This is a genomic window from Hydrogenophaga sp. PAMC20947 (genome assembly GCF_004795855.1).
Classification (GTDB): Bacteria; Pseudomonadota; Gammaproteobacteria; order Burkholderiales; family Burkholderiaceae_C; genus Hydrogenophaga.
Window position 1 is genome coordinate 3552756 of record NZ_CP039252.1, and the last position, 56963, is coordinate 3609718.

Annotated in this window: 49 protein-coding genes and 1 pseudogene (2 of these 50 cut by a window edge); 24 read left to right on the top strand and 26 right to left on the bottom strand. The window is 64.1% G+C overall.

What is annotated here, in order from left to right; translation table 11 throughout:
* Positions 1-8280 carry the 5' portion of a glycoside hydrolase family 94 protein gene (locus E5678_RS16280; protein WP_247596804.1) on the bottom strand. 657 nt of this gene lie to the left of the window's left edge, so the window shows 8280 of its 8937 coding nt (coding positions 1-8280); it begins with the start codon at positions 8278-8280; its stop codon lies beyond the left edge, outside the window.
* A 381-nt stretch (positions 8281-8661) separates the two neighbouring features.
* The gene (locus E5678_RS16285) at positions 8662-9465 is read right to left on the bottom strand and encodes an exodeoxyribonuclease III (protein WP_210731931.1); all 804 of its coding nucleotides are present in this window, start codon (positions 9463-9465) and stop codon (positions 8662-8664) included.
* Between E5678_RS16285 and pyrE the strand changes: the two genes are divergently transcribed.
* Both pyrE and E5678_RS16295 read left to right on the top strand, forming a co-directional pair.
* Complete coding sequence (gene pyrE / locus E5678_RS16290) at positions 9464-10180, top strand: orotate phosphoribosyltransferase (RefSeq protein ID WP_136179494.1); 717 nt, start codon at positions 9464-9466, stop codon at positions 10178-10180. The two genes, E5678_RS16285 and pyrE, sit on opposite strands and share 2 nt — an antisense overlap.
* Before the next feature lie 11 nt (positions 10181-10191).
* Positions 10192-10848, top strand: a complete 657-nt coding sequence (locus E5678_RS16295) for a DUF4124 domain-containing protein (protein ID WP_247596805.1) — start codon at positions 10192-10194, stop codon at positions 10846-10848.
* 80 nt (positions 10849-10928) lie between these two features.
* Here the strand turns inward: E5678_RS16295 and gatB are convergent, their stop codons facing one another.
* Genes gatB through gatC form a run of 3 tightly spaced genes read right to left on the bottom strand, consistent with a single transcriptional unit; the run spans position 10929 to position 14178 of the window.
* Entirely contained in the window at positions 10929-12383 is a 1455-nt protein-coding gene (gene gatB, locus E5678_RS16300; protein WP_136179495.1) for an Asp-tRNA(Asn)/Glu-tRNA(Gln) amidotransferase subunit GatB, read from the bottom strand.
* A gap of 2 nt (positions 12384-12385) precedes the next feature.
* Positions 12386-13882 carry an Asp-tRNA(Asn)/Glu-tRNA(Gln) amidotransferase subunit GatA gene (gene gatA, locus E5678_RS16305; RefSeq protein ID WP_136179496.1) on the bottom strand — a complete coding sequence of 499 codons (1497 nt, stop codon included), beginning with the start codon at positions 13880-13882 and terminating at the stop codon, positions 12386-12388.
* A complete protein-coding gene (gene gatC, locus E5678_RS16310) occupies positions 13879-14178 on the bottom strand; it encodes an Asp-tRNA(Asn)/Glu-tRNA(Gln) amidotransferase subunit GatC (RefSeq protein ID WP_136179497.1) in 300 nt (99 codons plus the stop codon). Before gatC ends, gatA begins: the two co-directional genes overlap by 4 nt.
* A gap of 272 nt (positions 14179-14450) precedes the next feature.
* Between gatC and E5678_RS16315 the strand changes: the two genes are divergently transcribed.
* From E5678_RS16315 to E5678_RS16345, 7 genes and pseudogenes are all read left to right on the top strand, one after another.
* Positions 14451-15494 carry a rod shape-determining protein gene (locus tag E5678_RS16315; RefSeq protein ID WP_136179498.1) on the top strand — a complete coding sequence of 348 codons (1044 nt, stop codon included), beginning with the start codon at positions 14451-14453 and terminating at the stop codon, positions 15492-15494.
* Positions 15495-15546: 52 nt separating this feature from the next.
* The gene (gene mreC / locus E5678_RS16320; RefSeq protein ID WP_136179499.1) at positions 15547-16482 is read left to right on the top strand and encodes a rod shape-determining protein MreC; all 936 of its coding nucleotides are present in this window, start codon (positions 15547-15549) and stop codon (positions 16480-16482) included.
* Positions 16479-17008, top strand: a pseudogene (gene mreD, locus E5678_RS16325) (rod shape-determining protein MreD). The gene mreC and the pseudogene mreD overlap by 4 nt, the downstream one beginning before the upstream one ends.
* Before the next feature lie 333 nt (positions 17009-17341).
* A complete protein-coding gene (gene mrdA, locus E5678_RS16330; RefSeq protein ID WP_136179500.1) occupies positions 17342-19330 on the top strand; it encodes a penicillin-binding protein 2 in 1989 nt (662 codons plus the stop codon).
* 591 nt (positions 19331-19921) lie between these two features.
* Positions 19922-20281, top strand: coding sequence for a hypothetical protein (locus E5678_RS16335; RefSeq protein WP_136179501.1), 360 nt, complete (start codon positions 19922-19924; stop codon positions 20279-20281).
* 1 nt (position 20282) lies between these two features.
* On the top strand, positions 20283-20963 hold the full coding sequence (locus E5678_RS16340) for a hypothetical protein (RefSeq protein ID WP_136179502.1): 681 nt from the start codon (positions 20283-20285) through the stop codon (positions 20961-20963).
* Between the two features lie 122 nt (positions 20964-21085).
* Positions 21086-22702 carry a type IV secretion system protein gene (locus tag E5678_RS16345; protein WP_136179503.1) on the top strand — a complete coding sequence of 539 codons (1617 nt, stop codon included), beginning with the start codon at positions 21086-21088 and terminating at the stop codon, positions 22700-22702.
* 209 nt (positions 22703-22911) lie between these two features.
* On the opposite strand, the gene E5678_RS16350 is transcribed toward E5678_RS16345, so the two are convergent.
* From E5678_RS16350 to E5678_RS16365, 5 genes are all read right to left on the bottom strand, one after another.
* Entirely contained in the window at positions 22912-24375 is a 1464-nt protein-coding gene (locus tag E5678_RS16350) for a hypothetical protein (RefSeq protein WP_136179504.1), read from the bottom strand.
* A 2-nt stretch (positions 24376-24377) separates the two neighbouring features.
* Positions 24378-24995 carry a hypothetical protein gene (locus E5678_RS16355; protein ID WP_136179505.1) on the bottom strand — a complete coding sequence of 206 codons (618 nt, stop codon included), beginning with the start codon at positions 24993-24995 and terminating at the stop codon, positions 24378-24380.
* Positions 24996-25252: 257 nt separating this feature from the next.
* Positions 25253-26011, bottom strand: a complete 759-nt coding sequence (locus tag E5678_RS16360; RefSeq protein WP_136179506.1) for a TSUP family transporter — start codon at positions 26009-26011, stop codon at positions 25253-25255.
* Positions 26012-26323: 312 nt separating this feature from the next.
* The gene (locus E5678_RS22350) at positions 26324-26476 is read right to left on the bottom strand and encodes a hypothetical protein (protein WP_168708587.1); all 153 of its coding nucleotides are present in this window, start codon (positions 26474-26476) and stop codon (positions 26324-26326) included.
* Between the two features lie 18 nt (positions 26477-26494).
* A complete protein-coding gene (locus E5678_RS16365; RefSeq protein ID WP_136179507.1) occupies positions 26495-27265 on the bottom strand; it encodes a class II aldolase/adducin family protein in 771 nt (256 codons plus the stop codon).
* A gap of 109 nt (positions 27266-27374) precedes the next feature.
* Here E5678_RS16365 and E5678_RS16370 point away from each other — a divergent pair, with 109 nt between their 5' ends.
* From E5678_RS16370 to E5678_RS16380, 3 genes are all read left to right on the top strand, one after another.
* Entirely contained in the window at positions 27375-28100 is a 726-nt protein-coding gene (locus E5678_RS16370) for a Crp/Fnr family transcriptional regulator (protein ID WP_136179508.1), read from the top strand.
* 227 nt (positions 28101-28327) lie between these two features.
* A complete protein-coding gene (locus E5678_RS16375) occupies positions 28328-29683 on the top strand; it encodes an ammonium transporter (RefSeq protein WP_136179509.1) in 1356 nt (451 codons plus the stop codon).
* A 28-nt stretch (positions 29684-29711) separates the two neighbouring features.
* A complete protein-coding gene (locus tag E5678_RS16380; protein WP_136179510.1) occupies positions 29712-30107 on the top strand; it encodes a hypothetical protein in 396 nt (131 codons plus the stop codon).
* 20 nt (positions 30108-30127) lie between these two features.
* Here the strand turns inward: E5678_RS16380 and E5678_RS16385 are convergent, their stop codons facing one another.
* Positions 30128-31801, bottom strand: a complete 1674-nt coding sequence (locus E5678_RS16385) for a GMC family oxidoreductase N-terminal domain-containing protein (RefSeq protein WP_136179511.1) — start codon at positions 31799-31801, stop codon at positions 30128-30130.
* Positions 31798-32121, bottom strand: coding sequence for a DUF2007 domain-containing protein (locus tag E5678_RS16390; RefSeq protein WP_136179512.1), 324 nt, complete (start codon positions 32119-32121; stop codon positions 31798-31800). Before E5678_RS16390 ends, E5678_RS16385 begins: the two co-directional genes overlap by 4 nt.
* Positions 32122-32307: 186 nt before the next feature.
* Here E5678_RS16390 and E5678_RS16395 point away from each other — a divergent pair, with 186 nt between their 5' ends.
* On the top strand, positions 32308-32895 hold the full coding sequence (locus E5678_RS16395; RefSeq protein ID WP_136179513.1) for a phospholipid scramblase-related protein: 588 nt from the start codon (positions 32308-32310) through the stop codon (positions 32893-32895).
* 144 nt (positions 32896-33039) lie between these two features.
* On the opposite strand, the gene E5678_RS16400 is transcribed toward E5678_RS16395, so the two are convergent.
* Entirely contained in the window at positions 33040-33903 is an 864-nt protein-coding gene (locus tag E5678_RS16400; protein WP_136179514.1) for a hypothetical protein, read from the bottom strand.
* A 475-nt stretch (positions 33904-34378) separates the two neighbouring features.
* On the opposite strand from E5678_RS16400, the gene E5678_RS16405 reads away from it, so the two are divergent.
* On the top strand, positions 34379-34903 hold the full coding sequence (locus E5678_RS16405) for a low molecular weight protein-tyrosine-phosphatase (RefSeq protein ID WP_136179515.1): 525 nt from the start codon (positions 34379-34381) through the stop codon (positions 34901-34903).
* A gap of 215 nt (positions 34904-35118) precedes the next feature.
* Positions 35119-35619, top strand: coding sequence for a heme-binding protein (locus E5678_RS16410; RefSeq protein WP_136179516.1), 501 nt, complete (start codon positions 35119-35121; stop codon positions 35617-35619).
* A gap of 72 nt (positions 35620-35691) precedes the next feature.
* On the opposite strand, the gene E5678_RS16415 is transcribed toward E5678_RS16410, so the two are convergent.
* Entirely contained in the window at positions 35692-36636 is a 945-nt protein-coding gene (locus tag E5678_RS16415; RefSeq protein ID WP_136179517.1) for a DMT family transporter, read from the bottom strand.
* A 120-nt stretch (positions 36637-36756) separates the two neighbouring features.
* Between E5678_RS16415 and E5678_RS16420 the strand changes: the two genes are divergently transcribed.
* A complete protein-coding gene (locus tag E5678_RS16420; RefSeq protein WP_136179518.1) occupies positions 36757-37617 on the top strand; it encodes a helix-turn-helix transcriptional regulator in 861 nt (286 codons plus the stop codon).
* On the opposite strand, the gene E5678_RS16425 is transcribed toward E5678_RS16420, so the two are convergent.
* The gene (locus tag E5678_RS16425) at positions 37562-38494 is read right to left on the bottom strand and encodes a LysR family transcriptional regulator (RefSeq protein WP_136179519.1); all 933 of its coding nucleotides are present in this window, start codon (positions 38492-38494) and stop codon (positions 37562-37564) included. The two genes, E5678_RS16420 and E5678_RS16425, sit on opposite strands and share 56 nt — an antisense overlap.
* A gap of 197 nt (positions 38495-38691) precedes the next feature.
* Here E5678_RS16425 and E5678_RS22355 point away from each other — a divergent pair, with 197 nt between their 5' ends.
* From E5678_RS22355 to E5678_RS16440, 4 genes are all read left to right on the top strand, one after another.
* A complete protein-coding gene (locus E5678_RS22355; RefSeq protein ID WP_168708588.1) occupies positions 38692-38844 on the top strand; it encodes a hypothetical protein in 153 nt (50 codons plus the stop codon).
* A 198-nt stretch (positions 38845-39042) separates the two neighbouring features.
* Positions 39043-39723 (top strand): cupin domain-containing protein, encoded by a 681-nt coding sequence (locus E5678_RS16430; RefSeq protein WP_136179520.1) that lies wholly within the window; start codon positions 39043-39045, stop codon positions 39721-39723.
* On the top strand, positions 39720-40304 hold the full coding sequence (locus E5678_RS16435; RefSeq protein ID WP_136179521.1) for a TetR/AcrR family transcriptional regulator: 585 nt from the start codon (positions 39720-39722) through the stop codon (positions 40302-40304). The genes E5678_RS16430 and E5678_RS16435 overlap by 4 nt, the downstream gene beginning before the upstream one ends.
* Before the next feature lie 85 nt (positions 40305-40389).
* On the top strand, positions 40390-41166 hold the full coding sequence (locus tag E5678_RS16440; protein WP_136179522.1) for an SDR family oxidoreductase: 777 nt from the start codon (positions 40390-40392) through the stop codon (positions 41164-41166).
* Between the two features lie 43 nt (positions 41167-41209).
* Here the strand turns inward: E5678_RS16440 and E5678_RS16445 are convergent, their stop codons facing one another.
* Positions 41210-42100, bottom strand: coding sequence for a LysR family transcriptional regulator (locus tag E5678_RS16445; protein ID WP_136179523.1), 891 nt, complete (start codon positions 42098-42100; stop codon positions 41210-41212).
* Positions 42101-42264: 164 nt separating this feature from the next.
* Positions 42265-42810, bottom strand: coding sequence for a phasin family protein (locus E5678_RS16450; protein WP_136179524.1), 546 nt, complete (start codon positions 42808-42810; stop codon positions 42265-42267).
* A gap of 382 nt (positions 42811-43192) precedes the next feature.
* On the opposite strand from E5678_RS16450, the gene E5678_RS16455 reads away from it, so the two are divergent.
* The 3 genes from E5678_RS16455 (at position 43193) to E5678_RS16465 (ending at position 44806) form a co-directional block, all read left to right on the top strand.
* On the top strand, positions 43193-43570 hold the full coding sequence (locus tag E5678_RS16455) for an HPF/RaiA family ribosome-associated protein (RefSeq protein WP_210731932.1): 378 nt from the start codon (positions 43193-43195) through the stop codon (positions 43568-43570).
* Positions 43571-43637: 67 nt separating this feature from the next.
* Positions 43638-44345, top strand: a complete 708-nt coding sequence (locus tag E5678_RS16460) for a Bax inhibitor-1/YccA family protein (RefSeq protein ID WP_136179525.1) — start codon at positions 43638-43640, stop codon at positions 44343-44345.
* Between the two features lie 38 nt (positions 44346-44383).
* Complete coding sequence (locus E5678_RS16465; protein WP_136179526.1) at positions 44384-44806, top strand: TerB family tellurite resistance protein; 423 nt, start codon at positions 44384-44386, stop codon at positions 44804-44806.
* Positions 44807-44889: 83 nt separating this feature from the next.
* Here E5678_RS16465 and E5678_RS16470 read toward each other — a convergent pair whose 3' ends face one another.
* The 8 genes from E5678_RS16470 to alr form a co-directional block, all read right to left on the bottom strand.
* The gene (locus E5678_RS16470; protein ID WP_210731933.1) at positions 44890-45657 is read right to left on the bottom strand and encodes a sulfite exporter TauE/SafE family protein; all 768 of its coding nucleotides are present in this window, start codon (positions 45655-45657) and stop codon (positions 44890-44892) included.
* 92 nt (positions 45658-45749) lie between these two features.
* Complete coding sequence (locus E5678_RS16475) at positions 45750-46052, bottom strand: metal-sensing transcriptional repressor (protein ID WP_136179527.1); 303 nt, start codon at positions 46050-46052, stop codon at positions 45750-45752.
* 13 nt (positions 46053-46065) lie between these two features.
* Positions 46066-47079, bottom strand: coding sequence for an SLAC1 anion channel family protein (locus E5678_RS16480; RefSeq protein WP_136179528.1), 1014 nt, complete (start codon positions 47077-47079; stop codon positions 46066-46068).
* A 55-nt stretch (positions 47080-47134) separates the two neighbouring features.
* Positions 47135-47359 (bottom strand): DUF2892 domain-containing protein, encoded by a 225-nt coding sequence (locus E5678_RS16485; protein WP_136179529.1) that lies wholly within the window; start codon positions 47357-47359, stop codon positions 47135-47137.
* An 81-nt stretch (positions 47360-47440) separates the two neighbouring features.
* On the bottom strand, positions 47441-50734 hold the full coding sequence (locus E5678_RS16490) for an efflux RND transporter permease subunit (protein WP_136179530.1): 3294 nt from the start codon (positions 50732-50734) through the stop codon (positions 47441-47443).
* An 8-nt stretch (positions 50735-50742) separates the two neighbouring features.
* Positions 50743-51873, bottom strand: a complete 1131-nt coding sequence (locus tag E5678_RS16495; protein WP_136179531.1) for an efflux RND transporter periplasmic adaptor subunit — start codon at positions 51871-51873, stop codon at positions 50743-50745.
* 121 nt (positions 51874-51994) lie between these two features.
* On the bottom strand, positions 51995-53350 hold the full coding sequence (locus E5678_RS16500) for an MFS transporter (protein ID WP_168708589.1): 1356 nt from the start codon (positions 53348-53350) through the stop codon (positions 51995-51997).
* Positions 53351-53511: 161 nt separating this feature from the next.
* A complete protein-coding gene (gene alr / locus E5678_RS16505) occupies positions 53512-54633 on the bottom strand; it encodes an alanine racemase (RefSeq protein ID WP_136179533.1) in 1122 nt (373 codons plus the stop codon).
* Positions 54634-54899: 266 nt separating this feature from the next.
* Here alr and lplT point away from each other — a divergent pair, with 266 nt between their 5' ends.
* On the top strand, positions 54900-56183 hold the full coding sequence (gene lplT / locus E5678_RS16510; RefSeq protein WP_136179534.1) for a lysophospholipid transporter LplT: 1284 nt from the start codon (positions 54900-54902) through the stop codon (positions 56181-56183).
* A gap of 219 nt (positions 56184-56402) precedes the next feature.
* Here lplT and E5678_RS16515 read toward each other — a convergent pair whose 3' ends face one another.
* Positions 56403-56963, bottom strand: partial view of a response regulator gene (locus E5678_RS16515; RefSeq protein WP_136179535.1) — the 3' end only. The gene runs 561 nt beyond the window's last position; only the last 561 of its 1122 coding nucleotides appear in the window; its start codon lies beyond the right edge, outside the window — the gene reads right to left on this strand; its stop codon occupies positions 56403-56405.

A 56963-nucleotide genomic window follows, 5' to 3' on the forward strand; every position in this document is an offset into this window, starting at 1 on the left:
CGCCTGGTGAGCCCGTTCGGGGGCGGCGATGCCCGACAACACCGACCAGCTCTGGGCGATCGAATCGATCTGGCACTCTTCATTGCCCGCCGAGCCCAACGGCGCTCCGTCGTCGAAATAGGCACGGCGGTACCAGGCACCGTCCCAGCCGTGTGTTTCGAGCTGCATCTGCAACCGTGCCCGCTCGATCTCGCAGCGCGCCGCGCTCTCGTCGTCCGACTGGCGGCGCGCCAGTTCACCGAAGCGCGACAGCGCCTCGCACAGGAAGAACCCAAGCCAGACGCTTTCGCCGCGGCCGCCGTGACCGACGAGGTTCATGCCATCGTTCCAGTCGCCGCTGCCCATCAGCGGCAGGCCATGCTCGCCAAAGCGCAGGCCGTGCCACAGCGCACGCAGCGCATGCTGGTACAGGCTGGCCGAATCCGGGGAAGGCGACGGCATGTCGTACCAGGAGTCGTCCTGCGGATTGACCGGGCGACCTTCGAGGAAAGGCACGTTCTGCTCGAGCACGCCGGTGTCACCGGTGGCTTCGACATACCGCGCCAAGGCCAGCGGCAGCCACAGGTAATCGTCCGAGATGCGCGTGCGAACGCCACGGCCTTGCGGCGGGTGCCACCAGTGCTGCACATCGCCTTCGACGAACTGCCGGCTCGCGCACAGCAGCAACTGGGCGCGCAGCATCTGCGGCTCGCTGTGGACGAGCGCCAGGGCGTCCTGCAGCTGATCTCGAAATCCAAAGGCCCCGCCCGACTGGTAGTAGCCGCTGCGCGCCCACATCCGGCAGGCGATGGTCTGGTACAGCAACCAGCCGTTGGCCAACACATTCAGCGCAGGGTCGGGCGTGTGCACCTGCACGGCGCCGAGCGCGCGCCGCCAATGGCTTTGCACGGCTTCGAGCGCCAGCTCTGCGGCCTGCGCGCCGCGAAAGCGCTCGATGAGCTGGCCGGCCTCGTCAGGGCTTCGGCCCATGCCGAGGCGGAACACGACTTCGCCGGTCTCGCCATCCTGCAAATCCATCGGCACCTGAATGGCGGCGCAGGGATCCAGTGCAGCACCATAGCGGCCCGAAAGCCGCAGACGCGCCAACGCAGCGGGTTCCCGCATCGAGCCGTTGCGCCCAACGAATTCAGCGCGATCGCAGGTGAAGCTGCCGGCACGGCGCTGCGCGTCGTCGACATCAAAGAACCCGATCCAGTCGCCGTAGTCGTTGCTGTAGGGGTTGCGCGCGTAGATTGCGCCGCTGTCCCGCGCCACATCGGTCTGCACATGGGGCGCGGTCTTGGCGCGCAAGTCGCCCAGGACCCACTCGACATAGCCCGTGGCGCTCAACTTGCGCGGGCGGCCCGACCAGTTGGTCAGGCGCAGCTTTGAGAACTTGACGGCGGCATCAAGCGCCACGAAGACCTGCAACTCGGCCTCAATACCGTGGGCCATGTGCGCAAACACGCTGTAGCCGAAGCCGTGGCGCGTGATGAAGGGCCCAGCTGAACCGGCGGGTGCGCAGGGCAACGAGGTCGGTGACCAGACCTCGCCACTGTCTTCGTCACGAATGTAGACCGCCTCGCCGCTGGCGTCGCCGACCGGGTCGTTGTGCCACGGCGTCAGGCGCAGCTCATGGGCGTTTTCGCACCAGGTGTACGCACTGCCGGCTTCCGAAATTACGCTGCCGAAGCGCGGGTTCGCGAGCACATTGACCCAGGGTGCCGGTGGCCGGGCGCCAGTGGATGGCGCGACCACGTACTCGCGTCCATCGGTAGAGAAGCCACCAATGCCGTTGTGCAATCCCAGTTCGGGTCTCGCGGCATCCAGGCGTGCCTGGGAGGGCACAGGATCAGCACCGAGCTCCGCGCCGGAGGAGGGGACAAAGGGCCCGATACGACGCGCACGAGGCGGGCGTCGGTTCATCTGCTCGGCCAGGCTGCCGCGGTCGTCACTGAACACCACACGTGCCACGGACTGCAACAGGATACGGTCATCTTGCGCAATCTGTTCGACGTGGCGCACGAAGATGCCACCGGGCCGATCGATCACATGCGCTTCCACGCCGGCAGCGATCATGCCCATGATCTGCTCCTGCAGGCGCTGACGGTAGATGTCGTGTTCCTCGTTCCAGATCACGAGATCGACCGCCAGGCCCTTGAGGCGCCACCAGGCGTGCGCCTGCACCAGCTGGCGCACCAACTCGGTGTTGCCGGCACTGCCAATCTGCAGCAACACGATCGGCAGGTCGCCCGAGATCGCATAACCCCAAAGACCCGACTGGCCACGGCGGTTTCGCAGCAGCACGCTGGCATCGGCGCGCAAAGTCGACTGGGCGTAGATCACCATCCCGGCCAGCCGCGCGTAGAGCTGTGCGTCGGCCTCGCTGGCGTTGAGCTGGCGCAACACCACTTGAGCATGGGCCCAGGCCAACTCGAACACCCGGTCGGCCAGGCGCCGGTCCTGGTACTTCTCAGCCAGGGAAAGACACCCGCTGCGGCTGTCGCCGGCACCGATCACGAGGTCGACAATGACGCTCTGGCCCGGTGCCAGGGTGATGACGCAACGGCTGGCCACGATGGGATCCAGCACCGAGCCGACGCTGTTGGACAACGGTCCGGCCGTGCGCAGGGCCTGTGGCGTCTGCAAATCGTTGCCCCGACCGACGAAGCGCGCGCGATCGGTCTCGTGCGAGATCGCGCCCACGAGGGCCGGGCCACCCGTCGACTCGCGCAGGCCGTGCACGGCCATCAACTGGAACATCCACGGGGTCGCGTCATCGGGCGAGCGCGGGCGGCGGGTGCACAGCACCACGGCCGGGCGTTCGACGATTTCGGTTTGCACGAACAGCTTGCTAAAAGCCGGATGCAGCACGTCGGCCGCCGCCGGCGCCAGAACCACCTCGGTGCAGCTGGTGATCTCGATCGTGCGGCGCACGGGGCTGTTGTTGGTGATGTGCAGTCGCCGCAGTTCGATATCGTCTTCTGGCGAAACGGCAATCTCTGTGTGGGTATCCATGCCTTCGTCGTGGCGGCGAAACTCGGCCCGGCCATCCGTGAAGATGGCCTCGTATTTTTCGCCGCTTTGGCGCGTTGGCTGGTATGTCGTGGACCAGCAATCACCGCTGGCCACATCCCTCAAGTAGCAAAAGCTGCCCCAGGCATCGCGAGTCGCGTCTTCGCGCCATCGCGATACGTCGAGATCCTTCCAGCGGCTGTAGCCGCCACCGGCATTGGTCACCATCACGTGGTAGCGCCCATTGGACAGCAGCTGCACTTCCGGCGCATCCGTGTCCGCCGTGTTGATGATGCGGATCGGCGTCTGATTGGCCGGCACGGTATCGTGCAGGCCGACGCGGGCGTCAATGTCGGGCGAAAGAAGGGCGCCGCGCGGTGCGCGCTCCTGCAGCAGCGGCAAGGTTGCCTTCAGACGCTGGTCGGCCTCAAAGTGGCGTTGCATCGGGCGCTCCAGCAGCAGGTGGGCGAGCGCCAGCAGGCCCATGCCCTGGTGGTGGGCCATGAACGAACGCACCACGGCGCACGCTTGTCCGCGCGGCAACCGTGTGGCGGTGTAGTCGATCGCCTCGTACAGACCATGGCGACCCGCCGCGCCTGCGGCGGCGAGCCGCTGCAGGTTGTCGCAAGCCGCTCCCGGTGCGACCATCAGTGACATCACCGAAGCATAGGGCGCCACGACCAGGTCGTCGGCCAGGCCGCGCTTCAGGCCAAGACCGGGTACACCGAAAGCACGGTACTGGTAATTCAACTCGGCATCGGTGGCGTTGTAGCCCGATTCCGAAATGCCCCAGGGCACACCGCGCTGCGCACCGTATTCGATTTGCCGCTGCACGGCGCCGTGGCAGGTCTGATCGAGCAAGGTGTTCTCGTAGCTCGGCATCACCAGCATCGGCATCAGGTACTCGAACATCGAGCCACTCCACGACAGCAGCACCGGCGCGCCGGCGGCCCGGGTCAACAAGCGGCCGAGTGCGAACCAGCTTTCCTGCTTGATCTGCCCCTGCGCAATGGCCACGAAGATGCCCAGGCGCGCCTCGGACGCCAGCAAGTCGTAGTAGCCCGAGTCGAGACGCCGCTCGTCGACGTTGTAGCCGATCGCCATCAGGTGCCGGGCGTCGTCGTAGAGGAAATCCTGCTCCATCTCGGCCAAAGCGCCTGCGCGTGCGGCGAGATCTTCGATGGCGTACAAGAGTTCTTGCGCCAAGCCCGCGCTGGTCCAACCTGCCCGCGCGCTGCCTGTGTCGCCCTCCGGGACTGGGTGCACTGCGATCTGGCGCAGGGTTGGCGTTCCATCGCCTGCCTCATCATTGCGTGTGCCCAGCGGAACGAGCGCACGCCAGTCGTCGCGAGCTTGGCGACACTGGCGGAACAACAGGCGAGCCCAATAGCGGCCGTCGTCACCCTCGATGTCGATGTCGCTCGGGTCAGCAGTTTCGGCCACGCTATCGGCCCGGCAGTCGGGGGATGGAGCGGCAGTGTCGATGAGGCCGAGAATGGCCACGGCGCCGCGGTCAAACCCGTCCAGCATCGTGTGCCATTCGCGCAGCGCAAGCGGCGGGGTGTTGCGATGCTGTTGCAGCAGCGCTTCGAACTGCGCCAGGGCTGCAGGCAACGCTGCATTTCGGGTGGCCAGGCTGTCGGCGAGCGACTCGGTCAACACGCCAAAGCTGTCTTCCACCCCCTCGCGCCAGCCGCGTGCCAGAACCGGCTCGTCGGCCAGCGCAAGCAAGCCCGAGCGCAAAACGAGCAATTGTCCGGCCAGATTGCCGCTGTCGACGGTCGAGACGTAGTGCGGCCGCAGCGGTTGCAAGGTCTGTGTGTCGTACCAGTTGAAGAAGTGTCCTCGGTGCCTCTCCAGGCCTTGCATGGTCTTCAATGCAGCGTCCGTGCGCGCCAGCAGCTGGCGGGTGCCGATGTGTCCGAAGTCGCGCGCAGCCAGTCCCGCGAGCAGTGCAAAACCCATATTGGTCGGCGAAGTCCGGTGGGCGATGCGCGCGACCGGATGCTCCTGCACGTTGTCGGGTGGCAGGTGGTTGTCCGCCGCGCCGACATGGGTCTCGAAGAAGGCCCAGGTGCGGCGGGCAAGCCGGCGCAGGAAAGTGGTTTGCGCGCGGGTCAGGGCAGCGCGCTCGCGCTGCAGCGGCCGGTCGATCCACCACACGAGCAGGGGCGAGAGAAACCACAGCAGCAGCACGGGGGCGGCGACCGCCAGCGCTGTGGGTCGCAACAGCGCCAGGCCGACACCGCTGGTGATGGCGAGCGCCGGGCCAAAGGCCATCCTGCGTGCGCCCTGCAGCAGGTCCGGCCAACTTCCGGGCGCCGTTGCGACCCGCACATCGGCCGAAGGGCGCCACTCGAGCAACCGCCGCTTGGACAACAAAACGCGCCACAACGTGCGTGTGATGGCCCCCAGGCTGTAAACCACCTCGTAGGGCAGGCAGGCCAGCGTCTGCAGGGTCTGCATCAGCAGGACCTGCGCCTGGCGGGTCAGGGGTGCTGCGGCACTCGTCGGTTCTTCGGCGCGCAAGCGCTGCAAGGGCCTTCGCAGCCAGGCGGCCAGGTGCGCACTCAGTGGCACCCCAGCGACGACGGCCAGCACATACAGGGTCCAGCGCCCGGGTTGCGGCATCAGCCCCCAGGCGGCCAGCAGCATCAGCAGCATCGCGGCAGGCGCAAGGCTGCGCCGCAGGTTGTCAAATATCTTGGCGCGAGACAGCCACGACAGCGGATTGGGCGGGGCCGGCGGCACGGCGTGCAAACGCCGGCGCAACCAGCCAAGCAGTTGCCAGTCGCCCCGAATCCAGCGGTAGCGGCGCGCCACGTCAGCGCTGTAGCGCAGCGGGGCGTCCTCGATCAATTGCACTTCACTGAGCAGGCCAGCGCGTGCGTAGCAGCCTTCCAGAAGGTCGTGGCTCAGGATGCGGTTCTCGGGCATGCTGTGGCCCAGCGCACGCTCAAAAACATCGACGTCGTAGATGCCTTTGCCAACAAAAGAGCCCTCGCCAAACAGATCCTGGTAGACATCGGACACGGCCCGTGTGTAGGGGTCGATGCCGGTCTCTCCACCATGCAGCCTGGCGTAACCCGTGCGGTTGGCGCTGACCAGACTCAAAGCGACGCGGGGCTGCAGGATGCCGTAGCCCTCGACCACGATGTCGGCTTGCGCGCCAACGCCAAAGCGCGGTCGATTCAGCGGGTGCGCCATCGCAGCGACGAACTGCACGGCCGCATCGCGTGGCAGCTGCGTGTCGGTGTCCAGCGTGATCACGTAACGCACGGCAGACAACACGCGCGTGTCGCCCACAATGCGCTCGAAGCGCTCGCCCGCGCCGACACTGGCATGACCGCGCAACAGGGCGTTCAGGTCAGCGAGTTTGCCGCGTTTGCGCTCCTTTCCCATCCAGACGCGCTCGCGTTCGTTCCAGCGGCGCGGCCGGTGAAACAGGAAGAAATCGTCGTCGCGTTGCGTCTCGGATGGCACGCGGTACTTCGCATTCAGCGCCGCGATGCGCGTTGCTGCGAGCTCGACCAGCGCCGCGTCGCCGGGCAAGTGCTCTTGCGCAGCGTCGTACAGATCGGTGAGCAGGCCGAAGTGCAGCCGCTCATCGCGGTTGGCGAGGAATCGCACCTCGAGCGCGTCGACCAGCTCCTCGACGCCCGCGATGCTGCCCAGCATCGTCGGCACCACCACCAGGGTGCGCGCTTGCGGTGGGATGCCGTACGCGTAGTTCATGCGCGGCAACGGCTGCGGCGCGACGATCAAGGTCGCGAGCCAGTTGACGAGCGAGACCACAAGCTGGCTGCTGGCGAGCAGCAGGACGCCGGCGAGAGCGAATTCGCCCCACCATGGCCACTGCAACGCCGGGCGCACCTCCAGCAGCGCCCCGGCACTGAGCGCCAGGGTGCCCAGCACGATGCTGCCCGCGTACAGCGGCAGGGCCTTCGCACGCGCGCTTCTCGCCACCTTCAGCCGCAGCGACCGGCGCATGCCAACGGCTTGCTCGAACGCGGCCCGGCCGGCACCGATCAGAAAGTAGCCCACGTGCGCCTGCCTGGCGTCTTGCTCCTGTGCGCTGTCTGCGCTCTCGCCTGGGCGTGCCACAGCAGACGCGCTGCACAAGTCAACCGCCTGGCGGGCCACTTCGGTTTCGGAGCAAGGCGCCAGTCGGGCGATCGCCTCGACTGCGTGGCGGTAGCTGTCGCGCGTGCTGAATTCCATTTGCGCATAGACGCCGCTGGGATCGTCCCGCAATGCCTGCTCGACGCTGCTGAGCATCTCGACGAACTCGCGCCAGTCGATCGCCCCCAGCAAGCGCAAGCTGCCGATGCTGTGGCTCACCGACACCTGGTTGGCCGCTTGTTGCTGCCCTTCCGCCTGCACCAGTTGTTCGATCGTCTGGTGCGATTCGGCCAGGCGCTGCTCCATCCAGGTCAACGGCAGCGCGAGCCCGGCACCCCGCCCCTGCAGGCGCCGGGCGAACTCGGCCACGAAGGCGTTGGTCAGCGGCGGCGTCGATCGCGCCATGTCGGCCACCACCAGGATCAATTTGCTGGGGGTCTTTTCCGCCACGTCCAGCATGTGATCGGCCCAAATGCCGGCCGTTTGGCGCTCGGTATGGGCGGTGGCGACGCGCGCGGCCACGCGGCGAAGGTTCTCGATCAGCGCCAGCCGCAGCATGATCGGACAAGCCCACAGCTCACCCAGCAGCAGCGGTTGAACCGATTGGTACGCCGCGACGAAGCGGCTCCACGAGCCACGGCCGATCTGCCCGTCGCCGTGTGCCACAGCCTGCAGGGCGAGGGCATAAACACGTGGCAAGCCTGCGACGATGCCGTTCGCAGGGTCTATCGTGAGCTGCGGCAACTCATGGCTGTAGCCGCGCGGCAAATGGCGGCGCGCGGTGCGAATTTCTTCCTCGATCAGGTAGAAGTTGTCGAGCAGCCATTCCGCCGCCGGTGTGAAGCGGCGCTCGGCATCGGCCGTCGAAGCCAGCCGTTTGCCCAATTCAACCAGCACCCGCTCGTTGGAAGCCAGCCGGTCGAGCAACTGGTCCGTCAACCGTGCATCAGCCACCACATGTGCAGCGGCCAGCCGCTTGCCATGCAGGGCCATCTGGTCGGCGCTGAAAAGTTCGGCACGCAGGGGTTCGTCTTCGGTCGTCGCAGTGCCCTCGGCTGTCCCAGCCCGCAGCCGTTCCCACCAGACTCGGGCTTCCCGGATCCTGGTCGTCAATGAACGCGTGCCGGTCAACATCAGGCGGTTCTGACTCCTGGGGTAGGACAAGCTCTTTTGCACGACTTGCCTCGCCATCCGGCAAGCGAAGGGTCGCTGCCAGAGGCCAATCGTTCAGCATACTCCGAATGAAAACCCGGGGGGGGCGGCGGTTTCGCTCACGCAGGGCTGAGGCTGCCTTGCCAAATGCCCGTTGATTCACCCGTTTGCCGAAAGGCTGCTCCAGGCTGCGCACAGCCGTATCGCGTGGCAGCCCAAGGTCCGTTCTTTACCCGTCCGCTGGCCTTCGACTCGATAGGCCTTAGCGCGCACTTGTGGTCGAAACCGGACAAGAACTGCGGGGCGCGACCGTTCGCCCACTGGCCCAAGCTGACGCGCCCATCACGTGAACTGGAGGCCTGCTCGGCGTTGCCTGAAGCTCGGCCGCAGCCGCTACAGCTGGAAGTCGTATTCAATGGTCAGCGGCGCGTGGTCGCTGAACTTCTGCTCCTTGTAAACCGAGGCGGCCTTCGCCAATCCGGCCATTCCCGGTGTCGCCAGGTGGTAGTCCAGGCGCCACCCCACGTTGTTGGCGTAGGCCTGACCCCGGTTGCTCCACCAGGTGTAGGCCGTCTCGGTGGTCTCGGGGTGGAGCCTGCGGTACACGTCAACCATGCCGCCTTCCTCCAGGAAGCGGGTCATCCAGGCGCGCTCTTCGGGCGTGAAGCCACTGTTTTTCTGGTTGCTGCGCCAGTTCTTCAGATCGATGTTCTGGTGAGCAATGTTGATGTCCCCACACAAAATGAACTCCCGCTGTCCCTTGAGTGCCTGCAGGTAGGGGTACATCAGGTCCAGAAAACGGAACTTGGCCCCCTGGCGCACCTCCCCAGACGAACCACTCGGGAAGTAGGCGCTGATCAGCGAGAGCTTGCGCGTTGGCGTGTCAAAGCGCACCTCCACGAAGCGCCCCTCGGCGTCAAATTCACCCCCGTCAAATCCCACGATCACGTCGCTGGGCTCATGGCGCGAGTACACCCCCACGCCCGAGTAGCCTTTTTTCTCGGCAAAGTGGAAATACCCGGCCAAGCCGGCCAAGGTCTCAAAGCGACCGCTGACATCGGCCGCCTGCGCCTTGACCTCCTGCACACAAATACAATCGGGCTGGTGTGTGCTCAGCCAGGGCTCCAGTCCCTTGGTGGTGGCGGAGCGAATGCCGTTGAGGTTGAGGCTGGTGAGTTTGAACAAGGATTTCCCCATGGTGTTGGATTCGGGCTCGGCAGCAGCCGAAGCAAAAGGTGGCGCGTTGGCGCAAGAGTTCGTGCAGTTCTGCGTGGCTTCAGGTGTGTTGCGCCTGGGTGAATTCAAAACCAAGGCCGGACGCCTCTCACCCTACTTTTTCAACGCAGGCCTGTTCGACGATGGCGCCAAGCTCGGGCGCCTTGCACAATTTTATGCACAAGCCGTGATCCGCAGCGGCATCGAATTCGACATGGTGTTCGGTCCCGCCTACAAAGGCATCCCGCTGGGCGCGGCGGTGGTGATCGAGCTCGCCCGCCAGGGGCGCAACGTGCCGTTTGCCTACAACCGCAAAGAAGCCAAAGACCACGGCGAGGGCGGCAGCCTGGTGGGCGCGCCGCTCAAAGGTCGGGTACTCATCGTGGACGATGTCATGTCCGCCGGGACCGCTGTGCGGGAATCCATCGCGCTCATCCAGGCCGCCGGCGCCACACCGCACGCCGTCGCCATTGCGCTCGACCGGCAGGAGAAAGCCACCGAAGTGGGCCCGGACGGCCAGACACGCGATGTGCCCCACAGCGCTGTTCAATACGTTGAAAAGGCACTGGGATTGCAGGTTTGTTCGATTGCGAGACTCGACGATTTGCTGCAGTATCTGTCGATCAGCGCAGACGATGGGCTAGCCGCCTACCGCCCGCGCGTCATGGCCTACCGCGACCGCTACGGCGTCACCTGAGGAAACACCGAGTGCTATTTGCCCATTTATCACCCCACCCCGCCTGGGCCGTCCGAGCCACGGTGTTGGGTTTCGTGTGCCTGATGGGAGTGGACGCCAGTCTGGCGCAAGACAACAAGGGCGGCATTTTCAGCTGCGTTGACGGCCGGGGCCGGCGTCTCACATCGGATCGCCCCATTCCCGAATGCCTGGACCGCGAGCAGCGGGAGCTCAACAGCAGCGGCATCGTCCGGCGCATCGTTCCACCCAGTTACACGGCCGATGAGCGCGCCAAGATTGCGGATCAAAGGCGCATAGAAAACGCAGAAAAGTCTCGTATCGCCGAGGAAAAGCGGCGTGATCGCGCATTGATGATCCGCTACCCCAACAGAGGCGTGCACGACAAGGAGCGCGCCGAAGCCTTGGGCCAGATCGACGAAGTCATCGATGCCGTGGACAAACGCAGCAAGGCGTTGGCGGCCCAGCGGCGAGAGATCGAGCTGGAGCTGGAGTTCTACCAAAACGACATCAACAAGGCCCCCGCCTGGTTGCGCCGGAAATTCGAAGACAACGCCGACCAGCTGCTGGTCCAACAGCGTTTTCTGTCGGATCAGGCCCTGGAAAAGAAACGCGTCACGGCCCGTTTTGACGAAGAACTGGTCAAACTGCGCCAATTGTGGGGACAGTAGGCTTTACCCAGCGCCGCTGACGCGTTCGCTGGGCCAGAGGCCTGCGCACCGGCCGTACGCGCCGTGTCAGTCCCTTGGCTTTACTGAAGTTTTTGCTTCAACAAATCGTTGACCTGCTGCGGATTGGCCTTGCCTTTGCTGGCCTTCATGGCCATGCCGACCAAGGCGTTGAAGGCCTTGTCTTTGCCCGCCTTGAACTGGCTCACCATCTCGGCGTTGGCGGCCAAGACTTCGTCGATGATTTTCTCGACCGCGCCGCTGTCGTTCATCTGCTTGAGGCCCTTGGCCTCGATGACTGCGTCAACCTCACCACCGTCGCCCGACCACAATGCGTCCATCACCTGTTTGGCAGCGTTGTTTGATACCGTGCCATCAGCGATGCGCTTGAGCAGCGCCGCCAGCACCTCGGCCCCCACCGGCACCTGGGCGATGTCCTTTTCTTCAGCGTTCAAACGGCGAGAGATCTCACCCATGATCCAGTTGCTGGCCATCTTGGCCTGGCCGCTGGCCTTGGCTGCCGTCTCAAAATAGGCCGCCATCGCAGGGCTTTGCGTGAGCGTGGTGGCGTCGTACTCGGGCAGGCCATAGCTCTCTACCAGGCGCAGCGCCATCTGGCGTGGCAGCTCGGGCATGGTCGCGCGCACCTGCTCGACCCATTCGCGCGACACCACCAGCGGTGGCAGGTCCGGATCGGGGAAGTAACGGTAATCGGCCGCGTCTTCTTTGGTGCGCATGGCGCGGGTTTCGCCGGTATCAGGATCAAACAAGATGGTGGCCTGCTGGATCTCAAGGCCGTCTTCGATCTGCTCAATCTGCCAGCGAATCTCGTAGTCCATGGCCTGCTGCATGAACTTGAAACTGTTCAGGTTCTTGATCTCACGCCGCGTACCCAAAGGCGCGCCGGGCTTGCGCACCGACACGTTGGCATCGCAGCGGAAACTGCCTTCCTGCATGTTGCCGTCGCACACGCCAATCCAGGTCACGATCTTGTGCAGCTCTTTGGCATAAGCCACCGCTTCGGCGCTGCTGCGCATGTCGGGCTCGGTCACGATCTCCAGCAGCGGGGTGCCCGCGCGGTTGAGGTCAATGCCCGATTGCCCGATGAAGTCTTCGTGCAGCGATTTTCCCGCGTCTTCTTCCAGGTGCGCGCGCACCAGGCGCACCGTCTTTTTCTCATCACCCAGCAAGAAAGACACCTCGCCACCCTGCACCACCGGGATCTCAAACTGGCTGATCTGGTAGCCCTTGGGCAGATCGGGGTAGAAATAATTCTTGCGCGCGAACACGCTTTCTTCAGCGATATGCGAACCCAGCGCCAGCCCCAGGCGAATTGCGTGGGCCACGGCCTCGCGGTTCATCACCGGCAGGGTGCCGGGCAACGCCATGTCCACTGCGCAGGCCTGCGTATTGGGCTCGGCGCCAAATGCGGTAGGCGCACGGCTGAAAATTTTGGATTGTGTGGCGAGCTGGGCGTGGGTCTCGAAACCGATCACGACTTCATAACCCTGCACCAACAACGACTTGGGGGAATTCATATTCAGAAACCTTCAGGTGTGCGCATGTGCCAATCGGTGGCCTGCTGGAAAGCGTGGGCCGCCTGCAGCAGATCGCCTTCCTTGAAGTAGTTGCCCACCAGCTGCAGGCCCACCGGCATGTTGCCCGCACCGAACCCGGCCGGCACGCTCATGCCGGGCAAGCCCGCCAGAGAGGTCGACAAGGTGTAGATGTCGGCCAGGTAGTTGGCCAGCGGATCGGCGCTTTTTTCACCGATCTTCCACGCCACCGTGGGCGCCACGGGGCCAGCGATCACATCGCATTGTTCAAATGCCTGCTGGAAATCCTGAGCGATCAAGCGGCGGATTTTTTGCGCCTGCAGGTAATAAGCGTCGTAGTAACCATGGCTCAGCACATAGGTGCCGATCATGATGCGGCGTTGCACCTCGGGGCCAAAGCCCTCGCTGCGCGACTTGCGGTACATGTCGTTGAGGTCGGCAAAGTTCGCCGCGCGGTGACCAAACTTCACGCCATCGAAGCGGCTCAGGTTGCTCGACGCTTCGGCCGGTGCGATCACGTAATACACCGGGATCGACAGCTCGGTGCGCGGCAACGAAACATCGACCAGCGTGGCGCCCAGTTTTTCGTACTCAGCCAGCGCAGCACGCACCGCAGCGATCACATCGGGAGCACAACCCTCGCCGAAAAACTCCTTGGGCAACCCGATGCGCAAACCCTTCAGCGGCTGCGCGGCGGTAGCGCCCGCGCGGGGCTGCGCCAGCGCCAGGCTGTAGTCTTCAGCCGGGTGGTCGAGGCTGGTGGAATCGCGGTCGATATCGGGCCCGGCCATGGCGCTCAGCAACACGGCGCAATCGGCGGCGCTGCGCGCCATGGGGCCGGCCTGATCCAGGCTGGAAGCAAACGCCACCATGCCATAGCGCGAGCAACGGCCATAGGTGGGCTTGATGCCCGTGATGCCGGTGAAGCTGGCGGGCTGGCGGATCGAGCCGCCGGTGTCGGTGCCTGTGGCGGCGGGCACCAGGCGCGCGGCCACCGCAGCAGCACTGCCACCCGAGGAACCGCCGGGCACGCGCGCCGGGTCCCAGGGGTTGTGCACAGGCGTGTAGGCCGAGTTGTCGTTGCCTGAGCCCATGGCGAATTCGTCGCAATTGAGCTTGCCCAGCGTGACCGCGCCAGCGTCGGCCAGGCGCTGCACCACGGTCGCGTTGAACGGGCTCAAATAACCGTCCAGCATCTTCGAGCCGGCGGTGGTGGGGAAGTCGGTGGTGACAAAGATATCCTTGTGGGCCAGCGGCACGCCCAGCAAGGCACCCCGCTCCCCGGCGCCCACGCGCGCATCGGCGGCACGTGCCTGGGCCAGCGTCGCGTCTTCGTTGAAAGACAGGTAGGCACCCAGAGCATCATTCGCCTTGGCGCGCGCCAGCAGGTGCTGGGCGGCCTCCACTGCGGAGGTTTTTTTGTCGGCGATGGCGGCGGCCAGTTCGGCCACCCCCATCTGGTGCAAATCGGTGGCGCTCATTCGATGACTTTCGGCACAAGAAACAATCCGCGCTCCACAGCAGGGGCGCTCTTCTGGTTGGCCTCGCGCTGGTTGGGCTCGCTGGCCACATCGGGGCGCAGGCGCAGGCTCACGTGGTCAATCACGGCGGTGGGGTGGGCCAGGGGCTCCACACCGGTGGTGTCGACGGCGTTCATTTGTTCAACGATGTCAAAAAAGCCGTTGAGCTGGGTGAGCAAACGCTCGCTGTGCTCGCTGGAAAGCTCCAGGCGTGCCAGGTTGGCGATGCGCCCGATGTCGGACGAGGTCAGGGACATGGCTGGTGGGGAATCCGTTGTTATTGAAAAGAAACCACCCGGAGTGCAATCAAAGCCTCTGAAACGGGTTGTAAAGTGGGAGCGGCGATTGAGGATGAGTCCCGTTGCGCGCAGGGGATACGTTATTATCCAAGGTTTAACGGTCAATGCGTCCCACGGGCGCTTTTTGCCGTCGAATCAAATACTTATCACCGCGCCCCCAGACCCCTGGCGACGGTCGCGCCAGAACAACAAAGCCCAAGCGCGGCCCCGCCTCACAGGATTTTTGCACCATGTTTGAATCGTTCCGTCGGCAATTCTCGACCGACCTCGCCATCGACCTTGGCACCGCCAATACGCTGATTTATGTTCGTGGCAAGGGCATCGTGCTCGACGAGCCCTCGGTGGTCGCGATCCGCCACGAAGGCGGTCCCCAGGGCAAAAAAACCATCCAGGCCGTTGGCCGCGAAGCCAAAGCCATGCTGGGCAAGGTGCCCGGCAACATCGAGGCCATCCGCCCGATGAAAGACGGCGTGATTGCCGACTTCACCGTCACCGAGCAAATGCTCAAGCAGTTCATCAAGATGGTGCACCCGCGCTCGATGTTCCGGCCGAGCCCGCGCATCATCATCTGCGTGCCCTGCGGCTCGACCCAGGTTGAGCGCCGCGCCATCCGCGAGTCGGCCTTGGGCGCCGGTGCTTCCGAGGTCTACCTGATCGAAGAACCCATGGCAGCAGGCATTGGCGCCGGTCTGCCCGTGTCGGATGCCTCGGGCTCGATGGTGGTCGACATCGGCGGAGGCACCACCGAAGTGGGCGTGATCTCGCTCGGCGGCATGGTCTACAAGGGCAGCGTGCGTGTGGGTGGCGACCGTTTCGACGACGCCATCATTGCCTACATCCGCCGCAACTACGGCATGCTGATCGGCGAGCCTACCGCCGAGTCCATCAAGAAACACATCGGTTCGGCCTTCCCCGGCAGCGAAGTCAAGGAAATGGAAGTCAAGGGCCGCAACCTCAGCGAAGGCGTGCCACGCAGCTTCACGATCTCCAGCAACGAAATCCTGGAAGCCCTGACCGATCCGCTGAACAACATCGTCTCGGCCGTCAAGATGGCGCTGGAACACACGCCACCCGAGCTGGGCGCTGACATCGCCGAACGCGGCATGATGCTCACCGGCGGTGGCGCCCTGTTGCGCGATCTGGATCGCCTGCTGGCCGAAGAGACCGGCCTGCCTGTGCTGGTGGCCGAAGAGCCGCTGACCTGTGTGGTGCGCGGCTGCGGCATGGCCCTGGAGCGCATGGAGCGCCTCGGCACCATCTTCACGAACGAGTAAGCCCTGACAACGGTCTCGAATCTGCTCCCCATGCCCGGCCGGCCTTTGTGATATGCCACTGGGCACCCTAGACCGAACTCCGCCCCCGTTTTTTAAACAGGGCCCTTCGGCGCTGTCCAAACTGATGGTGTTCAGCGCCCTGGCGCTGTTTCTCATGGTGGCCGACACCCGTTTCAGCATCGCCGTGCCTGTGCGCGTGGCGCTGGGCACCGCGCTCTACCCGCTGCAATGGCTGGTCCTGCAGCCTGTGCGCGCCGCCGCCGGCGCAGGCGATTACTTCACCAGCCTGCACCAGGCACAAGCCAGTGAAAACGAAGCCCTGAAAAAGCTCGCCACCCAGTCGGAAAATGCCCTGCAAGTGGAGCAGTTGCGCCTGGAGAACCAGCGCCTGCGCGATTTGCTGACCATGCGCGAGCGCACCCAGGCGCCCTCGATTGGCGCACAGGTGCTGTACGACGCAGCCGACCCCTATTCTCGCCGCATCGTGATCGACCGGGGCCTGACCCATGGCATCGTGGCGGGCTCGCCGGTGATCGACGACAACGGCGTGCTCGGACAAGTCACGCGGGTCTATCCGCTGATGTCCGAAGTCACACTCTTGATCGACCGCGACCACGCCATCCCGGTGCTCAACACCCGCACCGGCGTGCGCAGCGTGGCCTTTGGGCATGTGGGCGCCGATGGCGAGGGCCTGGAACTGCGTTACACCCTGGCCAACGCCGACATCCAGGAAGGCGACCTGTTGACCACCACCGGTGTCGACGGTGTTTTCCCACCCGGCCTGCCAGTGGCGCGGATCAATGAAGTCGGTCAACGCGCGGAGTCGTCTTTCAACCGCATCAGCTGTACGCCACTGGCGCGCGTGCATGGCGCGCTGCATGTGCTGGTCCTCACCCCCGTGGGTCAGAATCTGCCGCCCTCTCCGCTGGTCAAGCCGCCTGCGGGTCCGCCAGCTACCGCGGCAACGCCAAGGAGCACAGCGCCATGATCATGCGTCCCGGCCAGCAGCTGCTGCTGCCCGCCAATCCCGTCTTCATCTGGTTCACGCTGCTGGCAGCCCTGTCGATCAACATGCTGATGGGCTCGGGCGTCTGGGGTCGCGCCGCCTGGGTGCCCGACTTGCTGGCGATCACGCTGGTTTTCTGGAGCGTGCACCAGCCCCTGCGCATCAGCGTGGGCGTGGCCTTCATTTTTGGCCTGGCCATGGACGTGCAACAGGGTGCCCTGCTGGGCCAACACGCCCTGGCCTACACCGTGCTCGGCTTCCTGGCCGTGTCCATGCACCGCCGCCTGCTGTGGTTCGGGGTGCCTGCCCAGGCAATACAGGTGCTGCCCTTGCTGATGTCGGCCCATGTGCTGCAGCTGGTGGTGCGCATGATTGCTGGCGGCACCTTCCCAGGCTGGGACATTTTTTCGGCCCCCTTCATCGAAGCCGTCTTGTGGCCCGTGGTCAGCGTGCTGCTGCTGGCCCCCAACGTCGCGCGCCGAATCCCGATGACAACCGACCACTTTGACGCCCCCCTGCGCCGGCTTCGCCGTCACCCCCCTGAGGGGGCGGCGCTGGCGGCCGGGCAGAGCCAGGTCTGCGGTGCCCTGGGATCGCCCGGCCGTCGGGCCGTTCGAAGCGCGCCTATGGCGCGCCAGGGTTGGTACCCGCGCTCCGGGAATCGACGAGCGAAAAGTATGTTCCACATGCGGAGGAGTCAGCCCAAGAGCACCGCAGAGTGTGCTCGGCAGGACCACCACCAGCACAATACCCGGGCAGTATCCGCAGCGCGTACCCCGCTCCCGTCGAGCGGTCCGCAGGCCGCTAGACCCCAGGACGGCGAAGCCGGCGCGGGGGGGGTATGACCGAGTTAAGGAACGTCGAAGCCGATCTGTCCCAGTTCCGCACCCGCGTGGCGGTGGTGGGGTTGGCGGTGCTGTTTGCGTTTGGCTTGCTGGCTTCGCGCATGGTGTACCTGCAGGTGGTTCGCCACGAAGACCTCGCGGCCCAGGCCGAGAGCAACCGCACCGCGGTGCTGCCCGTGGTGCCCAATCGCGGCCAGATCCTGGATCGCAAGGGCCGCGTGCTCGCCACCAACTTCTCCGCCTACACCCTAGAGATCACCCCCTCCGAGGTAGAAGACCTCGACACCACCCTCGACTCCCTGGGCGAGTTGCTGGAAATCACCCCCAGAGACAAGCGGCGCTTTCGCAAGCTGGTCGACGAGTCGCGCAAGTTCGACTCCCTGCCCCTGCGCACCCGTCTGTCCGACGAAGAGGTCGCCCGCTTCACGGTGCAGCGTTACCGGTTTCCGGGCGTGGACGTGCGGGCCCGCCTGATCCGCCACTACCCCAATGGCGACGTCGCCAGCCACGTGATCGGCTACATCGGCCGCATCAACCAGCGCGAAAAAGAACAGATTGAAGACTGGCCCGAGGAAGACCAGGCGAACTACCGCGGCACCGACTACATCGGCAAGCTCGGCGCCGAACAACACTACGAACGCGAACTGCACGGCCTCACCGGCTTCGAGCGGATTGAAACTTCGGCCGGCGGCCGGGCGGTGCGCTCACTGGCCAACACACCCGCCACCCCGGGCAACACCGTGGTGCTGGCCATCGACATCCAGCTGCAAAAACTCGTCGAAGACATGTTCGGCGATCGCCGAGGCGCCCTGGTGGCCATTGATCCGCGCAATGGCGAGGTGCTGGCCTTTGTGAGCAAACCCACGTTCGACCCCAATCTTTTTGTTGAGGGCATCGACGTCGAGAACTGGAAAGCGCTCAACGAATCGGTGGACAAGCCCCTGCTCAACCGGGCCCTGCGCGGCACCTACCCGCCCGGCTCCACCTACAAGCCCTTCATGGCGCTGGGCGCCCTCGAAACCGGCGTCCGCAGTGCCTCCACCGTGATCAACGATCCGGGCTACTGGATGTTCGGCAACCACCGGTTCCGCAGCCATGGCGACGGCGGTCTCGGGGCTGTCGACATGCGCCGCAGCATCGTCAAGTCGAGCAACGTCTACTACTACTCGCTGGCCAACGAAATGGGCGTGGACGCGATGCACGATTTCATGGCCCCCCTGGGTTTGGGGCAAATCACCGGCATCGATCTGCGCGGCGAAGTGCGCGGCGTCTTGCCAAGTCAGGAATGGAAGCGCAACGCCTACAAGCGCCCGGAGCACCAGCGCTGGTATGCAGGCGAAACCATCTCGCTGGGCATCGGCCAGGGGTACAACAACTTCACCATGCTTCAAATGGCCCATGCCATGGCCACGCTGGCCGGCGGCGGCATCAAGCACCAGCCCCACCTCACGCTGGCGACCGAAGACGTGATCACCCACGAACGCAAGCCCTTGCCCGTCAGCCCACCGGTCAACCTCGGATTCAAGCAGGCCAACATCGACGTCGTGTTGCGCGCCATGCAAGGCGTGACCACCGAAGGCACCGGGGCACGTGTGTTCGCAGGTGCAGGCTATGAGAGTGGTGGCAAAACCGGCACCGCCCAGGCCGTCACCATCGGCCAGAAAGAGCACTACGACGCACGCAAGCTCGAAGAGCATCAACGCGACCACTCGCTCTATCTGGCCTTCGCCCCGGTTGACAAGCCCCGCATCGCCCTCGCGGTCGTGGTGGAAAACGCCGGCTTTGGCGCCGCCAACGCAGCGCCCATCGCACGCCGCGTGTTCGACTACCTGTTGCTCGACCAGTACCCGAACGCGCAAGACCTCAAAGCCGTGCAACAAGGCCAGGCCGGCGCCCCCATCGGCACTCCGCTGAAAGCCAGCGAAATGCCCTGGCCCCCCGAGCCCACCGCCCCGACAGCCCAGGGCGCGACCAACCCGGGTTGAGCTCGGGCCCGCTTGAGCTCTCCCTGGGCTGTTCGGGCCCCGGTTCTGGCTTTCCCCTGCGGCCCTCCAGGTACCGCCGCACAACCCCTCGCCGTATCGACACGAACAGAGGGTTCCCTCTAGGGAGGGTGTTCAAACCATTGACCCTCTCAAAGGCGCCTCCCGGACTGCGCTCGCCAATTCATCGACGTTAGATGCGCGGTGAAGCCCTAGAGGCTTCATGCCCCCCATTCGTCCCGGCGCAGCAGATCGGCACATGGCAGCAGGTCTGGTCTGGTCAGGTCAGGTCAGGTCAGCCCAGGCAATGCCTGCAAACGAGCTACACACAGAGCAGCACGGCTCTCGCTGTTGGACTGATGCTAAATAACCCACAACTCACTCACAATGTAACAACAAAGTTTAATAAACTGTGGATTTTTTGGGTCTTCAGAATTAATATTCGAGCTGGCGTGAGTGCCGGCTTGACCACCAAGCAGCTGTCCAAAACCAGAAGCCGACGCAGAGCGGCCTGGCACATCACCGCCACCCGAACACAACGGCCGGGTCCGCAGGCCCAAAACCGATCTGTCACACCTTCAGGAGAGGAACCCCATGCAAAACATCCAACCAATCAACACCTTGGCTCGCCGTCAATTTGGGCGCTTGGCGCTGGGCGGGGCTGCCGCCTTGGCTTTGGCGGCTTGCGGCGGCGGCAGTGATGGGCGTGATTCGGACAGTCAGCGCAGTTTGCTGGATGTCTACAACAAGCTGGAAGATGGCATGGGGCCGAAGGAGGTCACAGACTTGGTTGGGCGAACTTCAGAATCTATCGGCGGCGCTTCCTATCTCTGGCAAAACACCTCAGAGTCGCTTTCTGTGCACTTCAACCACAAGCAGGGCACTCAGATTAGCGGAGCGCACTGGTATATCGGATCGAGTCAGACACGGGCAAAGTTATTCAACGAGGTTTGAGATGAGGCTCATGGTTGCTCTATGTTCTTTTGTATTGTCTTCACTGGCCAATGCTCAATGGGCCGTGTATGACAAAGATGTTCATGAAGAGATAAGGAGGATTAACAAGGTCGATGGCGAATTTGCCAAGCTCGACACGGCCTTTAAGAGCACGCTTTCCAGCGGCAGCTCGGGTCAAGACCTGACACTGGGCGAAGGCACAGGAAAAGCGATATTGAAAGGCCTAGACACCAAGTTCGAAACCCTCTCCATCACCGATGAAGAAAAGCTCAAATACGTCGGGACGGAGCAGGACTGTGGCAGCAACAATGAAAAATTCCTGGCGCATTACAACGCCTGCGTCGGCCTTCGGAATTTGCGCCTGCAAACGCTCAAACAGAGCCAAGAGACGTTGAAAATGTTAGATCAACGGCGAGGCCAAATTGTTCAGCTTATTCGAAACTCTCGGGGTGCCAAGACGGAATCGGGTCAGATGCAGCGCTACCATTTCGAACTGCAAGCCTTGCAATCGCTGATGCAAACCGACGCCATGCAGCTCCAGGTTTTGATGGATGGCTACAAGCAGCGAGAACAGGTGTATGCCATGCAGATGGTGGAAGCCAAACGGGCCAGCGACACTGGCCGGTTTGACGGCGGCAAGGGCGCGCCCCGCAAAAAGGCCGTCCCGTTCGTGATGCCTTGAAACACCTGCCTTTCGCAAATTACTGATTCGTCGAATCGACCGCGATCTTGAGGAAGACAGTTGTGATTTGCACTGCTTTTAGACCCCTGCCCTGGCTCACAAGCCCTTCTTGAGGTAATCCCATGGCCGTATGTGAAGCAGGCGGCGCCTTGGCGGCGTTGCCCTGGATGGGCAGTGTGCTCAACATGTTGAGCCCCGATTTTCAAGGCGTCCTGCAAGACGCCTTCTTTTATTGTTCGGTCCGCGAATATGTCATGAACGACATCATTCAAGGCCCGTATCAAGCATTGGTAGCCGCCAAGCTGGCCATGGCCTTAGGCGTGATGTCAGCCACCTTGATGACCATCTGGGTGGCTTTCCAAGGTTTCCAAATCATCACTGGCGCCAATAAGAACCCGATCGTGCCGCTGTTCATCCAGACCGGCAAGATGGTGTTGATTTTGTCATTGGTGTCATTGATTGCGGCCAAGTCGCCGGTGATCGTGACCTCTGTAGGCGACTTCAAGGAGCTGGTTTCCGAGTCGGTGGCGGAGGGCGCCGACATCACCACGCTGATCGATCTGAACCTGGGTATCAGTGCCTTGCTCAATGCGATCACAGAGGCCATGAAGGGGGTGGATCCCACCAAGGATCCGAATGTGCTCACCACCACCGTAGGCCTGCTGGGCCAAAGCGGGCCGGCCATGCTCACAGGGGTGTTGCTGATGCTGGCGGAGTTGTCGATCACGTTCGCGATCATGCTCTCGCCGCTGTTCATCTTCTTTCTGTTGTTTCAGCAAACGTCGGCCTTGTTCTGGTCTTGGGCGAAGTTCACGCTCGGCGCGCTGTTCTCGTTGGCCACACTGACGCTGATCGGCTCGCTGGCATTGAAGGCAACCGCCGTGTATGGCGGCATGGTGGTCGCAGCGTATTACACCAATTCGGGCGGAGGCCTCGGGGGGCTGATCAATACCGCGACGGGAGGTCCCTTCGACATCTCGGGCAGCTCCATGCGACTGGCCGCTCTGGGCACGCTGATGTCAGCCATCATCATCGCAATCCCCCCCACCATCATGCAGTTTTTCAGTTCCGGAGCGAGCTTCGCAGCGGGCGCTTTTGGCTTTGCCGGGGCGGGGGCCCTGGCAGCGGCCGGACGTTCGGGCAGCAGTGCAACCGGCGGGGCAGCAGCGGGTTTGATGAACGCTGGACAGGGCGGTGCCGGCGCGAAAAGCAATCAAGCGCCGTCTGGCGCGGCAGGCACACCGATGAACCTTGGCTACACCGGCGGCGAGAGCAACATGGCCGCAGCCAACAACCAGAGCCTGCTGGCGAAAGCCAACAGCGGATCAGCAGGCCTGGACCCCGACGGTGCCTCGTGCACGCCTGGCGGCTTCAAGGGGCTGGCCAACAACCCCTCGGAAAATCTCGGCCTGGCGGGCATCAAGCACAAGCAAGACACCGATGAATTTCATACAGACACTTCGGGTCAACGCACGGAGGCCAAGCACGTTCAGCCCTCGTCCCAGACGACTCAAACGTTCCAGGATGCCAAAATCATCAAAGAGTATCCCCACCTGGGTACCGGAGGGACCCTGAAGGTGTCCGGAGGCGTGACCGGCAACACGGGAAACACGGAACGCCCTGCCCCAGCAGGCAACAGCGGCGAAACGCACGCTCAGCGCTCTTCGCCATCGGCGCCCACAAGCAACCCAGGACCCAAGCCCCGACCCGGCGTGCCCTATGGTCAAGGCAAGGGCTGACTGAAAGACGTACCTGCAACATTGGGGCGGCAACGGCTTTCTGAGCCCGCAGAGCGTTCGTTGAATCGAGTGTCTGATCCCACGGTCTGTTGATCTGGCCAGATGACATCTTCACCGCCGGCCCTGAGCCCATCGGGATACCTCGCAATACTCAGCTCGAGCGGGAGTTCAAACACCACGGGGCTGCCTCAACAGGGCCAGGCCTGCTTTCACATCGCGCGGATCAGCGGTTCATGCACAGACGCCGAAGCCTGCAGGTTGTGTTGCTGCGCGGGCTGGTCGAGCTGGACCAAGCGTGACAGGGAGTCTGCTGCCGGCGTGTTGGCCGCCTGCCGGGCGTCTAGGGTGCCGTCTTTCAGCGTGATGCCGTCGTGCTGGCCGTATCGGATCTGGCCTTCGCTGTTGACGCGCAGCAGGTTGATGCCGGTCATGCCTTGTTCTCGAGCACAGCGGGCCAGCGAACAAACGGTGTTGTCCAACCCCCGATCCCAGGGGAGGTTGTGGGTGGAGGCAAGCTGGCGGACCTGGCGCTCGCTGTCACCCAGCAGTGACTTCGACACGGGTGAGAGCTCAAGCGAAGCACGCGGTCCAATGGACGCAGCCGGGACGGCCCCAGCTTTGAGAGGGGCTTGGGTAGGCGCAACGTGTATGGGCCCCCCGTTGGAACCGGGCCCAGCGTGGCGGGCTTCCAGCTCTTGCTGCCAACGCTCGCCTGGCTGCAACGGACGCTTCAGGCCCTGAATGATTTCCTGAGCCAAGCCCGTAGTCCCATGCGCCACTGCACTGGCGCCGCGACTCACGGCAGTGATGGCGCCGCGCATGTCTTGCACATCGCCCCGGTATTCGCCAATGGCCACGGCATTGGCTCGCGCCAGCCGCGAGGCAGCCGGGTCTTCAAGCACGGAATGATCAGGTCGACCATTGGCATCCACGTTGGCGAAATGGTGCCCTTTGTGGCTGTCGCTCATGGCAAACGCCGCCCTTGTGGTGGTGGGCGGGGTGAAGCCCGTGGCCAGTTGCACAGGGCCGTAGCCGCGCAAGGCATCGCTCCAGTGGGTGGTGTTGTGGTAGCCATTGGCCCGCAGGGTCTGGATTTCCTGGGGTGTGGCGTAGACCTTGACTTGCCCGTAGTGGGCCCCGCCGGCGCTGACAAGATCGCCGGCCATGACGTGGTTGGTAACGTCGTTGCCTCCGGCGGGAATGCGCAGGTTGAGGCTGGCAGCGCCGTAGGCGTTGATGGTTTCGCCTTTCAAGCCGAAGTAGTGGGCTGAGACTTGGGCCAGCGTGCCGCCTAAAGAGTGACCGGTGACTGTCACGGGCGGTGTTTGATCGCCGACAGCCTGGTCTTGTGCCAACTGCATCGCCTTTCGGGTCAAACCAATCGCATCAGGCACCTGCAGATTGGAGCGGTTGAGCACCATGCCGCCATCGGCGAGCACGCCATCTTTAAGCGCCTCTCGGTCGAACTCTGTCCCCCGGTGGGCAACGATGATCTCTCGTGTGTCCACACGTTGGTAGATGGTCCCTTGGTAGCCAGTTTTGGGGTTGTCCTGGTGATACAGAACCTTGTATTGGTGCTCCCCAATGGTCTCCGTATCGTCACCACGGGTTGGCGATCGACTGCGATAGGAGTCGATAGCCAAGTCGGCATAGTCTTGGCTGGTCATCCTCATGGTTAAAGCCTTCTGGCCTTGAGAACGAACGAAAACAAATCGTTTTGCAACTCAGGAGGAAGCGTGCTTCGGTCCATCCATCCCAAAAGCGCAGACGACACTTTCGAATGCTCATTCGTTGTTTCAGGTGCCGGTTTGCCGTACCACGCCCTCGGATAAAACGTCGCGTGAGGTGCTTCGCTCTCGAGGCCCTTCAAGTCAATATGTCCTCCGAACGTGGCTTCGTCGGGCGCACCCGTGGGCGACCCTCCTGCCCCAACCCCGGTCAGGGTCCATTCGCACAAACCATTGCCGTAGTAGTCCTCGTCGAGCATGGCGTCCAGATAAACCGTCGCAACATAGCTGCCATCGGGCTGGTGGGTGAACGGCAGCTCCACCCTGTATTCAGGGACGCCACGCACACCGGCCCAGTCGTTGACGATGTAGGTGCACCCTTTGGCCTGATACCCAGCGCTCCAGTTGGCGATCTTGAACGGCCCCGGCGCACCTTCAATCGTGAGCACAACCTCGTACGCCTGCTGCGGCTTGGGGTTGAGCCTGTAAAGGTGCTCTTGCGCCGATTTGTCGTTCTTGCCCGGGCTGGAGGACGCGGTTGCGGCAGCGGGATCGGCAGGCTTCATGGTGTCGACAGCAGAAGTTGGTTGGCAAGCGCTGATCCAGAGAACACTGAGCAAGACCAGGGGGGGGGCGAATGGTGGGCGATTTTTGAGCAACACGGGCATCCGATGAGTACTTTTTCAGCAGCATAGCACCGGGGGATACAGCTGCCCACGGCTTGTTGCCGAAATGCGCAAACCCAGAAAACCGGGCCTTGGGCGGCTCATAGCGAAGACGCAGGCAGGCCAGCCTAGGGTTCCTTTGCTCACCTGAATGGGGTCTACCGCACCCAGGCGTCGTAACCCGTTTTCAGAATCAGCAGCGTCACCACCACGATGAACACCTGGCGCACGAAGCCGCTGCCGTGCTTGAGCGCGAGACGCGTGCCGAGCAGGCTGCCCACCACGTTGGCGATCGCCATCACCAGCACAAAGTGCCACCAGACGTGTCCTTTGTAGGCGAACAGCAGCAGAGCGGCCAGATTGGACGCGGTGTTGAGCAGCTTTGCGCTGGCGCTGGCATGCAGGAAGTCGTAGCCCAGCCACCGCACAAACAGAAAGACGAAGAAGCTGCCGGTGCCCGGGCCAAAGAAGCCGTCGTAAAACCCGATGGTCACGCCCAGCACACTGGCCGCCAGTGCCTCTTGGCGTCCCTGAAAACGGGGCGCGTGGTGCTGGCCCAGCTGCTTTTTCACCAGCGTGTAACCCAACACTGCCATCAGCACCAGCGGCAGCACGCGGCGCAAAAAATCGGGTGAGATGACGGTGACCATCCAGGCACCCAGCATGGAGCCGGCAAAACACACCACAACCGCTGGCATCAAGGCCGCCCAGGGCATTTGCACCCGGCGGGCAAACTGCAGCGTGGCCACCGCTGTGCCCCAGATCGCAGCGCCCTTGTTGACACCAAACAGGGTGGCCGGATGCGTGTTGGGAAATACCGCAAACATGGCCGGCACCAGGATCAGCCCACCGCCGCCGACGATGGCATCAACGAAGCCGGCGAAGCCGGAAGCAATGGTGACGAGCAGCAGGTCCATGGCGTGGATTGTCGCTGCGGCCGAGGGCACCACCCGGATGGGGTGTCGCGCAGGCTGCCTGATGGGGTCCGTGGCAACGGCGTCCTGACCATGCACCGGCAAAAAAAAACCAACCCTGAGGTTGGTTTTTGGATCTCATACGGCATTGCTGCCGTTGTGATCTGTTTGTTGTTGGACTGAGATGTCTCCTCGGGTCCCCCGCGGTCTTTGGCGAGCCAGCGCCTTGCGAGTGAGGACACTGTACGGCAGATCGCCCCCGACCAATATCGGGAGTTTCCCTGCCCCACCTACCGGCTCACCCCGCGAAAACCCTCAGTTTTTGGCCGGTAACGGGCTGACGGCGCTGCGCCCACTGCAGCGCAACAACAGCAGGCCAAGCGCAGCGGCGGTGAGGTACATACTCACCGGGTAGAAGGCGGCGGGCAACAGGAGCAACTGCGTGGGCCGGGGCTGGGTGAAGCTCACGAAGCTGCGGGTCCGCGATCAGACGTCGTAACCCGGCGAGCTGCGCTCCGCCTTGCGGATCAGCGAAGGCCAGACGAACGCCCCCCCCAGGCCACCGGTCTGCACGCGCATGGCCTCGGCCACGCCGCTGACGATTTTGGGGTTCACGCTCACCACTTCGCCGCCAGCCTGAGCGCCGATCTGAATCTGGCAGGTGGACTCAAAGGTGTACATGGCCAGGAAGGCGTCGGCGATGGTGGGGCCAGCGGTGAGCAGGCCGTGGTTGCGCAACATGAGGAAGTTGTTCTTGCCCATGTCGGCCTGCAGACGCGGTTTTTCGTCTTCACGGAAAGCCACGCCTTCGTAGCCGTGGTACCCCAGCGAAGCGAGCACAAACGTACTTTGCTGGCTGATCGGCAACACGCCGCACTTTTGCGCGCTCACGGCCACGCCCGCGCGGGTGTGGGTGTGCAACACGCAGCCGACATCGGGACGTGCTTCGTGCACAGCGCTGTGGATCACGAAGCCGGCCGGGTTCACCGGAAATGGGGTGTCGTGCAGCTTGTTGCACTGCATGTCGACCTTGACCAGGCTGGAGGCCGTGATTTCATCAAACATCAAGCCGTAGGGGTTGATCAGGAACTGGTGTTCGCCGCCGGTGACGCTGTCGGGCAGCTTGGCACTGATGTGGGTGAAGACCAGATCGCTCCAGCCATAGAGGGCCACCAACCGGTAGCAGGCGGCCAGATCGCAGCGCAACTGCCACTCTTCGGCGCTGACCTGGTCTTTGAGGGATGGGATATTTGTCATGCTTGTCTCCGCTTTATGGGGGTGTGAACTTTGCAATGTAGGATTGCCATCCAATTGAAACTGTCAAATTTTTGACATTTGGACCCGACTGAGTCTCGCCGGGCACACCATGCAGCCCACCGCCGACACGATCAAACGCCTGCAGGTCAACCCCTGGTTTGCAGACCTGCCACCCGGCGCGCAACGGGCGCTGGTGACGCAGGCCGAGCCGCTGCGCCTGCAGTCTGGGGAGATGCTCTTTCGCCAGGGCGACCCGGTGGGGACCGGGCGCGGTGGCTTTTTCGGGTTGCTGGCGGGGCAAATCAAGATTTCGAGCCTGCGAGACGACGGGCACGAGGCGATCCTGGCGGTCCTTGAGGTGGGTAACTGGTTTGGTGAAATTTCGCTGTTCGACCAGCGTCCGCGCACCCACGATGCCACCGCCCTGGGCCCGGTTGACGTGCTGGCACTGCCGGGTTCAGCCTTCAATGGGTTGATGCGACGCGAGGTTTTCGCGCGCGCCATGTGCCAGCTGATGGCGGGCCGGGTGCGATCGCTGTACGGCATGGTGGAAGACGCCACCCTGCGCTCGACCCGAGCGCGCGTGGCGCGGCGCCTGATGTTGCTGGCGCACGGGGATGCCACCCAGGCAGACGCAGCACGCCCGGTGGTGGCGGTGTCTCAGGATGCGCTGGCGATGATGCTGGGCATGACGCGGCAGACCCTGAACAAAGAGCTCAGGGCACTGGCCCGCCTGGGCGCCCTGGTGCCTCGCTATGGCCGCATCGAAATCACCTCCATCGCCCTGCTGGCCCAGCAGGGCGAAGTCACCCAAACAACAACACCTTCACCCTAGGGACCTGCACGTCGAATAGGGGACCGCAAGTCCACGGCCCGCCAGGGTTTGGCCCAAAACGGGCGCGCCGGTCATGCCGTTTTGGATCCGAACGTGCATGGCGGAGGTTGCGCAGAGGGCCCCTGGGAAACGGAACGAATGGGTGAACGACGACTCGGGCATCGCGGGCAATTTTCAGCTGGCACGGGATATGCAACAAAACGTGCATCGTTGATAAGGACCACCCCATGCACCAAAAACGGGATAACACCCCGAGCCGCATTGCGCCCACTGGGCTCGCCGCCCTGCTTTCACTGGCCGCGCCAGGGAGCGCTGGCGCCACAGCGCTGACCGCCCCTGGCCTGGTGGACGCCAGCACGATCAACAGCGCCGACACGGCCTGGCTGATGGTCTCCACCGCCCTGGTGCTGCTCATGAGCCTGCCGGGTATCGCCCTGTTTTACGGCGGCATGGTCCGCCGCTTCAACGTGATCAACACCATGGCGAGCGTGGTGGGCATCGCGGCCGTGGTGAGTGTGCTGTGGTTTGGGCTGGCATATTCGCTGGCGTTCACCCCAGGCACCCATGCGCTGGGCGCCTGGATCGGCGGCCTTGAGCGCGCGGGCTTTGCCGGTCTGGACTATCTGGGCAGCAGTGGCCAGGTGGCGGTGAGCCATATCGCGCCGCTGATCCCTGAATCGGTGTTTGCCATGTTTCAACTGACCTTCGCGATCATCACGTGTGCGCTGGTGGTGGGCGCCTTGGTGGAGCGCATGCGTTTTGGTGCGCTACTGGTCTTTGCCAGCCTGTGGCTGCTGCTGGTGTACGCGCCCATTGCCCACTGGGTCTGGGAGCCGGGGGGCTGGCTGGCCCAGCTTGGTGTGCTCGATTTTGCGGGGGGCTCGGTGGTGCACATCAATGCAGGCGCTGCGGCCCTGGTGTGTGCCTATGCACTGGGCCCCCGCGAAGGTTATGGCCGCGAACCCTTCATGCCCTTCAACCTGGGACTGACCATGGCGGGCACGGGCTTGCTGTGGGTGGGCTGGTTTGGCTTCAATGCGGGCTCGGCACTGGCCGCCGATGGCCGTGCGGGTCTGGCTCTGGCCGTGACACACCTGGCCGCTGCGGCCGGCGCGCTGTCCTGGATGGCCGCAGAGTGGATCAGCCGGCGCCGCGCGTCCTTGCTGGGTCTGTGCTCGGGGGTGGTCGCCGGACTCGTCGCCATCACCCCCGCGGCGGGCTTCGTGAGCTTGCGCTCGGCCCTGTTGATCGGGCTGGTGGCCGGAGCGGCCTGTTACTGGGGCGCCACCGCCCTCAAACGCCGGCTCGGCGCCGACGACTCGCTGGACGTGTTTGGTGTGCACGGCGTGGGCGGTGTGGTGGGGGCGCTGATGACCGGTTGGCTGGCCGACCCGTTGATTTCGGGGGTCTCGGGCAGCGTGCTCACGCAGGCCATCGGCTGCCTGGTGGTGCTGGCCTACAGCCTGGTCATGACGGCGGTGGTGTTGTGGATCACGTCGCGACTGACCCGCCTGCGGGTGCGCGTGAGCGAGGAGCGCACTGGACTGGATCTGGCCCTGCACAACGAGCAACTCAGCGGCTGAGGCCAGCAGCTGCCACAGGACCCGCCCCATGCCCAACCACAGCGAAGCCCTCGCCACTGCCGCCCACCTGCACGTGCTGCTGCGGCGCAAAACCGGCCGGGTCACCGACACCGAGTGGATGGCCAGCAACCCGGAGTACGCACTGGCCATGATCGAATTCACGCGCAGCAAAGCCCACGGCGAAGCGCTCGCCGAGCTGCGGCCTTGGGCGGACAAACTGGAAGCCTTGATTCCGACCATGGGCGCCCGTGACCGCAAACCCCTGCTGGCGGCTGCGGTCGAACACTTCAAGACATCGGCAAGGGATGTTCAGGGCTCTGATCGAAAAACCCTGGACCACCGGGTCAGCGGTTTTCGCGAATCCGGCTTGGGCAGGGGCACCACACCCACGGTCGACCAGCGCTACGTCGGTGGCATCCGCTGAGGTGCTGACCCAAGCGGCCTTCAATGACCGGCGACGATCCAGCGCGCGGCCTTCTCCGCGATCATCAGCGTGGGACTGTTGGTATTGCCGCTGGTGATGGTGGGCATGACCCCCGCATCCACCACACGCAGCCCCGCCACCCCGCGCACCCGCAGGTGGCTGTCGACCACGGCCAACGGGTCGTCGAGCCGTCCCATTCGGGTGGTGCCCACCGGGTGAAAAATGGTGCTGGCGATGTCGCCGGCCAGGCGCGCCAGCTCTTCGTCTGTCTGGAATTGCACTCCCGGCTTGAACTCCTCGGGCCGGTACTTCGCCAGGGCCGGCTGCGCCACGATGCGGCGGGTCACACGCAGGCTGTCGGCGGCTACCTGTCGGTCTTCCGGGGTGCTGAGGTAACAGGGCGCAATGGCAGGGGCCTCGTCCCAGCGCGGGCTTCGAATGCGCACATGGCCCCGGCTCGTGGGATTGAGGTTGCACACGCTGGCGGTGAACGCCGGAAAACTGTGCAGCGGATCGCCAAAGGCGTCCAAGCTGAGCGGCTGCACGTGGTATTCCAGGTTGGCGTACGGCTGATCGGGGCTGCTGCGCGTGAAGGCGCCTAGCTGGCTGGGCGCCATGCTCATGGGGCCGGTGCGCTTGAGCGCGTACTCGAGGCCGATCATGGCCTTGCCCCACAGGGAGCTGGCCAATGTGTTGAGCGTTTTGGTACCCTGCACCTTGAACACTGTGCGGATCTGCAAATGGTCTTGCAGGTTGTCGCCCACGCCGGGCAAGTCCAGCGCCACTTCAATGCCATGCTCGCGCAGCAACCCGGCCGGGCCGATGCCGGAGAGTTGCAGGATTTGCGGTGAGTTCACAGCGCCAGCGCTGAGCACCACTTCGCACTCGGCCTTCACGTTCACCGGCTGTCCGCCCCGCATCAACACTGCCCCGGTGCAGCGCAGCGCGCCAGCCGCATCGCGCGCCAGCGTGAGCCGCTGGACCTGGGTTTCGGTCCACACCGTCAGATTGGGTCGACTCGCCACAGGGCGCAAGAACGCCTTGGACGCGTTCCAGCGCCAGCCCGATTTCTGGTTGACTTCGAAGTAACCCACGCCCGCGTTGTCACCGGTGTTGAAGTCGCTGCTGGCGGGAATGCCCGCCTCCTGCGCGGCCAGGGCAAACGCGTCGAGCACGTCCCAGCGCAGGCGCTGCTTCTCAATGCGCCACTCACCGCCACTGCTCAGACTGGGGTGGCCATGGTGCAAAGCCAGCCCCGGGTTGCTCATGCCTTCGCCTTGGGTATCGAGGCGGTAGTGGTTCTCGTGGGCCTTGAAGTCTTTCAGGCTGCTGGCCCAGTTCCAGGCGCTGTCGCCCGTGAGCTCAGCCCACTGGTCGTAATCGCGCGCCTGGCCCCGCATGTAGATCATGCCGTTGATGCTGGAGCAGCCACCCAGCGCCTTGCCACGCGGATAACGCAAGCGGCGCCCGTTGAGGCCTGCATCGGGCTCGGTCTGGTAGAGCCAGTCGGTGCGCGGGTTGCCGATGCAATACAGATAGCCCACCGGAATGTGGATCCAGTGGTAGTCGTCTTTGCGGCCAGCCTCAACCAGCAGCACACGTTTGTCGGGGTCAGCGCTCAGGCGGTTGGCCAGCAGGCAACCGGCCGTACCGGCGCCGATAACGATGTAGTCGAAGGTGGTGTCGTCGCTCATGGTCTGTTGCTGGTGTCTGGATCGGTGGGGGCGTCGACCGAGGGCGGATCCTCGTCATCGGGCAACGCAAAGTCCCCGCGCTGGTAGGCGTCAACCAGTTTCTCAGCCTGGTCCATCAGCCGCTCAGGCACCATCACCCGCACAGGCACCGCGCCGGCCAGCAGGCTGTAAGTCTGCACCAGGTGCGCATCGGCCACCATGGCCGGCACACCGCCGGCCTGCAAACAGCCCCGCAGCAAAAAGGCCTCGGTGGGGCTGAAGAAGGTGACCAGGGTCTGCCAGTCACCGTCGGTGGGGTCGTAGGGGCTGTCGCCGTGCATGAAATGAGATCAGCGCCCAGGAAAGGCGCAACGGGTGGCTTGGCAGATAGGTGCGCACCTTCGGGAAAGCCTGGAAGGCCGGAAGGTGCGCCAGCGGCGTTTGGCCATTATTGCCTCAGCGTGCGCCTCGCACAATCGCCTGTGCAACGGTGGTCACAATGCACCACGTTCCTATTTCAACTCACCATGCACGCATCACTACAAAACAACCAGTTCTTTGTCAAAGAACACGTCGGTCTGTTCAAGGCGGCCAACAACTACGACATCCATGACCCGGCCTCGCAACTCAAGGTGCTGGAGTGCCGTGAACCCGATCTGGGTATTTTCACCAAAATTTTCCGATTCACCGACTACAAGCGCATGACGCCGTTTTCGGTCGAGATCCGAACCCCGGAGGGCCAGCTGGTTTTGACGGTCAAGCGCGGCCTGTCGCTGATTTTGTCCACCGTGGACGTGCTGGATGAAAACAACCGGGTGGTGGGGCACTTCAAGCAAAAACTGTTTTCCATCGGGGGCAAGTTCGACGTGCTCGATGCCCAGAAGCAGGTCGTTTGCACGCTGAGGGGTAAATGGACCAGCTGGGATTTCCGTTTTATGCGCGGTGAAGCCGAGCTGGCCAGCGTGACCAAAAAGTGGATGGGTGTGGGCAAAGAGCTGTTCACTTCTGCGGACAACTATGTGCTGTCCATCGCCCCTTCGGTGGCCCCGAACGACCCCACCCGCCTTTTGATACTGGCGGCGGTGATGTGCATCGACATGGTGCTCAAGGAGTGATCGCTTGGCAGGCGATGAAGCGGTACGTTCGCCAGCCCATTGAATTTCACACTGACATCCGCGCAATCTGCTCCGGGTGGAGGCTTAGAGAATGGGTTTCCTGTGGTGGCCAAGGCCGTTGACAACGCCGTCGACGCTGCGGACTCACCATGAATGGGGGAAATCGTAGTCGGGGTCCATCACGCGCCCGGCCATCGCCGGCAGCATGTGGGCGATGAACACCTCGCCAATCCATTTGCGCTCGGTCGCTGCGGCCGCTGATTGACCTTCGGTCAGAAGCGTGAGGCTGGCGAACTGCGGAATGCCGAGCTCAAAACTGAGTCCCGGTGGCACATGCGGCGGGCGGGTCTTGCTGCCGGGCACGGCTGTGGTCTCCAGGCGCCATGCGCTGTGGAACCGGTCGAAGCTGCCCACCGTGCCGCTGCGCCAGGCATCGGCCACATACACATGCCAGGCGACGCCGGGCTCTTCGAGCACAAAGCCCCAGTCAAATTCGTAAACACCGGCGGGCTCTCCCTCGGCAAAAAGCTCCAGCTGCAAGACCTCTTCAAGGGTCGAAAACTCCCCGAACAGGGGCCCCGCCCCAGTGGGCTCGGCGGCCACGAAACGGCGCACGTGCTCAGGACTCACGCTGAACAGCGGCGTGGGTTCGTTCCAGGCGGGTTTGGCCCGGTTGAGCAGGCGCGAGGTGGCGTCCACGCTCTTTTGCGCGTTGATGCACCAATCCATGAACTGCTGGCGGCCGGCTTCGTGGGAGAGCTGCAGCAGCGTGGTTTCGAATTCCGTATCGTCCTTCAGGTGCCCGTCTTCGCGCAGGCGCAAGACGATGTCGAGCATGGAGTTGCGGGTGACGTGCTCCAGGGTGTAGGCCAGATCGCCACCGGGGAAGTCCTGCATGGACCGCTGGATCCAGGCCATGGTTTCTTCGTGGCCGAGGCCTTCGGGCGCGCGGGGAATGTCGTGGAAAAGGGCTCTCAGCACCCGCACCGTATCCAAGTCGCTCGCCATGTCCAAAGATTCTCCTGTGGTGAAGCCCCGCCAATGGAGTGGGGCCAGGGTGAATCATGCATGGTTTTTGAAAGGGTTTCCAGTTGTGACAGGCGCAAAGGGCCGTGGTTGCACAGTCCGGGTGTGCACGATCTCACGAGCGAGGGCTCTAAAAGGAAAAAGCGGACGCGCGTGGGACACCCACTTTGAAGGAGCAGCAGCCAGCGATCAGAGCGATTTCGGAGTCTTGGCGATCAAAGACCACTGGGTGCTCACGCACCTTGTTGTGGGCATGAGCGTCTTTCAGCCAGGCGGTCTGGCCCTCTTCATTCAGAAGGGGTATCGCTTGCTGTCGGCGATGCATGAGGTAGCCGGGAACCGGCCGGCCTTTGAACAGCCCATTCATGCCGTATTCCACAGGCGACCCTGGCATGAATGGGCGCAGCCGTTGCAAGCGGTTGCACAATGGGGTACCCCGATGAAAGTTGCTGCCCCTATGAAGTCAACCGTCCCCGACACCACCGCCCCCTACCGCGTTTTGTTTGTCTGCATGGGCAACATCTGTCGAAGCCCCACGGCCCACGGTGTGTTTGAGACGATGGTGGTTCGCGCTGGTCTGGGCAAACGGGTGCAGGTGGACTCAGCGGGCACGCACAGCTACCACGCAGGCGCCACACCGGATGCGCGCAGCCAGGAACACGCGCTCAAACGCGGCTACGACCTGTCCGGCCAACGGGCGCGCCAGCTTCGCGCCAGCGACTTTGATGACTTTGATCTGGTGTTGGCCATGGACTGGGACAACCTGGCACTGGCGCAAGCCATGTGCCCGCCGCAACACGTGCGCAAGCTGCGCAGACTGGCCGAATTTTTCGAGCAGCACGACAGCGCCGTGGTGCCCGATCCCTACCTGGGGGGCACGCAGGGCTTCGAAGATGTGCTGGATCTGGTGGAGGACGGTTGCACTGGCTTGCTGCGTCATGTGCAACAGCAACTGCGGGCGCCTTGGGCGGATCCGGAGTGACTCCGGGCGGGCGGGTAGTTTCGTCAAGGCTGATCAGCCCTCTTCGGTTGGTGTGGTTGCGCCGCGCTCTTGTGGCCGGCGCAGTGGGTTGGTAGGCCTACAGTGAGCGTGCGCTTCCATTGATCTCAATCAGTGTTGCGCAAGGCGGATTGCGCAAAATGGAAATCATGGGTCCTGCAATACCGCGGGGCACAGCATTTTCAGGAGACTCTCTCATGCGCATGCGCCACTTCCTCATGGCTGCCGGACTGTCGATCGCCTTGCCCGCGATGGCCCAGACTGCATCCGGCACTTTTCAGATCAAGGTCCTGACGCCCGAAACCGCGCTGATGGCCGCGCAGGCCGCCATGGCCGCGTGCCGGGCGCAGGGATACCAAGTGGCGGTGGCGGTGGTGGACCGGTCCGGGCTGGCCCAGGTGTTCCTGCGGGACCGGTACGCCGGAGCGCACACCTTTGATGTGGCCATCAACAAAGCCTGGACGGCGGCGAGCTTTCGAACCCCCACGCTGGAGCTGGCGAACGAATCGCAGCCCGGCAAACCCATGAGCGGCATCCGCAGCACCCCGCGCATGCTGGCGGTCGGCGGGGGCTTGGTGATCGAAGGTGCCGGTTCGGTTTTCGGGGGCATTGGCGTGTCGGGCGCGCCAGGCGGCGAGGCCGATGAGGCCTGCGCCCGCGCAGGGCTCGATGCGATTGCCGACAGAATCGAATTCTGACGCTGGCGCGCTCTTCCGCTGACCGGGGCGGTTGCTTGTTTCAGGCGCGTGCCGGCAACGGGCGAGGCTGGTTCACACCACAGGACGTTGCTTGCCCGTCAAGCGGGCCACGGCCGGTGCGATCCAGCCATGGCCACTCACCAGCACGATACCCAGCAATACCGGGAACGAGCCCATCAGAAAACTGGGCTCGATGTGTTCGCCGAGCAACCAGGCCCCCAGCAAGATGCCAAAGAGGGGCGTGAGGAACGAGAACACCCCCAGACGCGAGGCCATGTACTGGCGCAGCAGCCAGAACCAGACGAGGAAGCTCAGAAACGACACGATCACGGTGTGGAACGCCAAGCTGGCCCAGACCGTGGGCGTCGGTTTGAGGTGGGCCTGCCCAGTGATCAGGGCGAGTCCCGTCAGGACGACAAAAGCCCCCAGCAACTGGTACATCAGCGTTTGGGAAGCGGGTGCGCGCGACAGGCTGCTGCTGCGAATCACCACCGTGGTCGCACCCCAGGCCGCGCCAGCCACCAGCCCCAGAAAGTCACCCCACAACACGTTGCTTGCGGCCGGAACAGCGCCCTGCTGGCGGCCGAAGAAGGCGATCGCCAGGCCCCCAAAAGCCAGCGAGATACCGACCCATTGCAGGGGCGCGAGGCGTTCGGAAGGCAGCTTCATGTGAAGGCCGAGCGCAGCAAAGATGGGCGCCGTGTAGAGAAACACCACCATGTGGGCGGCGCTGGTGTGGTTCAAGCCCTCGCCCACCAGAAAGTACTCCAACGCAAACAGGGCACCGGCCAAGGCGCCAGGGCCCGCCGTGCCATCGGAGAAGCACATGCGCTCGCCGCGCCAGCGCATGAAGCCAGCCAACAGCAGCGCCGCCATGCCCGAGCGCAAAGCGATCTGGAACATGGGCGCGATGTCGTTGACCGTGTGCTTCAACACGATCTGCTGCAGGGCCCAGATCAGGCACAGAATCAGCATCAGGCCGATGGCGGTGGAGTCAAGGGATTTGCGGGTGTCCATGGGGTGGTCTCAAGGTGTGACAGCGTTCTATGAGCCGATTGTGGGCTTGACCGGGGTGATGGATATAGTGTGATCCTGACATTCCATAGCCGCCAAGCGCCATTCACGACCAGGCCCGCCATGCCCATCCTTTCGCCCAAACTGAACATCCCGCTGTCCAGCCCCGACCTGCCGGCGGCGCTGTTGTTTCGCAGCGCCGTCGCCCCGGCCGATGGGGTCTACCCGCACCATCAGCACGCCTGGGGCGAGTTCGTCTATTCGTTCAGCGGCGTGATGGAGGTCAAGCTGGCCGACCACCACTACCTGGCGCCGCCCCAGTACGGCGTGTGGCTGCCGCCCCAGGTGGCACACGTGGGCCTGAACCGGCAGGAATCGCACCACTGTTCGTTTTATGTGTCACCCACCGTCAGCGGCGTCTTGCCCTCCATGCCTTGTGCGCTGGTGGTGAGCCCGCTGGTGAGGGCCTTGCTGGAGCATTTGCGCGATGTGCCTTGCGGGCCGGTGCCCACGACCGAAGAGGGCCGCTTGCTACAGGTGTTGCTGGACCAGCTGGCGGTCGCGCCTTGCAGCAACAGCTACCTGCCGCATTCCAGCGACGCGCTGCTGGGCCCGGTCTTGCTCGCGCTGGAAGCCGACCCCAGCGACAACCGCACGCTGGGCGAGCTCGCCGCTGCCGCACACACCACCGAACGCACGCTGGCGCGGCGCTGCCAGCGGGATCTCGGCATGAACCTGGCCGAATGGCGACAGCGCTTGCGCGTGGTGCGCGCCCTCCCTCTGCTGGAGCAAGGCCACAAGGTGGAAGCGATCGCGCTGGACCTGGGCTACGGCAGCGCCTCGGCCTTCATCGCGATGTTCCGGCGCTTGATGGGTGTGACGCCCGACGAGTTCCGAAAGGGCGCCAGCCTGCCCGGCAGCGCCGCCCTCAAGACGGCGCCTCCGCCAAGCGCTGGGCGAGCGCGTCGCCCACGAACTGCATGAAGGCTTTCACCCGCGCTGTGCCACGCAGATCGGGGTGGGTGACCATCCAGAGGGGTTGCTGCATTTCCGGGATGGGTTCCGACACGGCAATGAGGTCGGGGTGTTTTTCGGCCATGAAGGTGGGCAACACGCCCACGCCGATACCCGTGCGCAACATGGAAGCTTTGGCGTTGTAGATGTCGACCCGCACCTTCACATCGGACTGCGCCAGGAGCTGGCGCAACCAGGGGTCGTAGGCCCGCACCGACGTGTCGCGTTCGAAGGCCACCCAGGGCGCGTCGCGCACCAGATCGTTCAAAGGCGTGATGGATTGGGGCAACCCGGGGGCTCCACGCTGCGCATAAATGCGGCATTGGGTCATGCCCAGCTGCCGTCCGACCAGATGTTCGGCCACATGGTTGGACAGGCGCAGGGCCACATCGGCCTCGCGGCGCGCCACCCCTTGGTCAACACTTGAATGGCTGCTGTTGAGGTCGATCAGAAACGCGTTTTCCACCACCTCCACTTCGATGCCGGGATAGGCCTGCACAAAAGCGGCGAGTGGCTGGGGCAGCAGGTGGTCCATCACCACAAAGGCCGTGGTCAAGCGCAGCGGCCCAGCCAGCGCGCGGTCGCGCCCCAGGATCTGGCGCTCGATTTCCTCCACCCTCACGGCCATGTGGCGCCCTTGCTCCAGCAGGGCTTGACCGGCTTCGGTGGGTTCGTAGCCCGAGCGTTGCCGTTCGAACAGGCGCGCCCCCAGCTGGGCCTCCAGCGCATCGAGGCGGCGCAAAACCGTGGTGTGGTTCACGCCCAGCGCGCGGGCTGCGCCGGCCAGCGATCCGGCTTCACCGACAGCCATGGCGTGGCGCACATCGTCCCAGTTGAGGTTTGGCATAGGTGGATTGAAAGCCGTTGATCGGCCCTGTGGGTGTTTGAAGGGCGGTGGCGCGGGTCTTGATCCTGCATCTTCTTTGCATTTTTGCAGACTTTGAATGCACACATGCCTGTTGTGTGGAAAGTTGCAATCAATCAGACTGCAGTCCTCAGGGTTGTCCCTGATGTTTGCCTCCACCCCTTCAACTGGGAGTCACCATGACCTTCTTCCACATGCCTATCTTTCTGCAACGCACCCCGGATGCAGCCGTGAGCGGCGCCGCCCCCCGCATGGGCTGGCTGGATCGGCTGGCCCAATGGTCCGATCGGCAACCCGCCCGTCCACACCACATGAACAGCAACATCATCTGATGCACCGGGCTGGCGGCACGACCGCCAGCTGGCCATCGTTTAACAGGCCCATTCGGCCCACGGCGGCTTCTGGCGTTCGCGCAAGCCAAGCCGCCCCGCCCGATCAGGCTCCGTACATCCCAGCGCACGTTTCGGCCAAAAGCCATTGACAGGCATGGATTTTCCACTAGAATGTCTACCAACTAGTCGGTATACTTCATGCAACTCAACGCCAACCTTGCCCAACGTGCCGTGGTGCACCACCCTTCATTGACCTGGGTGGCCGCGCCCGCTTCGGGCATCCATCGCCGCTTGATCGAACGCGATGGCGAAGAGGTGGCCCGCGCCACATCGGTGGTGCGCTACAAAGCAGGCTCCCAGTTTCCCAGCCACAGCCATGATCTGGGGGAAGAAATCTTTGTGCTGGAAGGCACCCTGGCCGACGAGCACGGCAGCTATGGCCCCGGCACCTACCTCAAGAATCCACCGGGCACTTCGCATGCCCCGGGCAGCGCCGATGGCTGCATCCTTTTTGTGAAGCTGCGCCACCTCGCACCCCACGACCCCGAACACGTGGTGGTCGACACCACCCAGGCACCCTGGTACCCCGGCCTTGTGCCCGGCTTGACCGTGATGCCGCTGTCGTCCTTCGAGACCGACCACACAGCCTTGGTGCGCTGGGCGCCCGGCACCTGTTTCAACCCCCATCGCCACCATGGCGGCGAAGAGATCCTGGTGGTCGACGGTGTGTTTGAAGACGAACACGGGCGCTACCCTGCCGGCACCTGGCTGCGCAGTCCTCACCTCAGCCAGCACCAGCCGTTCAGTGTCGAGGGCTGCACCATCCTCGTGAAAACCGGGCACTTGCTGCGCCCGGCTGGGCCTGGGATGCACGCATGAAGCATTTCTCCGAACTGTCCGCCACCGCCGAACGGGTGGTCGATGCGGCCGAAGGTCTGGTGCAACACCGCGGGTACAACGGGTTCTCGTACGACGATGTGGCTGGTCTGGTGGGCATCAAGAAGCCCAGCATCCACCACCACTTCCCCACCAAAGCCGAGCTCGTGGCGGTGGTCACCCAGCGCTACACCCACCGCTTTCGCACCGCCCTGGTCGCTATCGAGGGCCAGCAGGCCCAGGCGCCCGAGCGCCTGGCCGCCTACGCCGCCCTGTTTGAAGACACCTTCGCCCAGAACCGCCGTCTGTGCCTGTGCGGCATGCTGGGGGCCGAGGCCGAATCGTTGCCCGATCTGGTCAACGCCGAGGTGCAGGCTTTTTTCCGCATCAACCTGGATTGGCTCACGGCGGTGCTGGCCGAAGGGCAGCGCCAAGGCACGGTGCGGGCCGCGCTGCCTGCGCCCCAGTTGGCCGAAGCCTACTTCTGTGCCCTGGAGGGCGCGATGGTGGTCGGCCGAGGGCTCTCGTCACCTCGAGGCCCCGGCATGGTCAGCCACATCTTTGTTTCGTCCGTGCTGACCTGAAGGCGCTCGCAAGAGCGCACGAACGCCAGCCATTTTTTTGCAACCACAACCTACCAATTAGTCGGTAGTTTTTGAGGATCTTTCCATGAACACAACCCCTTTTGCAGGCCGCACCGCGCTGATCCTCGGCGGCACCAGCGGCATCGGTCTCGCCACCGCACGCGAAGTTTTGCAAGGTGGCGGCAGCGCCATCATCGTCGGCCAACGTGCCGACAAGGCCGAAGCCGCCTGTGCAGCGCTGGCGTCGCTTGGGCCGGTGCAGGCCATCGCGGCCGATTTGGCCAGCGACGAAGGTCTTGCGCAGATGCGGCAATTGATCGACAGCCGCGCAGGTGAAATCGACCTTCTGGTCAATGCCGCTGGCGTGTTTTTCCCCAAGCCGTTTCTCGATCATGTGACCACGGATTTCGACCTGTACCACCAGTTCAACAAGACCGCCTTCTTTGTGTCGCAAGCCTTTGCCCAGCAACTGAAGGGCGCGCAAAAGCCGGGTGCCATCGTGCACATAGGGTCCATGTGGGCCAGCCAGGCCATCAAGGCCACCCCTTCTTCGGCCTACTCCATGGCCAAGGCGGGTTTGCATGCGCTGACCCAACACCAGGCCATGGAACTGGCCGAGCACCGGATCCGGGTCAATGCGGTTTCACCCGCCGTGGTGGCGACGCCGGTCTATGAGCGGTTCATCCCGGTTGCCGAAGTGCCCGCTGCGATGCAGGGCTTCAACAGCTTCCACCCCATCGGGCGGGTCGGAACGCCAGACGATGTGGCACAGACGGTGGCATTCCTGCTGTCGGCTCAGGCGGGCTGGGTCACCGGTGCGGTCTGGGATGTGGACGGCGGCGTGATGGCCGGACGCAACTGATCCCGAGCACCCGACAGGCGCGGAGCGTCAACGCCCTGCCCGGTCAGGTTTGCGCCGGCTGGGTCAGCAGGCGCTGCACCAGCGGGTGTTGCACCTTGCGCGCGGTACCGATGGCAAAGAAGTGTTCTTGAACGCCCTCGCAAGGTGCCAGCCACTGCATGCCATAGCCTTGCGAGAGCTTCTCCCGCATCAGATCAGAGGCCGGAAACACGCCCATACCGCTGGAGCCAAAAGTGGCCAGCAAGGCGCTGTCTTCAAACTCGCCCACGATGTGGGGCACCACCCCGTGTTGTTCGAACCACTGGTCCAGGCGCAGGCGCACCGAGGCATGGGCCGTGGGCAACAGGACCGGCACCTCGGCGAGGCTGCCCGGGAAACCGGCCAAGGCCTGCTCGTACATGGCCTTGGGCGCGTACCACCCGAGGTTGGATGCACCCAGGGCGTGGCTGTAGAGCTTGAGGTTGGGATTGGCCGGCGCCGGGCGATCCGACAGCACCACATCGAGCCGGTGCAACGCCAGATCCGCCAGCAGATCGTCGAATTCGCCTTCGTGGCACAACAAACGCAAGTGGGGTTCGGCCATCACGGGCGACAGCAACTCGCGCACCGCCAGTTTGGACAAGCCGTCAGATATGCCCACCGCCAGGCGCACGGTGGCATGGCTGGTCACATCGTGCACCACCGTGTGCAACTGCTCGCCGAGCTGGAAGATCTGCTCGGCCACCTGCAAGGCCGCGTGCCCCGCATCGGTCAAGGCCAGCCCACGGCCGGCGGGTTTGAACAGCGCAGCGCCCAGCGACTGCTCCAGCAGGCGCACCTGCGCGCTCACGGTCTGCACCGCCATGCCCAGGCGCGCGGCGGCGTGGGACATGCCGCCTTCCTTGGCGGTGACCCAGAAATAGTAAAGGTGCTTGTAGTTGAGGTCTTGGTTCATGCGGGCGCCTGACGGACTGGGAGTACCCCGATTCTCTGGCTTTCCTGCCCGCCATGGGCGAAAGCCCCAGCGAGAACGCTTCACAAAAGTGTGGCGCCAACGACAACGGCACCCGAAGGTGCCGTTGAGCGATTCAAAACAAGGCGTCAGACGACGCCGTTGCTTCAGGCGGCCTTGGCGGCTTTCTTGGCCACGTCCATGGCTTGCTGCGACGCGTTAGCGAAGCTGGACTGGGCCATTTCGTTGGCCTTTTTCATGGACGACTGGGCGGTCTCCATGGCTTTCTGGCTGGCGCTCACGGCGTTCTTGAATGCGGACACAGCGGCTTCGCTGCCGGCAGGTGCGTTCTTGGCCATGCCTTCGACGGCCACGCCGAGAGCCTTTTGGGCTTCTGCCAGCTTGGATTCCATGGCGCTGGTGAAACCAGCGTTGCTGTCGGTGGCAATGGTCTGCACGTGTTGCATGTAGGCAGCCGACTTGGCAGCCATAGGCTGGAAGTAAGCGGTCTGCAGGGCCACGACGTCTTTGACGTCCTTGGCACCCATCAGGGCTTGCATGTGGCTGAACGACTCGCCCAGAGCGGCTTTGGAAGCGGCCATGTTGAGTTCAACCAGCTTTTCCACGCCAGCGTAAGCTTGGGTGGTCAGGCCTTGAACAGCTTGCAGGTTGGCTTTTTGGGTAGCGGTGATGTTTTCGATAGGGTTGGTCATGATGATGTCCTTGAAGAGTTGATTAAAAGATCACTGCTCCGTAGGACCCGGCCCATCGAGGCTTTGAGTCATGTATGTTGCAGTGCAGCAAAACCGATTCTAGGGTAAACCCGAGATTTGGCAAGCCTTTTTTGTTGCACTGCAACATATTAGAGAAGTGATTCTAGGAATCCAAGGCCGCCCTCACCAGGCGCGCAGCCTGTCCAGCGGCACTTTCAGGTGCCCCTGTTGATCTTGGCGGACAACGACTCAAAGGCACCCCTTGGCGAGTTCCCACACACTCATCGTTAATTACAGATGATTGTTCACTGAATATCTGATTTTTTAATCGGATCAGCGCGCCTATCGTGAACCTTCCTTTCTGGTTCCACAGGAGATCACGATGCAGATTCGAGTCGAAACCCCCGATGCCCCAGCGCCCGCAGACTGGCGCGGCCTTGCCGAGCGGCGGGTGCGTTTTGTGATGCGCAGGCTGCGCAATGAGGTCATGCACGTGCACGTTCGCCTGGCCGACGTGAACGGACCGCGCGGTGGCGTCGACCAGCGATGCCAGCTCAGCCTGGCCACCCTGGCCCACGGCACCTTGGTGGTCAGCGCCACCCAGCGCGATCCCATCGCAGCCCTCAACGCCGCGTTGCGCCGGGCCGCAAGTGCGCTGGTGCGCCAATGGCAACGCCAGCGCCGCCCAGCCCGCCCGGCCACGCGGCGCAACGCGCTCGACTGGACCGTTGAAACAACGCTTCCTACACCCGCAGGCTGACGCCCCGCATCGCCCTGCACACCGGTCCGTGAATACCGGCCCCACCTTTTCTGAAAAGACACCCACCATGAACCCCTCTGACAAGACCCGCACCCTGCCCTCGAGCCGCGCCCCCTGGGGCACCGGCGGGCAGCGCTCGCTGAGCACCGACAACCCTGCCGCAGCCAAGGTGCTGCGCAACACCTACGCCCTGCTGTCGCTCACGCTGCTCTTCAGCGCCGGCGTCGCGGCCACTGGCGTGGCCTTTGGCTGGACCTCGCCCGGGCTGGTGGTGACGCTGGTGGGTTACTTCGGCCTGCTGTTTGCCGTTCACAAGCTGCAAAACAGCGGCTGGGCGATTCCCGCGGTGTTCGCGCTCACTGGCTTCATGGGTTACACCCTGGGCCCGATGTTGACGGCCACATTGGCCTTGCCCGGTGGTGCGCAAACCATCGTCACCGCGCTGGGGGCCACCGGCGCCACCTTCCTTGCGCTGTCGGCCTATGTGCTGACCACCCGCAAGGACTTCAGTTTCATGGGCGGTTTTTTGTTTGCCGGCATGGTGGTCGCCTTGATGCTGGGTCTGGGTGCGATCTTCTTCGAGATGCCGGCGCTGGGTCTGGCCGTCTCCGGCCTGGTGGCGCTGCTGTCGGTGGGCTTGATCCTGTTCGAGACCAGCCGCATCGTCAACGGCGGCGAAACCAACTACGTGCTGGCCACGGTCGGCCTCTTTGTCTCGGTGTTCAACCTGTTTGTCAGCCTGCTCAACCTGATGGGCATTGGCAGCAACGACTGACCACCCAACGCCCTCTCATTCCATCAGGAGCACACACCATGCGCGCATACCCCATCGACAGCCCCCAGGCCGCCACACGGCTGCTGGCCATGGCCCTGGTGGCCGACGGCCACTACGCCCCCAGCGAACTCAAGGCACTGGACCGCCTCGGGGCATCCGAACGGCTGGGCCTTTCACCCCTGGGCATGAAGTCGGTGATCGACACCTATTGCCAGGAATTGATGCAGATACAACATGGCGACGGACAAGGCCTGGCCAGCATGCCAGCCGAACTGCGCAACCGCCTGCTGGGCGAAGTGCGCAACCCCCGACTGCGCGATGAAGTGAGGCAACTGTGCGAGGCCATCGTGCTGGCAGACGGTCATCTCGCCGACAGCGAGGTCGCGGTGCTCGATGCCATGGCCGACGCCTGGCGCCACCAGCCCACGCAGGCGTGGCGCGCGGTCGCAGCCCGCATGTAGGGCGCGGCGCACGCCCCCAAACCGCAAAACGCGCCCTGGGGAACCCAGCCCGTGAAGACCCTGATCTGGGTCGTGACCGGGCCTCAATCCAGCCGGGCGAAGAACACGGCGGTCATGACCAGGCCGATGACGATGACCCCCAGCCGCACCCACTGCGCCGGTAGCCGTTTTGACCACCGCGCGCCCAGGAAGCCACCAGCGGTCGCCGCCACCATCATGACCATCCCCTCACGCCAGGCAATGGCACCGGCAATCACAAACGCCGCCACCGACAACCAGGACAACACCAGCGAATTGAGGTTCTTGAGCGCATTGACCACGTTGAGGCGGGTTTCGCCCGCCACGCTGTACAGCGCCATGAGCAAGATGCCCAGACCGCCATTGAAGTAGCCGCCGTAAATGGCCACCGCCAGCAAGGCCACATCGCGCCAGCTGGGCCCGCCGGTGTCTGTGGCCTGGGCGTGGCTTCGGGCCCAGCGTGCGATCGACGGTCCCGCAGCGAACAGCACAGTCGCAAACAGCAAAAGCCAAGGCACGATGCCCGAAAACAGGTGGGCCGGCGTGACCAGCAACAACAGCGCACCCGCCACGCCACCCGCCGCACAAATGCCCATCTCCCGCCACAAGCGCCGCTCAGGCAGGGCCTGCAACTCGGCTTTGAAACCCAGGGTGCTGCCCAGATAGCCCGGGCTCACGGCCAGGGCACTGGTGGCGTTGGCCACAATGGGTGGCACCCCGGTGAAAATCAGCGCCGGAAAGGTCAAAAAGCTGCCACCCCCCGCAATCGCATTGAGCACGCCGGCGCCAAAGGCGGCGATGGCCAGCAAGCCGATGTGCAACAGTGAATCCATGGTTTGCCCAGCAGTACGCCGCACAGCGCGGCCGCTTGATTATGGGCAGGGCTGCCCCCGGCCATTCTCTTCAAGCAGGTCAACACTGTTTATCAGCGCGACCGCCCCAACCGGTGTTGCAGCCGGTCCAGCACTTCGCCCACAGCGCCGGTGGGGGCATTGCCTTGGGACAATTCTTGCTCGGCCACCGAGAGGTTGAGGCGCACATAGGTGCTGTCCAGCGCGTGCCGGGTGGCCAACAGTTGTTGAGCGATCTTGGTGCAGTCGGCTCCATCAGCCAGCAGTCTCTGCAGGCCACGCACCTGGCCTTCTGCACGCCGCAAACGGTGCACCAGCTCAGCCTTGCGCTTGGTGCTCAGCGGATCTGCGGGCGTGGGGCAGGCAGGCTCGCCCATCGATGGCGTCCGGTCAAGCCGCTACCGGCTGGATGCTGGCAATGGGTTCAGGGGCCAGCAAGGTGCCATCGCGCAAGCCACGCACCGTGGCGAAGCCCAGCCACAGGATGACCATGGAGGCCACGGCGAGCAGCAACACACCCACGGTCTGCAACGCGCCACCACCCTGCAACTCACCCAGGCGCAGCGTCAGCGCGGCCAGGGAGGCCATCGGGAACGACAGACCCCAGAACGCAACACCGAATGGCTGGCTGGCAATGCGCCGCACCAGCGGAGTCAGCCACATCAGCGTGAACACGGCAATGCCCCACATGCCCAGAGGAAGCGCCGCAGGGGCCTCAAACTGGGTCAGCACCACCCCGATCACGGCAGGCGGCGCCAAGGTGATGAACCAGGCGGGCAAGATGCGATCGGGCAAAGGGCTGTGCGCAATGCGCCGCACCAGCACCAGCCCCATCACAATGGGCCAGAAAAAGACACCAATCCCCATTTGGGCTGCGGACCACACGTCGTGTCCCAGCGGAAGACCCGCCAGCGGAGCGACCACGTTCCCCACCACGGGAATCAGCAGCACCGGCGTGACCGCCGGCCACAAGCCGGTGTTGCCCGGCGTCGTACCGATGACGGGCGACAGCCACCGGCCCAGCACCCACACCGTCGCCCACACCTGGGTCAAGGCGCCAACCCACCACAAGGCATGGAGCAGCGGATGCGCTCCCAACAACGCAACGCCGACAGCGGCCAGCAGCAAGGTGGACACCGGCAAGGCCGCCACAAATGCATGGCGCACCGGGTGCTTGAGGTCGTCAGCCAGCGCCGCCGGGTAACGCGAGGCCCGCACGAAAGAGGCCACCAGCAGCAACACAAATACCAGCGCCGCCAGAGCCCCGACGACCAGCGCGATGCCATCGGCCATCTCCCCCAGCACGCCACTGGCCCGGTGCCAGGCCAGCGACAGGCCACTGAGGCCCATCACCATCGAAAACCAGCCGGGCATGAGAAATTTGAGGGGGGAGCTTGGGGTCATGGACGTCCTGGAATCGCGAAGCAGAAAGCGCTCAGCGTATCAAAGGTCAAACCGCTCAGCGGCTGCAAGTTCCATTGCCCTCAGGCACGCCCAGCTTCTTGAGCAGCTTGCCGGGCAGGCAGAAGCCCGTGAAGCCCGACTGAAACAGGTTGAGGCCCACAAAGGCGGTGAAAGCGAGGAACCAGGGGCTCACAAAAATCGGGCTGCCTTCGAAGCCCAGCGCGAGCGACAGCATGACAAAAAAGCCAGCAAGGACGCGGATGTAACGGTCAACAGTCATGTCAATCTCCAAAGTTTAAAAGCGTGCAACGGGAAGAAATCGGAAGCCATAGGGAGGAAAGGGCAGTCAACCCGACGCGGCTCACGCGTCGGCGAGGCGCTCGTGCTTCTTGCGGTAGGTGGCGTAATACAAGACAGGAATCACCACCAGCGTGAGCAGCGTCGACACGGCAATGCCGAAGATCAGCGAGATGGCCAGACCGTTGAAGATCGGGTCGTCCAGAATGAAGAAGGCGCCCATCATGGCGGCCAGCCCGGTCAGCGCAATCGGCTGAGCGCGCACCGCGGCCGACTGCACCACGGCCTGCGCAAAGGGCACACCCCGAGCCGTTTCCAGCTCGATGAAGTCCACCAGCAAGATGGAATTGCGCACGATGATGCCGGCGAGCGCGATCATGCCGATCATGGACGTGGCGGTGTATTGCGATTGCAGCAAGGCATGGCCCGGCATCACACCGATGATGGTCAACGGAATCGGCGCCATGATGATCAGCGGTGTCAGGTAGCTTTTGAACTGCGCCACCACCAGCAAGTAGATCAGGATCAAACCCACGCCATAGGCGGCGCCCATGTCGCGGAAAGTCTCAAATGTGATCTGCCACTCGCCGTCCCACTTCACCGCATATTCGCGGTAGGGATCCTTGGGCTGGTTGATCCAGTACTCGCCCAGCTCACCGGTGTTGGGCAAGGTGGCCTCGCCCAGCCGGCTGCGGATCTCGGCCAGACCGTACAGCGGCGAATCCAGTTGACCAGCCATGTCGCCCAGCACATAGGTGACCGGCAACAAATTTTTGGTGTACTTCGGCTGATCAATCACGCCGCGCTCTACCGTCACCAGCTCCGACAACGGCACCATCGTCCCATTGGCGGCCTTGAGGGGCAAGGCCAGCAAGCCGTCGAGCCCCACCTGCTTGTCGAGCGGCAACTGCAGGCGAACCGGCACCGGAAATTTGGCCTGGCCATCGTGCAGGTAGGCGGCATCAGAACCCGACAAGGCGGCGTACACCGTCTGGGCGATCACCTGCACCGGAATACCCAGCGATTCCGCGCGCTGGCGCTGGATGCGCAGGAAGGCACGCGGCGCGTTTTCCTTGAGCGTGGTGTCTACACCCACGATGTCCGGCGTGTCGCGGAAAGCCTGGGCCACGCGCAGCGCAAGCTCGGCGCGACCTTTTTCATCGGGTCCATACACCTCGGCCACGATGGGCGACATCACGGGCGGGCCGGGCGGCACTTCCACCACCTTGATGCGCGCACCGTGCACCTCGGCAATTTTTTCGAGCGCCGGGCGGTGGCGTTGTGCGATCGCGTGGCTCTTTTCGCTGCGCTGATGTGAGTCGACCAGATTCACCTGCAGATCGCCACTCTCAGCCTCGGCGCGCAGGTAATACTGGCGCACCAGCCCATTGAACGTGATGGGGCTGGCGGTGCCCGCATAACCTTGCACATTGACCACTTCAGGCTGCTGGGCCAGATAGGCCGTCATGTCCTGCAGGGCGGCGGCCGTGTCCTCCAGCGGCGTGCCGGCGGGCATGTCCAGCACCACCTGGTATTCGCTCTTGTTGTCAAAGGGCAGCATCTTGAGCACCACGCCCATGCCCGAGCTCGGGATCAGCGCCAACGCCACCGACAGCAGCAGCGCCACCAGAATGCCCACCAGCAACATCCAGCGCCACTTCGCACTCTGCAGAAAGGGAGTGAGGGTTTTGGTGAAGGTGTTCTGCAGCACGCGGGTCAGCCCCGAAGGCCCGTGGGCCTGTGCCTTGGTGTTGGTCAATTTCAGCGCCAGCCACGGTGTCACGGTGAAGGCGATGGCCAGCGAAATGGCCATGCCCATGCTGGCGTTGATCGGGATCGGGCTCATGTAAGGGCCCATCAGGCCGGACACAAAGGCCATGGGCAGCAAGGCAGCGATCACGGTGAACGTGGCCAGGATGGTGGGGCCACCCACTTCATCGACCGCGCGGGGAATGATCACGGACAGCGGGTCACCAGGCGAGAGTTGCCGGTGTCGGTGGATGTTTTCCACCACCACAATGGCATCGTCCACCAAGATGCCAATGGAGAAAATGAGCGCAAACAGCGACACCCGGTTGAGCGTGAAGCCCCAGGCCCAGGAGGCAAACAAAGTTGCGGTCAGGGTGAGGACCACCGCCGCGCCCACGATGATGGCTTCGCGCCGACCCAGCGCCAGACCCACCAGTACGATGACACTCCCCGTGGCAAAAATCAGCTTCTGGATCAGCTTGTTGGCTTTGGCCGCAGCCGTCTCGCCGTAGTCGCGGGTGATGGACACCTGCACGTCGTCGGGGATCACGGTGTTCTTGAGCGCGTCCAGCCGCTCACGCACCCCTTCGGCCACATCCACCGCATTTTCACCCGGCTTTTTGGTCACGGTGATGGTCACGGCCGGATGGCTCTGACCCTGCTGCTCGGCGTTGGCCTGATCGGCAGCGCCCGGCGTGAACCAGGTGTAGCGCGTGGGCAATTGCGCACCGGCCTCGACCCGGGCGACTTCGCGCAGATAGATCGGGCGGCCCTGGCTAACGCCCACCACGATGTCGCCCACGTCTTGCGCGTTTTGCAGGAACTCGCCCGTCTCGACGCTGAGCATGCCCGGCTCCCCCGCAGCGGCGGCCGGATTCGCCACCTTGCCCGAAGGCATGGCCTGGTTGGCGGCAGCGATCGCGCCCTGAAGCGCCTGCAAGCTCACACCGCGTTCCCGCAGTTTGTTGGGCTCAAGCCAGACGTGAACCGCCCGTCCCGGCCCACCGATGGTGACCACTTCGCGTGTGCCTTTGACCCGCTTGAGCTCGGTTTCCACCGAGTGCGCCACGCGCTCCAGATCCATTGCGCTGGCCGCATCCTTGGTCCACAAGGTTGCCGCGAGCACCGGCACATCGTCGATGCCTTTGGGTTTCACGATGGGGGTCAACACCCCCAGGCCCTGGGGCAGCCAATCCTGGTTGGCATTCAGCACGTCGTACAGGCGAACCAGCGCCTCGGTGCGCGGAACACCCACCTGGAACTGCACCGTGAGCACGGCCACGCCCGGGCGAGCCACCGAATACGTGTGCTCGATGCCCTGGATCTGGGACAGCACATGCTCGGCGGGCAACGCCACCATTTTTTCGACATCTGCGCTGGACGCCCCGGGAAAGGGAATCAGCACATTGGCCATCGTCACATTGATCTGCGGCTCTTCTTCGCGCGGCGTCACCATCACGGCAAAGATGCCCAGCAACAAAGCCACTAGCGCGAGCAAGGGGGTGATGGCGTTGGACTGGAAGGCACGCGCGATCGAGCCGGAGAAGCCGAGCTTTTCAGGGGCATCGACCTCTGTCGGCAGAGGGTTGGGGTGTTGTGAGGTGCTCATGGTGGGCCTCACTGCGCCGAAGCAGCGGCGGGCTCTGCGCCGCTGAGGCCCGCTCGAACCGGATCGAGCGCCACGCGGTCGCCCGCCTTCAGACCGGCGATGACCTCCAGACCGGCAGCCCCGTGGCTAGAGCCCGTGCGCACCGCGCGCAGTGAGAACCCAGCCGTTTTGCCTTCACCTCGCGAGCTCACGATGTACACCGCCGTCAGCTCCCCGCGGTGCACCAACGCCGACTCGGGCACCACGAGGCGCTGCTGCTCGGCACTGCCCACAAACCGCACACGCACCTGGCGACCGGGCACCTGTTTGGCACCATCGGCAACGCTCAGGTCCAGGCGCCACTCCACGGTCTGCGACACAGGGTCTGCCACGGGCAGGATGGTCGTTGTCACTGGCCGCACCCATTCATCCGAACCGGGCAGCCGCACTTCGACCCGTTGGGCCTGCTGCGCCGCCACGTGTTGCGATGCCGGCACATACACCACGGCGCGGATCGGTTGGGGGGCGTACACCGTGAGCAACGGGCTGCCAGGCATCGCCAGGGAACCGGCTTCGGCATGGGTTTGCAGCACCCAACCGTCGTAAGGCGCGGTGAGCCGAGTGAACCCTTGCGCCAGGGAAGATTGGGTCTGGCCAGCACGGGCTGCGGCCACACCGGCCTGGGCCGCCTTGAACTGAGACTGCGCCGTGTCGAGCGCGGCCTGCGCCACAAAACCCTGGGCACGCAAGTCGCGCGTGCGATCAAAGTTGGCTTTGGCGTTGGTCAGAGACGCTTCGGCCTGGGCCATACCGGCCTGGGCCTGGGCCACCCCCGCCTGCGTGGCGCGGTCATCGATCACCACCAGCACCTGCCCTGCCTTGACCTGGTCACCCGCCTTGACGCTCAACTGAGCAATCCGGCCACTGGCCTGCGCGGAAAGCGTGCTCTGGCGCACGGCCTGCAAACTTCCGTCCATTTCCAGCCCCACGCCCACCGCCTGTTCGCCCACCGTCAGCACCGGCACCTGCGGGCCCGCTGCGGGCTCGGCACGGGCACCCGATGCCAGGGAGAGCGACAAAGCCACAACGCAACCCGCCCACCCCGCGGACCAAGGGGCGGCAGCGGCCGGGGCAGAACGATGAGACAGGTGAGCAGACATGGTTTTCTCCAATACGACTTACAGTATATCCACATACCCCTAGGGGTACAAGAAGCCCCCCTGTGCAACCGACTGGACTCACATCCCTAAACCGCGCAGCATACTGGCGCGCTCACCCCGATCACCCCGCTGCGGAGCGCTCCAAAGCCCCCACGTCGGCCGGTGCAAAGCGAACCTGGCGCACCAGGCGCCAGACGCAATACACAAAAGCAGCCGACGCCAGTGCCAGCGTGCCGTAGGCCACGCGCAAGCCCAGCCACTGGGCCAGACCACCCATCAACACGCCGGCGACCTGAGAGCCCAGCGCAATGGCGATCATCAACAGCGCGGAGAGCCGGGGGGCATCGTGTGCAAAGGCCCGCAAAGCGATACCGAGCAAGATGGGGAAGGCCACCGAGACACCCAGGCCTGCGCCAAAGTTGCACAAGGCCAGCCAGGCCCATGGCACGCCTGCTGGCGTGAGCCAGAGGGCCCACAACGACACCGCAGCCAGCACCCCCAGCCCCTGGATTTTCTGCTCCATGCTGAAGCGGCTGGGAAAGAAGGCCTGCCAGATGCGCCCGGTCACCATGCCGGCCATCAGGAAGCCCAGCACCAGGCGGGCCGACTGCTCGTTCACATCCAGGGTTTCGTGGGCATAGCTGACGAACCAGAAATACTGCCCCCACTCACACAGCCCCGCAAAAATGCCGGCCAACACCACCCAACGCACCACCGGCTGGCGCAACAGGCCCAGGTAACCATGGGCGACCGCAGACGCCATGGGCTGCCGAGCCCCGGCATCCGGCTCGGCGGCTGCTTCGACCTCCGCGTGTTTGGGGGCCATGGTCCGGGCGGGCGTTGGCGGAGCAACCGATACTGGGCCGCCCTGCCCACGAAACTGCACTGTGCTCAGACGCCGGGTCTGCAGCGACATGAACAGCATGCCCAGCAACAGCACACCGAAAACCGCGTAGGGCGCCCGCCAGCTCGTGCTCAGCCACAAGGCTCCGGTGACCAGCAAGGGCGAGATCACGGTCCCCAGGCTGTACCCCACGTCGACCAAGCCGATGATGCGGGTGCGCTGTTCGGGGTCGTCACTGAGCTCGGCCAGCAAACCGTGGCCCAAGGTGAAGAGTGCGGTCTCAAAGGTCGCAATCGACACCATGAACACCGCGAGCCAGAAGAAAGTCGACGCCAGCAATACCCCCACCAGCGAAACCACCACCAGCACGGTGTACACCATCAGGAGCTTGCGCGGCGGCCAGCGCTTCGCCACAGCGCCACCCAGCAGCGACCCGATCACGCTGCCCCCGCTCCAGATGGCCATCAGCCAGCCCACGTCCTGAAAAGACACGCCCATCTGGGCACGCAGGTTGGGCGTGACAGCGCCCAGCAATGCGCCAAAGGTGCCCCAAAGAAGGGCGCAGTAGAGGAAGAGCCAGCCCACAAAGGGCAGGTTGCGCAAAGGCGCCAGAAAAGAAAATGGGGAAGACACGAGCGGTATTCAACAAAGTGGGGGAGAACCCCACTGATTGTGGTCGGATGCGTGGGCCTTCGCGCCGCTGGCGCATCAAAAGAATCGCAGCGGTAACTCAAGCCCCCGCGTGCGTCGGGCACGCCGGGGGGGAGCAAGGTCTCGTTGTTCCGGGTTGACGTTCAGGCTGCGACCATCGGCACCCGGGGCGCCACCGCGCACAGCAGCTCATAGGAAATGGTGCCCGCCGCAGCCGCGACTTCATCCACCGGCAAGGCCGCACCGGACACAGGCGAGAGGCCCCACAGCACCACCTCGGCGCCGATGCCCGCCGTGTCGCCCAACGGAGACAGGTCCACCGTGATCATGTCCATGCTCACCCGGCCCACCACCCGGGTGCGCACGCCGTTGACCAGCACAGGCGTGCCCGTCGGGGCATGGCGGGGGTACCCATCGGCATAACCGCAAGCAATGACACCGACCCGCATGGCCGAAGGCGCGGTGAACGTGGAACCATAGCCCACCGTATCACCAGCCAGCACCGACTGCACACCGATCACCCGCGTGGACAACGTCATGGCAGGTCTCAGATCCCATCCGGCCGCCGTGTGCTCCGGGTGGTCGGGTGCACCGCCGTACAAGGCGATGCCCTCGCGCACCCAGTCCGCCGCCAGGGTGGACACCCCTTCGCCCCGCAGGGGCGTGTGCGCATGGCGCAGAATCGCCGCGCTGTTGCACAAAGAGCGCTCGCCGGGCAGATCGACTGTTGCGGCTTCAAACGCCGCCAACTGGTGCGCTATGCCGCGTGGCCCGTCGGCGTCGCTGAAGTGGGTCATGAGCGAAATCTCTTCCACCTGGGGCAAGGCATTGAGTCGGGCCCAAGCCGCACGGAACGCCGTGGGGGTGAAGCCCAGCCGGTTCATGCCGCTGTTGAGCTTGAGGAACACCCGGTGCGGGGCCTGTGTTTTGTGCGCCGCCAGCCAATCCAGCTGTTCGGTGCAATGCACGGTGTGCCACAGCCCCAGGCGTGAACACAGTTCCAGATCCCGGGGCTCAAACACCCCTTCCAGCAGCAAGACAGGTCCGCGCCAGTCCAGGGCGCGGATGCGCTGCGCTTCTTCGAGGTCCAGCAAGGCGAAGCCATCGGCGCTGCGCAAGCCTTCAAAACTGCGCTCGATGCCATGCCCGTAGGCGTTGGCCTTCACCACCGCCCAGACCTGGGCGTCGGGCGCCCTCACCCGGGCCTGGTTCAGGTTGTGGCGCAAGGCATCGAGGTGCACGGTGGCGAGAATGGGACGTGGCATGGTTAAGGTACTTCCATTGATCAAATAGACCTCCGCCGCATTTGTCAGCGACAGGCAGATGTGGCGACTTTCCAGGACGGCGGTCAAACTTCGCACCGCGTCAAGCGCGGCTGATGCGCCGCACCCACAGGAACCGTTTGGTATTACAGGCTGTCACAAATGGCATGCTATAACCAGCAACCCTTGAGACAGTACGCCGGACTTTCGCACAAAACAGCCGCCAGAAGCCCTGCGCTTGGCCCCAAACGGCGCACAAAATCATCCCCATGAAGCGCGGCTTCTACACCATCATGACGGCGCAGTTTTTCAGCTCCTTGGCTGACAACGCGCTGTTTGTGGCCGCCATCGAGTTGTTGCGCAGCCGCGGCGAGCCCAACTGGCAAGCCGCCGCATTGGTGCCGCTTTTTGCCTTGTTCTATGTGCTGCTGGCGCCTTTTGTGGGCGCCTTCGCCGACGCCAAGCCCAAGGGCCATGTCATGTTCCTCAGCAACGCCATCAAGGTCGGTGGTTGCTTGCTGATGCTTGTGGGTGTGCACCCACTTCTCGCCTATACCCTGGTGGGGCTGGGCGCTGCAGCCTACTCTCCCGCCAAATACGGCATCCTCACCGAGTTGCTGCCACCATCCCAGCTGGTCAAGGCCAACGGCTGGATCGAAGGCCTGACCATTGCATCCATCATCCTGGGTGTGTTGCTCGGCGGCCAGCTGGTGTCCCCCTGGGTGTCCACCCAATTGCTGGCGGTCGACCTGCCCGGCCTGCACACCGGCATCCACCACCCGGCCGAAGCCGCCATCGCAGCCCTCATGCTGGTCTACGCCCTGGCCGCCTGGTTCAACACCCGCATCCCGCTGACCGGCGTCACCCCCCGGCCCATGCCCAAGAACCCGCTGGCCCTGCTGCCCGACTTCTGGCGCTGCAACACCCGCCTGTGGCGCGACCGCCTGGGCCAGATCTCGCTGGCGACCACCACCCTGTTCTGGGGCGTTTCGGGCAACCTGCGCTACATCGTGCTGGCCTGGGCCGCCGCCGCCCTGGGCTACTCCACCACCCAGGCCTCTTCGTTGGTGGGCGTTGTGGCTGTGGGCACCGCCGTGGGCGCGGTGGTGGCGTCCATGCGCATGCGTCTGGACCAGGCCACCCGCGTGATGCCCCTGGGCATCGCCATGGGCCTGTTGGTCATTGGCATGAATTTCATCGACAACGTCTGGGTGGCGGCCCCGTTCCTGGTGCTGCTGGGCGGGATCGGCGGCTTCATGGTGGTGCCCATGAATGCCTTGCTGCAACACCGGGGTCACAACCTGATGGGTTCAGGTCGCTCGATCGCGGTGCAAAACTTCAACGAGCAAGCCTGCATCCTGGTCTTGGGCGCGCTGTACAGCTTCTCGACCGCCTCGGGCCTGTCGGCCTTCGTCGCGATCACCGCATTCGGCGTGGTGGTCGCCGGCTTCATGTGGCTGATCATGAAATGGCACCAGCACAACGAGCGCACCCACCCTCACGAACTGGAACGGTTGATGGAAATCGCGCGACGGGACGACCTGCACGGGTAGCGGTGGCTCCCCCTGCGCCGCGCTGGTGTGCGTCACCCCTCAAGGGCGATGCTGGCGGCCTGGCAAAGCCAGTTCCGCGGCATCCTGGGTTGAGACACCGCGCGCAGGAAAAGGGCTTGATTTCGCTGCGCTGGGCCAACAGCTCGATCCGCGAAGTCACGCGGGTCTAAAAACAGCGGCCCCCTTGACGGCGTCGCAGGGGGCGCTTCGGGCGTGGGTTTAAAACCCGCCGAGGTTGGTTTGCTCGAATCCGTCCAGGTTGACCAGCCGGTGTTGCGCCAGCACCTTGTACAGATCGGACTCGGCCACCGACCGGGACAGGTAAGCATCGCTGCCGGCCAGGCCGGCCTTGATGCGGTCCATGCTGCCCGCGGTCGGGGCGAACATCATGACCACGGGGGCCAACCCATTGGGCAGTTTGCGCTGCTTGGCAGCGCGGCACACCGCATACGCGTCGGGCTCGCCGCTGAGGCGATCGATCACCACCAGCCGGTAGGCGTGGGCCTTGAGCATCGCCAGCGCCTGTTTGGCGTCGCGCGACCAGTCGATCGCGAGCTCGTATTTTTTGAAGCGCTTGTGCAGAATGCGCCCTTCGACCAGGCTTTCGGCCACCAGCAGCACCTCGCCGCGTTGCACCTCGGGCACCGGAGATTCCCTGCGTTCGTCGTTCGTGCGCCCCATTCGCGACCGGGAGAACCGCGAGACAGGCGCCTGTGCAGCTGGCGTAGGCAACTCCTCCAGCCCACCAAAATCGGTCACACCCATCACGCCTGGGCGTGC

Coding starts and splice junctions, on each gene's coding strand:
- pyrE (WP_136179494.1), top strand. CDS start 9,464: ATGGTGTTGGATTCGGGCTCGGCAGCAGCCGAAGCAAAAGGTGGCGCG.
- E5678_RS16285 (WP_210731931.1), bottom strand. CDS start 9,465: ATGGGGAAATCCTTGTTCAAACTCACCAGCCTCAACCTCAACGGCATT.
- gatB (WP_136179495.1), bottom strand. CDS start 12,383: ATGAATTCCCCCAAGTCGTTGTTGGTGCAGGGTTATGAAGTCGTGATC.
- gatA (WP_136179496.1), bottom strand. CDS start 13,882: ATGAGCGCCACCGATTTGCACCAGATGGGGGTGGCCGAACTGGCCGCC.
- gatC (WP_136179497.1), bottom strand. CDS start 14,178: ATGTCCCTGACCTCGTCCGACATCGGGCGCATCGCCAACCTGGCACGC.
- E5678_RS16315 (WP_136179498.1), top strand. CDS start 14,451: ATGTTTGAATCGTTCCGTCGGCAATTCTCGACCGACCTCGCCATCGAC.
- mreC (WP_136179499.1), top strand. CDS start 15,547: ATGCCACTGGGCACCCTAGACCGAACTCCGCCCCCGTTTTTTAAACAG.
- mrdA (WP_136179500.1), top strand. CDS start 17,342: ATGACCGAGTTAAGGAACGTCGAAGCCGATCTGTCCCAGTTCCGCACC.
- E5678_RS16335 (WP_136179501.1), top strand. CDS start 19,922: ATGCAAAACATCCAACCAATCAACACCTTGGCTCGCCGTCAATTTGGG.
- E5678_RS16340 (WP_136179502.1), top strand. CDS start 20,283: ATGAGGCTCATGGTTGCTCTATGTTCTTTTGTATTGTCTTCACTGGCC.
- E5678_RS16345 (WP_136179503.1), top strand. CDS start 21,086: ATGGCCGTATGTGAAGCAGGCGGCGCCTTGGCGGCGTTGCCCTGGATG.
- E5678_RS16350 (WP_136179504.1), bottom strand. CDS start 24,375: ATGAGGATGACCAGCCAAGACTATGCCGACTTGGCTATCGACTCCTAT.
- E5678_RS16355 (WP_136179505.1), bottom strand. CDS start 24,995: ATGAAGCCTGCCGATCCCGCTGCCGCAACCGCGTCCTCCAGCCCGGGC.
- E5678_RS16360 (WP_136179506.1), bottom strand. CDS start 26,011: ATGGACCTGCTGCTCGTCACCATTGCTTCCGGCTTCGCCGGCTTCGTT.
- E5678_RS16365 (WP_136179507.1), bottom strand. CDS start 27,265: ATGACAAATATCCCATCCCTCAAAGACCAGGTCAGCGCCGAAGAGTGG.
- E5678_RS16370 (WP_136179508.1), top strand. CDS start 27,375: ATGCAGCCCACCGCCGACACGATCAAACGCCTGCAGGTCAACCCCTGG.
- E5678_RS16375 (WP_136179509.1), top strand. CDS start 28,328: ATGCACCAAAAACGGGATAACACCCCGAGCCGCATTGCGCCCACTGGG.
- E5678_RS16380 (WP_136179510.1), top strand. CDS start 29,712: ATGCCCAACCACAGCGAAGCCCTCGCCACTGCCGCCCACCTGCACGTG.
- E5678_RS16385 (WP_136179511.1), bottom strand. CDS start 31,801: ATGAGCGACGACACCACCTTCGACTACATCGTTATCGGCGCCGGTACG.
- E5678_RS16390 (WP_136179512.1), bottom strand. CDS start 32,121: ATGCACGGCGACAGCCCCTACGACCCCACCGACGGTGACTGGCAGACC.
- E5678_RS16395 (WP_136179513.1), top strand. CDS start 32,308: ATGCACGCATCACTACAAAACAACCAGTTCTTTGTCAAAGAACACGTC.
- E5678_RS16400 (WP_136179514.1), bottom strand. CDS start 33,903: ATGGCGAGCGACTTGGATACGGTGCGGGTGCTGAGAGCCCTTTTCCAC.
- E5678_RS16405 (WP_136179515.1), top strand. CDS start 34,379: ATGAAGTCAACCGTCCCCGACACCACCGCCCCCTACCGCGTTTTGTTT.
- E5678_RS16410 (WP_136179516.1), top strand. CDS start 35,119: ATGCGCATGCGCCACTTCCTCATGGCTGCCGGACTGTCGATCGCCTTG.
- E5678_RS16415 (WP_136179517.1), bottom strand. CDS start 36,636: ATGGACACCCGCAAATCCCTTGACTCCACCGCCATCGGCCTGATGCTG.
- E5678_RS16420 (WP_136179518.1), top strand. CDS start 36,757: ATGCCCATCCTTTCGCCCAAACTGAACATCCCGCTGTCCAGCCCCGAC.
- E5678_RS16425 (WP_136179519.1), bottom strand. CDS start 38,494: ATGCCAAACCTCAACTGGGACGATGTGCGCCACGCCATGGCTGTCGGT.
- E5678_RS22355 (WP_168708588.1), top strand. CDS start 38,692: ATGACCTTCTTCCACATGCCTATCTTTCTGCAACGCACCCCGGATGCA.
- E5678_RS16430 (WP_136179520.1), top strand. CDS start 39,043: ATGCAACTCAACGCCAACCTTGCCCAACGTGCCGTGGTGCACCACCCT.
- E5678_RS16435 (WP_136179521.1), top strand. CDS start 39,720: ATGAAGCATTTCTCCGAACTGTCCGCCACCGCCGAACGGGTGGTCGAT.
- E5678_RS16440 (WP_136179522.1), top strand. CDS start 40,390: ATGAACACAACCCCTTTTGCAGGCCGCACCGCGCTGATCCTCGGCGGC.
- E5678_RS16445 (WP_136179523.1), bottom strand. CDS start 42,100: ATGAACCAAGACCTCAACTACAAGCACCTTTACTATTTCTGGGTCACC.
- E5678_RS16450 (WP_136179524.1), bottom strand. CDS start 42,810: ATGACCAACCCTATCGAAAACATCACCGCTACCCAAAAAGCCAACCTG.
- E5678_RS16455 (WP_210731932.1), top strand. CDS start 43,193: ATGCAGATTCGAGTCGAAACCCCCGATGCCCCAGCGCCCGCAGACTGG.
- E5678_RS16460 (WP_136179525.1), top strand. CDS start 43,638: ATGAACCCCTCTGACAAGACCCGCACCCTGCCCTCGAGCCGCGCCCCC.
- E5678_RS16465 (WP_136179526.1), top strand. CDS start 44,384: ATGCGCGCATACCCCATCGACAGCCCCCAGGCCGCCACACGGCTGCTG.
- E5678_RS16470 (WP_210731933.1), bottom strand. CDS start 45,657: ATGGATTCACTGTTGCACATCGGCTTGCTGGCCATCGCCGCCTTTGGC.
- E5678_RS16475 (WP_136179527.1), bottom strand. CDS start 46,052: ATGGGCGAGCCTGCCTGCCCCACGCCCGCAGATCCGCTGAGCACCAAG.
- E5678_RS16480 (WP_136179528.1), bottom strand. CDS start 47,079: ATGACCCCAAGCTCCCCCCTCAAATTTCTCATGCCCGGCTGGTTTTCG.
- E5678_RS16485 (WP_136179529.1), bottom strand. CDS start 47,359: ATGACTGTTGACCGTTACATCCGCGTCCTTGCTGGCTTTTTTGTCATG.
- E5678_RS16490 (WP_136179530.1), bottom strand. CDS start 50,734: ATGAGCACCTCACAACACCCCAACCCTCTGCCGACAGAGGTCGATGCC.
- E5678_RS16495 (WP_136179531.1), bottom strand. CDS start 51,873: ATGTCTGCTCACCTGTCTCATCGTTCTGCCCCGGCCGCTGCCGCCCCT.
- alr (WP_136179533.1), bottom strand. CDS start 54,633: ATGCCACGTCCCATTCTCGCCACCGTGCACCTCGATGCCTTGCGCCAC.
- lplT (WP_136179534.1), top strand. CDS start 54,900: ATGAAGCGCGGCTTCTACACCATCATGACGGCGCAGTTTTTCAGCTCC.